Below are 56,906 nucleotides of genomic sequence, written 5' to 3' on the forward strand. Positions count from 1 at the left end.
AAAAAAAACCATTACTGGCGTTTTTTTGGCTCCCCCAAGGGGCCTTTTTATGTGTCTCAGACATCACGAATAAAGAGGAATATTATGAAACGTCAATCAGCTTTGGTCGTCTTTAGTGGCGGTCAAGATTCTACTACTTGCCTATTTTGGGCTCTAAAACATTATGAAACAGTTGAATTAGTTACTTTTGCTTATGGCCAACGTCATAGCCTGGAAATTGAAGTAGCTAAAGAGATTTCGCAAGAACAAGGGCTTAAACACCATGTTTTGGATATGTCTTTGCTTGGTCAAATTACTGAAAATGCCTTAACATCTGATATTGAGATTGAGGCAGAAGAAGGTGAAGTTCCTAATACCTTTGTGGACGGGCGTAATCATCTTTTCCTTTCTTTTGCAGCTGTTCTAGCTAAGCAACGTGGTATCACTGACATTGTTACAGGTGTTTGTGAGACAGACTTTTCTGGTTATCCAGACTGTCGTGATGTTTTTGTCAAATCGCTTAATGTCACGCTTAATCTTGCCATGGCCTATGATTTTGTTATCCAAACCCCACTCATGTGGTTAGATAAGGCTGAGACTTGGGCTTTGGCTGACCAACTAGGAGCTTTTGACTATGTTCGTGAAAAAACGCTAACTTGCTATAACGGAATCATTGGAACTGGTTGTGGAGAATGCCCAGCCTGTCACTTGCGTCAAAAAGGCCTTGAAAAATATCTAGCAGAAAGAGGAGAGGCTTAATGTTCTTTGCACCGAAAGAAATCAAAAAAGAAACAGGTGAGTCTTTGGTTTACAATCCTCACCGTACAATGGTTTCTAAAGAGTTTACTTTTGATGCTGCCCACCATCTCTTTAATTATGAAGGCAAATGCAAATCACTTCATGGTCATACCTACCATCTTCAGATTGCAGTAAGTGGATACTTGGATGAGCGTGGCATGACCTTCGATTTTGGTGATCTAAAGCGCATTTATAAGGACCATTTGGAACCACAGTTAGATCACCGTTATCTCAATGAGACTTTGCCTTATATGAATACAACTGCGGAAAATATGGTTTTCTGGATTTTCCAGACGACGAGTCAACATCTGCCTGAGGAGAGAGGACTTCGTTTGGAATATGTGCGTCTTTATGAAACACCAACAGCCTTTGCAGAGTTTAGACGGGAGTGGTTGGATGACTAGAGAACGTGTACTCAAACTACCAGTGCTTGAAATTTTTGGACCGACCTTTCAAGGGGAAGGTCGAGCTATCGGTCAAAAGACCATGTTTGTAAGGACAGCAGGATGTGATTACCATTGTGATTGGTGTGACTCTGCCTTTACTTGGGATGGGTCAGAGAAGCCAACGCGTATGACAGCTGATGAAGTTATTGAAGCTTTGGACGCGCTAGGAACTTACGACTATGTTACTCTGTCTGGAGGGAACCCAGCTCTTTTAGCGGCAAATATGGCTGAACTCGTTTCAAAACTCAAGGCTAGAGGAGTAACTTTGGCCGTTGAGACACAGGGTTCTCGCTGGCAGGAGTGGTTAAAGGATATTGATCAAGTAACCTTAAGTCCTAAACCACCATCATCCAAGATGGAAGTCAATATGGAAACCCTTGACTTTATTGTTTCACAACTTGATCCTGACAAAGTTACCTTTAAGGTTCCTGTTTTCGACAATGCTGATTTAGCCTTTGCTAAAATGATTCAAGAACGTTATCAGCCAGATGTCATGTTTCTTTCAGCGGGTAATCCTGAACCAAAAGCAGAAGGTAATATTGTCCAACATCAATTAGATCGCCTCAAAGAGCTCTGGGAGACAGTAGCCGCTGACGACTCGTGGGGAAATGTGCGTGTTCTCCCTCAGCTTCATACCCTACTCTATGATAATGAGCGCGGAGTCTAATCTTCACATTCAATAAGCTTAGAATTGATAGTATTTTTACTTTTTTAATGATTAACATTAGAAATTTAGATTAAAAATTGACCATATAAGGGTCTAGAAAAATTAACAACAAAGGAAGAAAAATGTCACAACAAGAAGAAATGAAAAACCTCACTCTCCTTGGTAATAAGGAGACACCTTATATTTTTGAATACTCTCCACAAGTTTTGGAGTCTTTTGATAATCGTCATACTGATAATGATTACTTTATCAAATTCAACTGTCCAGAATTTACATCACTTTGTCCTATTACTGGGCAACCTGATTTTGCAAGTATTTATATTTCTTATATTCCAGACCAGCTTTGCGTCGAGTCTAAATCTCTAAAGCTTTACCTATTTAGTTACCGTAATCACGGAGACTTCCATGAAAACTGTATTAATACCATTGGTAAAGATTTGGTGGAGCTTTTGAACCCTCGTTACTTGGAAGTTTGGGGTAAATTTACACCTCGTGGTGGTATCTCGATTGACCCTTATTATAATTACGGTCGTCCAGAAACTAAGTATGAAAAGATGGCAGAGCAACGTCTCTTTAATCACGATCTTTACCCAGAAAATATTGATAATCGTTAATGTCAAGCTAAAAGTCCTTATGCAAATAATGGGCTTTTTTCTTGGTTAGACACCTGTCTTTAAGGCGTAAAGGAAACCTGTTTATTTGTTTTTTATAGTTGAAAGTAAGGGTATTGTTAGTTTTTCATTGGTCTGTTCTTAGAAACTTCTATTATTAAAATAATTTGACAATAGAAGTTTTATTTCTTACAATTAAGGTGTAAATGGAAATGTAAGCGATTGCTTATGAAAGGTATACTTGTTTTTAAAAAGGGGATGAAGACAATGAGAAAAAGTTTACGTCTATTTTCGTGTGCTGTTTTAGGGGCAGCCATATTAGCGCCAACGGTAGTTGGTAATAATCATGCACAGGCTGATAGTTATTATGGCCGAGGTTACTATAACAACTATTATCCAAACTATGGTTATAACTACGGATATAATGGCTATTATCCAGGCTATAATTACAATTATGGCTATAACTACGGTTACAATAATTACTATCCAAACTATAACTATGGCTATAATTATAACTATAATTACGGCTATAACAACTATAATCCTGGTTACAACAACTACAATGAATCAGGTACTTATCGCTATAGCAATGGCTATTTGTACTACATCTTGAGTGATGGTAGCTACTATGTAAACTATAACGGACGTTGGGTTCGTGGTGGCGACTATAATAACAACAATAGTGGTTCTAACAATACACCAACGACAGGTTATGATGTTTTGAGAAATGACCCTCACTACCGTTATGAAAATGGTACTCACTATTATTTGAAAGATAATGGCGATTATTACTATTATTCAAATGGTAAGTGGGTGCTTGTTAAGGCTTCAAGCACAGATTCTGAAGCTCCAACAACTTCAACCGTAGATTCAACGTCATCAGCAACCTCAGAGGAACCATCAACCGTAGATTCAACATCGTCTGCAAGTTCAGAAGCAGTATCAACTGTTGACTCAACTTCATCAGCTAGCTCAGAAGCAGCGTCAACTGTAGATTCAACTTCATCAGCAAGCTCAGAAGTAGCTTCAACTGTAGATTCAACTTCATCAGCAAGTTCAGAAGTAGCCTCAACTGTAGATTCAACGTCATCTGCAAGTTCAGAAGCGCCATCAACCGTAGATTCAACATCGTCTGCAACTTCAGAAGCACCATCAACCGTTGATTCAACTTCTGCCACAATTTCAGATGCTGCTTCAACAGGTAATTCAACTTCAGAAGTAGTATCGAATGGTAACTCAAGTTCTGCTGTAACGTCTGAATCTTCTTCAGCAGCAACTTCAGAGACAGGTTCAACATCAGAAACAAGTTCAGAAGCTCCTGAACTTGAAAAACCCCCATATGCGCCTGAAACAAACATTGACTATGATAAGTTGCCAAAACCAACATTGCCACCAACAGATTATCGCATGTATTCAGATCCACGATTTGTAGATGACAACGGTACCTATTACTACCGAGTGGCATTGACAGATGAAGATAATGCGCGTGGTATCGATGGTTACTACAAATGGGTTGATGGTAAGTGGAAACTCTACAATGGTACTGCCAATGATGACCCTGAGCTTGACCCAGACTTCCACAAACCAGCCGGAAACGATGAATACATGTACGATGACAACGCGTCAAGTGTTAAATTGTATTCTGAAAATGTCGTTGGTACTGGTAAAGCAGGTGAAGCTTTGCCATTCCAAAATGTGGATGAATTCAAAGATTATGTTATCAAGAATCTTGCTCCAAAATTCTTAGATAATGCTGGCTGGGATTGTAATGTCACTTGGGAAATTGAAGATGTTGATAACTTCAATGCTTCTAAGGGTAGTGCTTGGGCACGTGATTATGTGATTACAGCTAATCTCAAGAGCGGTGTTGACGACAAAAAATATAGTGATGTTGAATTTGGTTATGTTAAATTTGTTTATCATGTAGAACCAACTGAAAACTCTGATTATGTTGAAGTTGACTCAGCTAAGGCTGCCTTTAATGAAATCAATGCGCAACGTACAGCTGCTGGTTTGCCAGCACTTACATGGTCTGATGATCTTTACAATAGCACAACCCTTCCACATGCCAAAGATATTTCACACACTTACAACAGTGATGGTATTGTTTACCGTCGTGAATCTGATGGTTCAGTTGTAGCCAATAAATGGTTGAGTAGTGGTATTCGTGAACTTCTCATGAGTCCAGATGCTACTCAAGCAGCAGTAGCTTGTGTTGTCGCTGGTGACGGTACTTACTACTGGACTTTAAATTACCAATAAGAAGAGTTTAAATTAATTGTCCCAATAATAGAGGAGTCTGAGGTTAGTCTTGGACTCTTTTCCTTTATCTATTGAACGTTTAAGCTTTCAATATGGTATAATAGAGCCTAGAAAGAAGGCGAAAATATGCAGGTTAAGAGAGTTCAGGATTATATCTCTAAAGAGTGGTTCGATGAAACCGATGGTTCCTATTTCGAACGTCTAAATAGTCGTTTGCAGGTGCTTTTGAAAAAAGATTACCCTGATTTACAAGGACATGATTTTATTAGTAATATCAGTCTTTTGGATTATAGGTTGGTTTTTCTTGATGAAGTTATTGCAAATGCTAATGAGAAAAACGAACATGTTCGGGAAACCGTTCACGATGTGACCAAGAGTTTATTGTACGAGGATCAAGACATCCAGGAACAGTTGGATAGTAGGATTACTTTTGGTCAAAAAGTGGCGGATGAAGTGGCCCGATTTGGTGGATCTTGGACTTTTATCTTGTCATTCGTTGCTTTTATGGCTATTTGGATGGGGCTGAATGTTGTTCAACCCTTTGGGATTGCCTTTGATAAGTATCCATTTATTCTGTTGAATCTGGCTTTGTCTACTCTAGCGGCCGTTCAGGCACCATTGATAATGATGAGTCAGAATCGAGCATCGGATTACGACCGTTTACAAGCGCGTAACGACTATCACGTTAATACCCAGTCTAAGGAAGAAATCCGACTTTTGCATGAAAAAATAGACCACTTGGTTCAACAAGACCAATCAGATCTTCTGACAATTCAAAAATTGCAGACAGAAATGATTATGGGGGTTAGCCAACAAGTTGAGAAGATGTCAGACGTTATTCGTGTCTTGAAAGAAGAAAGATTAGAAAGGGAGTCTCATGGGAACGAAAAAAATTAATTTAGTTGTTGTAACAGGGATGAGTGGTGCAGGTAAGACTGTAGCAATTCAATCCTTTGAGGATATTGGATACTTCACCATTGATAATATGCCCCCCTCTTTGGTACCTAAGGTTATCGAATTGGTAAAACATAGTGAAGAGACAGACAAGATTGCTCTTGTTGTTGACATGCGTAGTCGCTTGTTCTTCGATGAGATTAACGATATTCTGGATAAATTGGAAAGTAATGAGGAACTTAATTTCAAGATTCTATTCTTGGATGCTACGGATGGTGAATTAGTTTCTCGTTATAAAGAGACACGTCGTAGCCACCCATTGGCGGCAGATGGCCGTGTTTTGGATGGTATCAAGCTAGAGCGTGAGCTTTTGTCTCCGCTTAAGAGTTTGAGTCAAAACGTGGTTGACACGACAGAATTAACTCCACGCCAGTTGCGTAAGGCTATTTCTGAACAGTTCTCATCTGAACAAGACCAATCTTCTTTCCGTATTGAAGTTTTGAGTTTTGGTTTTAAATATGGATTGCCATTGGATGCAGACCTGGTTTTTGATGTCCGTTTCTTGCCAAACCCTTATTATGATCCTGCACTTCGTAACCTCACAGGTTTGGATAAAGAGGTTTTTGATTACGTCATGAACCATAAGGAATCAGAAGAGTTTTACAATCATTTGACACAGCTTATCAAACCAATCTTGCCTGGATACAAGAAAGAAGGTAAGTCTGTTCTTACCATTGCTGTTGGCTGTACAGGTGGTCAACACCGTAGTGTAGCCTTTGCACATCGTCTGGCCCAAGACCTAAAAAATGATTGGACAGTCAATGAAACACATCGTGATAAGGATCGACGTAAGGAGACAGTGAATCGTTCATGAAAAAACCAAGAATTACAGTAATAGGTGGGGGAACTGGTATCCCAGTCATTCTTCGTAGTTTGCGTCATAAGGATGTTGATATCACTGCTGTGGTAACTGTAGCTGATGATGGCGGTTCTTCGGGAGATTTGCGTGATATCATGCAACTGACACCTCCAGGGGATTTGCGTAATGTTTTGGTAGCTATGAGTGATATGCCTAAACTTTATGAAAGAGTTTTCCAATATCGTTTTGATAAAACCGATGGTGCTTTGGCTGGTCATCCACTCGGAAACCTAATCATCGCTGGAATTTCAGAAATGCAGGGATCTACCTATAATGCCATGCAGCTTCTGACGAAGTTCTTCCATGTTACAGGAAAGATTTATCCAGCTAGTGAGACAGCCTTGACGCTTCATGCCGTTTTTCAGGATGGTCATGAAGTAGCAGGGGAGAGTAGTATTGCCCAGTACGATGGCATGATTGAGCGCGTTTATGTGACAAATACCTATAATGACGAAGAGCCTAAGGCCAGTCGTAAGGTTGTTGATGCTATTATGAATAGTGATATGATTGTTTTAGGTCCTGGATCTCTTTATACGTCGATTTTGCCCAACCTTGTGATACCAGAGATTCGTCAGGCTCTTATCGAGACCAAGGCTGATGTGACTTACATTTGTAATATTATGACTCAGTACGGAGAAACGGAGCAATTCTCAGATGCCGACCATGTGGCTGTTCTTAATCGTCATCTTGGCTCTGATGTGATTGACAATGTCTTAGTTAACATCAAGAAAGTGCCTAAGGAATACATGGCTAGTAATAAATTTGATGAATACCTTGTTCAGGTTGAGCATGATTTTGAGGGTTTACGTCGTGAAGCTAAAACAGTTGTGTCTTCTAATTTTCTGCGACTTGAAAATGGAGGTGCCTTCCACCATGGTGACTTGGTAGTGGATGAGCTCATGCATCTAGTGAGGAACAAGTCATGAGTTTCACAATTAAGGTTAAAGAAGAGATAATTGCTGCTTCAAGCAAAGACAAGGCTGAATTGTCAGCATTGATTAAGATGTCTGGTTCGGTTGGATTGACTAATCAAGGCTTGACTCTTTCCATCTCAACAGAAAATGCAAAGATTGCGCGACATATCTACCAATTAATGGAAAGTCGTTATCAGAGTAATCCTGAATTGAGACATCATAACAAGACCAATCTCAAGAAAAATCGTGTCTACACGGTTTTTGTCGCTGACCATGTCAATGATATTTTGTCCGATTTACAATTGGCAGATTCTTTCTTTGGCTTTGAAACAGGTATTGAAACATCAGTAATGGAAGATGACGAAGCTGGAAGATCCTATTTACGAGGCGCTTTTTTGGCGACTGGAACGGTACGTGATCCTGAAAAGGGACGTTATCAATTAGAAATTTTTTCCGTTTACCAAGACCACGCAGAGGATTTAGCTTCTCTCATGAAAAAATTTATGCTCGATGCTAAGGTTTTGAGTCATAAAAATGGGTTTGTGACCTATCTTCAAAAAGCTGAGGACATTATGGATTTTCTCCTTGTTATCGGCGCAATGAACTCTAAGGATGCCTTCGAAGAAGTCAAAATTATGCGAGAAACCAGAAATGATCTGAATCGTGCCAATAATGCGGAAACAGCCAATATTGCTAGAACGATTAGTGCTAGTATGAAAACAATTAATAATATTATCAAGATTATGGATACGGTTGGCTTGGAGATTTTACCGGTGGAGCTGCGCCAAATTGCCCAACTCCGTATTGCCAACCCAGATTACTCTATCCAGCAGATCGCAGATAGTATAGAACCTCCTCTGACCAAGAGTGGTGTTAATCATCGTCTCAGAAAAATCAATAAGATTGCGGACGATTTGTAAGTAGAAAGGAAGCTTTTATGGCTTGTACAACGATTTTAGTAGGTAAGAAAGCCTCATATGACGGCTCTACCATGATTGCACGTACTGAGGATTCTCAATCAGGCGTTTTTACGCCCAAAGAATTTCTCGTCGTGACCCCTGAAGACCAACCACGTCATTACCAGTCTGTGCTTAGCAATTTTTCAATTGATTTGCCAGATAATCCTCTACGTTATACTTCTGTCCCAGATGCGCTTGGGAAAGACGGTATCTGGGGTGAAGCTGGTATTAACTCAGCTAATGTTGCCATGAGTGCAACAGAAACAATCACGACTAATGCGCGTGTTCTCGGCGCTGATCCTCTTGTTAAAGATGGTTTTGGAGAAGAGGATATGTTGACTTTGGTCTTGCCATATATAAAGACGGCGCGTGAAGGTGTCCTTCGTTTAGGAGAACTCCTTGAAACTTACGGAACTTACGAGTCTAATGGGATTGCTTTTTCAGACACTGAAGAAATTTGGTGGTTGGAAACAATTGGTGGTCACCATTGGATTGCAAGACGTGTTCCAGACGATGCCTATGTTACTAACCCAAACCAACTAGGTATCGATCACTATGAGTTTGAAAATCCAGTCGACTATCTTGCCTCACCAGATATTCGAGATTTTATTAATAAACATCACTTGGATTTGACTTATTCTAATGAACATTTTAATCCACGTTATGCTTTTGGTAGCCAACGAGATAAGGATCGTCATTATAATACACCACGAGCTTGGGCTATGCAGAAATTTTTGAACCCAGAAAAAGACTATGATCCAAAATCATTCTTTATTCCATGGTGCCAAAAACCATACCGCAAAATTACAGTTGAAGATGTTAAATACGTTTTGAGTCTTCATTACCAAGATACACCTTATGACCCATATGGACCTCAAGGAGATGCGGTAAGTCAACGCCAATTCCGTCCAATTGGTATTAACCGTACTAGTCAAACAGCTCTCTTGCAAATGCGTCCTAACAAACCATCAGAAACGACAGGTATTCAGTGGTTAGCCTATGGATCAATGCCATTTGGGACAATGGTGCCATTTTGGACTCAGGTTGAAACAACACCTGCCTATTTCCGTCAAACAACTGATAAGGTTGATACAGGCAATTTCTACTGGAGTAATCGCTTGATTGCGGCCATCTGTGATCCACATTTCCAACAGCATGAAGCAGATTTGGATGCTTATGTACAAACAACGATGGCTCTTGGCCATGCCATGATTAATCGTGTCGATAATGCTTTAGCAAATGGTGAGAGCATTGATTTTGAATCTGAGAATCAAAAAATTAGTGACCAGATTCAGTCAGAAACAGATAAACTATTGGCAAAAGTCTTAGATGATGCAAGTAACTTGATGACCAATCGTTTTTCTATGAGTGATTAAAGTCATCAAAAAAACCTTTCCAATTTTATGGAAAGGTTTTTTCGTAGTCTAACCTTACTTGTTTTCTTCATCTAGTTTCGAGAGAATATGATAAAGTGTAATGAAGAAGAAAAGATTGAGTGAAATGAGAAGGCCTGATGCCCATGGCAAATCGCTTTCTAAATTTCGAAGAGGTGAATTCCAAGCAAAGTGTGCCGCAAAAGCACCGCAAGCATAAAGAATACCAATAAGACTGTACTTGGAATTAATGAGTTTTTGACGTGAACGCCATATAAGTACTAGCCCCATAGCAAGGAAGGACGTGTAAAGCCAGTGAGATGATACAGCACCAATAGTTCGACCAAGAATCCCTGAAACCGTATAAGAAAAACCATCAGGCAAATCTGAAAGAATATAGGAGAAGTCTTCACTAATCTGGAAGCCAAGACCTGCCGTAATAGCGACAAGCAAGAGCCCCTTGTAACTTTTTGTTGGCACCATATAGATAGCAAAGAGAAAAGCTGCTAGTTTGAGGGGTTCTTCAACTAGGGGAGCCATAAGAGCATCCTCAAAGCGGTAGAAGAAACTCTTTGAAGAAAGATGAGCAGTCACCCAGTCGTGAGAAATGGTATTGGCATAACCAGCTATCCATCCTGTGATAAAGACTCCACCAATTAGAGCAAATATGAGAACAAGTGGTTTCACCTGCCATCTCTTGCCTAAGTATCGAACCAGAAATATTCCTGGTAGGATATAACATAAGGCAATTAGTGTTGATAGTCCAATAACACCATATGCTGAACCAGACAAGGCACCGGAGGTGTATGATTGCGTATCATAAGTCAGGCCAATGGATGCAAGCAATAAAAAAAGATATAGGGTTAATTTACGAAACATGTATAACCTACTTTCCAAATGATATTTCCAGTATATCAAATAATTCTTTTTCATCGAAATATTTCAATTTTTTTATTTAAAGGCTTGCAAAATAAATGAAGTGTGATATACTTAACCAGTAAACTATTAACTGGTTAAGTATTTTGAAAGGAATATCATGAAAAAGAAACGCATTTTTGGCCTAGCAGGAATAGCAGCAGTTGTTTTAGCTGCTGGTGCAGGTATTTATTATACGACTAGTCACCACGGTTCAAAAGGAAATAGTGACTTGAAAGTTGTGACCAGCTTTTACCCTGTTTATGAATTTACAAAGCAGGTTGTTGGTGATGAGGGAGAGGTGTCTTATCTTATTCCCGCTGGAAGTGAAGCCCATGATTTTCAGCCATCTACTAAGAATGTCGCTGACATTGAAAAAGCAGACACTTTCGTTTACCTAAATGAAAATATGGAAACCTGGGTTCCAAAAGTTGAAAAGTCTATCAACACTAAAAATACAAAAATCATTAAGGCAAGTCAAGGCATGGTTCTCTTACCTGGAATAGAGGAAGAAGATCATGATCACGGTGGAGAAGAGCATCACCACGAATATGATCCTCATGTTTGGCTCTCACCTAAACGTTCTCAAAAATTAGTTGAAACTATTAGGGACGGTTTGATTGCTCAGCATCCAGATAAAAAAGCAGTCTTTACAACCAATGCCGAGAAATACCTTAAAAAATTAAAGACTTTGGATAAGGAGTATACTGAAGCCTTTAGTCAAGCGAAACAGAAAAGTTTTGTTACCCAGCACTCCGCTTTTGCCTACCTTGCTTTAGATTACGGTTTGACACAAGTACCAATTTCAGGTGTTTCAGCTGAATCTGATCCATCTGCAAAACGTATCGCTAGCCTTTCTAAGTATGTCAAAGAATATGACATTAACTATATCTACTTTGAGGAAAATGCTTCAAGTAGCGTTGCCAAAACCTTAGCTAATGAAGTAGGTGTTAAGACAGCAGTTTTAAATCCAATTGAATCACTAACTAAGGAACAGTTGAAAAAAGGTGAAGATTATGTCAGTGTTATGACTGAGAACCTTAAAAACCTTCGTTTAACAACAGATGTTGAAGGTAAAGCTATCCAACCTGAAACAGGAAGTGATGACAAGAAAACAGTCCAAAATGGTTACTTTGATGACAAAGATGTTAAAGATAGAGAACTTTCTGATTGGTCTGGTGAGTGGCAATCGGTCTATCCTTACCTCCAAGATGGTACTTTAGATCAAGTATTTGAATACAAATCTCTATTGAATAAGGATAAAACCGCACAAGAGTACAAAGAGTACTACACTAAGGGCTATCAAACAGATGTTTCTAAAATTGCTATTGATGGTAAAAAGATGACCATGACTTTCACAAAGAATGATGGAAGTAGCGTGACACACACTTATCGTTATGATGGTTATAAGATTTTGACTTATGCTTCTGGTAAAAAAGGTGTCCGTTATCTCTTCACAGCAACTGATAGTCAAGCTGCTGACAATCCTTACCAGTATGTCCAATTTTCAGATCATCAAATAGATCCAACAACTTCAGCACATTTCCATATTTTCTTCGGAAATAGTAGCCAAGATGAGATTCTAAAAGAGATGGACAATTGGCCAACTTACTATCCTGAAAAACTTAGTGGCTTGGAAATTGCACAAGAAATGGTTAGTCATTAATACTAGAATTGCACTCATTCGTGAGTGTTTTTCTTTTTTTTAAAAAATCTTTCATTTCTTAAACTCTTAGAAAATTGCTAGTGTCATTATTTTTAAATAGAAATTTAAAGCATGGTATTTTTTCTAAAAAAATCCTGTAAAAAATTAAATAATTACTACATTTTTTCATTCTTTAGTGGTACAATAATAGTACGATTTTCAGATGACCAGGAGAGACCCATGAACCAGTATTTAGTAGCGATACATTATATTCAACTGCTTCAAGCAGAACTCGATATTCTAAATCATGATGCACGCTTACTTTTTGATTTAAAGATTGAACCGAATCTTGCTAAACGAGAGCTTGCTGACTTGAAAGTATCCCTATCTAAATTATCTGACAAAAACCTTTATATCGAAGGTACAATCTGGTATCAACCAAGTTTGTTTGCAATCATTGATCAAAATTTAGGGGTTATTGATGACTGGCTCAAGGAATTAGATGACTTCTTTGAATTTACCTATAGTACAACAGTTTTCACTGTTTTGAAAGAAAATGAAAATCGAAGTTACGACTTATTACTTGGTCTCTATAGCCGTCTTGAATACGTTATTTCAGAAATAAAAAATAGCCGTTAGATGACTAACGGCTTTTAGTATATAAAAAAATATAGGTTCTGTTTTAAATATCAAATAATTTGACAAAATACCCAAATGTGTGTAAAATAAAATTTGAAAATACTCTAATAAAAAGAATGTTAAGTTAAAGGAAGATAATAACTAAGTGAGTAAACAGGGGTTGAAATTGGGGGCTTTTGTTAAATATTATTTGGTGAGCCTTGCGTCACTGAGCTTTTTATGTCTTATTTTGTATGGGCTATATTCTTTAAACGGGCTCATTCCTTTTTCTCTAGATAGAGCTTCAAGTCTTGAAGTAAAGCATTATTCAGGGCAGACTACATCTTCAATAAAACAAGATGGTGATTATAAGGTTCAGGATATTAGTGGTGAAACTAAGAGTTACAATGTTGATTTGAAAGTAACAAACGATGGGGACAAGGTTATCCAAACCTATGTCTTTGAGTATAAAAAATGATTCTATAGTAAAAACTCACAAACTTAGCAAGATTGTGAGTTTTTTAGATGTCTTTTACCAAAGTCCTAATAGCTTTTGCATGAGAAGAGAAGCAAGACTGATTAATAACCAACAAACTCCTCCCACTAGAAGTGCTGAGCCTCCTTTGGTGATTAGTGTTTTGAGGTTCGTTTGGAAACCGATAGCCGTCATTGCCATAATAATCATAAATTTCGAAAGGTCTTTTAAAGGTGAAAAGACGGCAGGTGTTACACCGAGTGCCATTGCAACAGTTGTAATCAGTGAGGCCAAAAGGAACCAAAGGATAAAGTTAGGCACTGCTTTGGTTAGCGAGAATGCTTCCTTTGTATTGTCCTTTCGAGACTGCCATACAGAAAGCCCAAGAGTTATAGGGATGATAGCAAGTGTTCGGGTCAATTTAACAATTGTTGCCTGCTCTAGAATGGATGTTCCATGTAAGCTATCCCAGGAACTAGCTGTAGCAGTTACAGAAGAAGTATCGTTGACAGCTGTTCCAGCAAATATGGCAAAGCCTTGATTGCTAAGTCCCAACCAGGATCCCAAGTGAGGGAAGAGTAGAGCTGCTAAGATGTTGAAAAAGAAAATTACAGAGATTGCTGTTGCAATAGATTCATCTTTAGCCTTGATTACAGGAGCAGTTGCAGCGATAGCAGATCCCCCACAAATAGAAGAACCAACACCTACTAAAGTAGCAATTTCACTATCTAGCTTGAACACGCGATGGACGACATAAGCAGTAAGCAGTGCTGTAGTAATTGTCACTAGAATAATGGGAAGTGATGTTACGCCAACCTTAAAGACTTGGGAAAGATTTAGTCCAAATCCAAGAAGAATAACAGCGTATTGTAATACTTTTTTAGAAGTGAATTGCATTCCTGCTTTAAGTTTCTGAGAATCTCTTAGAATAATTCCTAGCAGAAGTCCTATAAATAAACCAAGGACAGGCCCACCAATAATAGGGAATAAGTTTCCAAGGAACCATGCTAGGAGAGACATAAGTATTGCAATACATAATCCTGGTAAGAATTCTTTTATTTTCATTCATTTATCTCCTTAAAATTTGACTATATTATAGCTTATTATAAATATGATGTAAAGGTGACATTTGCTTTATTTATCAAGGAAAATAGGTCTGAAAGTTGCGACTTGTCAGTTTTTCTGATAGAATAGTATTAAAATATTATAATTGAAAATCTTATGAAGGAAGGGTTGTATGTATCGTCATTTAAAGAAGTATATGATTTTTATCGTGGGAGCTTTTGTGTGTTCACTTTTTTTGGTTCTAGCTTTTACAACAGATAGAAAAAATGATAACAGTGTTAATGCTAAAGCAGAAGCTGCCTACAATCAAACTACGACGGCTTTTATCGATAGTATTGGAGAGACTGCTAGACAGATTGGTCAAGATTACAATATCTATGCTTCTGTTCTAATTGCTCAAGCCATTCTGGAATCAAATTCAGGTCAGTCAGGTCTGAGTCAAGCTCCTTATTACAACTTCTTCGGGATTAAGGGCACTTATAATGGGAATTCTGTGACCATGCGTACTTGGGAAGACGATGGTACAGGGAAGACTTATGAGATTGATGAACCTTTCCGTTCTTATGGAAGTCTAAGTGATTCTTTGGCCGATTATGCTGCTTTGATGACGTCATCAACTTATGCTGGCACATGGAAATCAAATACAAGTAGTTATGCAGATGCCACTCAAGCACTGACAGGAACTTATGCAACTGATAGCCTTTACGCTTCTAAATTAAATAGTATTATTGCATACTATGGTTTGACTGCCTACGATCAAGCTCCAGTTACCCAAGCAACTGGGTCAACAAGTGGCCTTGTTTGGAACAGCTATAGAGGCTCATACACAGATGCTGAGACCTTATCTATAGATGAGGCTTGGGCAAGCTATAAAAATTATAAATAACAATGAGAGTCGAAAGGCTCTTTTTTTGTGCACCAAATTGGATAGTTTGGGTGATAAAAAGTCCCCAACATTCTGTGCTGGGGACTAACATCTATTAGTTGTCAAAAGTGACTTCTTTAACGAGGTTATCTAGGAATTTTTCCCCCATTTTAGAGAGGGTTGCCTTTTCATGCTTCAAGTAAACAATATCAATCTCATCATCAATATCAAGCGGGATAGAGACAATGTTATCACCATTCAAATTACTATTTAAAATACCTGTAGCAATGGTGTAACCATCCAAACCGATTAAGAGGTTGAAGAGTGTCGCGCGGTCTGAAACCACGATGGACTTTTTATGGGGAATCTGAGAGAGGATTTCTTCAGAATAGTAGAAGGAATTATGAATCCCTTGGTCGTAGCTAAGGTATGGGAAGTCCTCTAAATCTTCTAAAGAGACAACTTCATGCTTAGCCAAGGGATTTGACTTGCTGACAAAGATATGTGGTCTAGCTTTGAAGAGACTAGTATATGTGAGACGGTTGTCGTCAAACATCTTAGTCAAGACATCTCGGTTATAGCTGTTAAGGAAGAGCACACCAATTTCTGAACGGAAGTTCTTAACGTCCTCAATAATTTCGTAAGTACGTGTTTCACGTAAGAAGAGCTCGTAGCGTGTCATATCAGCTCTCTTGAGAAGTGAGACGAAAGCATTGACAACAAAAGCGTAGTGTTGAGAGGAAACACTAAACAATTCACGTGTCTCTGTGTGACTCTTGTAGCGTTCTTCCAAGAGATTCGTTTGTTCCACCACCTGACGGGCATAAGAGAGAAATTCAACGCCATCCTTGGTTAAGGTGATTCCCTTAGGGTTACGGATAAAGATATCAATTCCCATTTCTCTTTCCAAGTCACGAACAGCATTTGAAAGACTTGGTTGCGTAATGAAAAGTTGTTTTGCAGCTTCATTCATTGAGCCGGTTTCGACGATTTTGATAATATAATGTAATTGTTGAATTCGCATAGCCTTATTATAGCATATTTTAAGGATTATTCCTTAGGATAAGAGGCGAGTAAAAAGTCTTTTTAGGACTATACCAATTTTTATGCTTGACAATGTCAAATATATGGAATATACTGTCCTCGTTAAGCTTTTTAAAGAGCTTATTGACTATACCAATTTTAAATAAAGGAGACATGACCTCTTTGATCTGAGGTTATTATTAAAAATATGTGTGGAATTGTTGGTGTTGTAGGTAACACAAATGCAACTGATATCTTGATTCAAGGACTTGAAAAGCTAGAATACCGTGGTTATGATTCAGCTGGTATCTTTGTAGCTGGCGATGCATCTAGTCAATTGGTTAAGGCTGTTGGCCGTATTGCGGAACTTGCTGCTAAAACTGAAGGAGTAGAAGGCACAGCTGGTATTGGACATACTCGTTGGGCAACTCATGGTAAACCAACAGAGGATAATGCTCACCCACACCGCTCAGAAACTGAACGTTTTGTTTTGGTTCACAATGGTGTTATTGAAAACTATCTTGAAATTAAGGAAGAATACCTTTCTGGTCATCATTTCAAAGGTCAAACTGATACTGAAATCGCAGTTCACTTGATTGGAAAATTCGTTGAAGAAGATGGTTTGTCAACTCTTGAAGCATTCAAGAAAGCTCTTCACATTATCCGTGGATCATATGCCTTTGCCCTCATGGATTCTGAAGATGCCTCAACAATTTACGTGGCAAAAAACAAATCACCACTTTTGATTGGTCTTGGTGATGGCTATAACATGGTCTGCTCAGATGCCATGGCTATGATTCGCGAAACTAATCAATACATGGAAATTCACGATCAAGAGCTAGTTATCGTGAAATCTGATAGTGTTGAAGTTCAAGATTATGATGGCAATGTAAAAGAACGTGATAGCTATACAGCTGAACTTGACCTATCTGATATTGGTAAAGGCACTTACCCTTACTACATGCTCAAAGAAATCGATGAGCAACCAACAGTGATGCGTAAGCTTATCCAAGCCTACACAGATGACAAGGGGCAAGTGACTGTAGATGCTGATATTATCAAGGCTGTTCAAGAGGCTGATCGTATCTATATTCTTGCGGCAGGAACATCATATCATGCTGGTTTTGCTTCTAAGAAGATGCTTGAAGAGTTAACGGATACACCAGTTGAGCTTGGTATTTCTTCTGAGTGGGGTTATGGTATGCCACTCCTTAGCAAGAAACCTCTCTTTGTCTTTATTAGCCAATCAGGTGAAACAGCAGATAGCCGTCAGGTTCTTGTTAAAGCTAACGAGTTGGGTATTCCAAGTTTGACAGTGACAAACGTTCCGGGATCTACTCTTTCTCGTGAAGCTGACCATACAATGCTTCTTCATGCTGGCCCAGAAATTGCCGTAGCTTCTACTAAAGCTTATACTGCTCAGATTGCAGCTCTTGCCTTCTTGGCTAAAGCAGTTGGTGAGGCTAATGGTAATGAAAAAGCTAAAGCTTTCGACTTGGTACATGAATTGTCACTTGTAGCACAATCTATCGAATCAACACTCTCTGAAAAAGAAGTCATTGACGAGAAAGTGGCAGCTCTTCTTGCAGAAACACGTAATGCTTTCTATATTGGTCGTGGTCAAGATTACTACGTTGCTATGGAAGCTAGTCTTAAATTGAAAGAAATCTCATATATCCAATGTGAAGGTTTTGCAGCAGGTGAGTTGAAACACGGAACGATTGCTTTGATCGAAGATGGTACACCTGTTATTGCCCTCTTGTCTGACGCTGTTCTTGCTAGCCACACTCGTGGTAATATCCAAGAGGTAGTAGCACGTGGTGCTAAAGTGTTGACTATTGCTGAGGAAAATGTTGCTAAAGAAGGTGATGACATCGTTCTTAATAACGTTCACCCTTACTTGTCACCAATTTCAATGGTTGTACCGACACAATTGATTGCTTATTTTGCAACACTCCATCGTGGACTCGACGTCGATAAACCACGTAACTTGGCTAAATCAGTTACTGTTGAATAAAAATACCAACATCTCTTACAGTGTAAGGGATGTTGTTTGTTTTTATCGTTTTCACCCTTGCTTAATTAGGAAATCTAAAGTAGAATAGTATCTATATCACAATCTTAGGAGAGAATTATGTCATTACCAAATTGTCCAAAATGTAACTCAGAGTATGTTTATGAAGATGGAATCTTGCTTGTATGTCCTGAATGTGCCTATGAGTGGGATCCAAACGAAGTTGCAGAAGAAGAAGGACTTGTGGTTCTTGATAGCAATGGCACACGTCTTGCTGACGGTGACACTGTTACAGTTATCAAAGATTTGAAAGTTAAAGGTGCGCCAAAAGATATTAAACAAGGTACACGTGTTAAAAATATTCGTTTGGTTGAAGGTGACCACAACATTGATTGTAAGATTGATGGTTTTGGTGCTATGAAACTTAAATCTGAATTTGTTAAGAAAATCTAAAATAAGCTTTAGGGACACTAGACTTAAGTATATTTTGTTTCTTAGGACCGATTATTTAAGTCTCTCAGGAGTGTGACTATGAACTCATTTAAAAAGTGGGTCTAGTCGCACTCCTTTTTACTATTTTCAAAATCTTATATCATTTTTTTAAAAAATTTAGTATAATATTCAGTAATACTAAATAATTATAGGAGTTTATATGTCATACGTTTTGGAAGTATTACCAGCCCTTTTGAACGGTGCGGTAGTCACACTTCAAGTATTCTTCATTGTTATCGTACTGTCGATTCCATTAGGGATTGTACTTGCTTTCTTAATGCAGATTAAATTCAAACCTTTAAATTGGTTGCTAACCCTTTACGTTTGGATTATGCGTGGAACGCCTCTCCTTTTACAATTGATCTTCGTTTATTACGTTCTTCCAAGTGTTGGGATTGTCTTTGACCGTCTGCCAGCTGCTATTCTTGCTTTTACGCTTAATTATGCAGCTTATTTCGCAGAGATTTTCCGTGGAGGAATCTTGGCTATTCCGAAAGGACAATATGAAGCAGCAAAAATGCTTAAACTTAGTCCTTTCCAAACCATCCGCTACATTATCCTTCCTCAGGTAGTCAAGATTGTCTTGCCAAGTATCTTCAACGAGATTATTAACTTGGTTAAGGATTCATCATTGGTTTATGTGCTTGGGGTTGGAGACCTTCTTTTGGAGAGTCGTACCGCTGCGAACCGTGATGCGACCTTAGCACCGATGTTTGTGGCCGGAGCTATTTATCTTATCCTTGTGGGTGTGGTGACTGTGGCTTCAAAACACATCGAAAAGAAATTCAACTATTATAAATAGGAGACCTTATGTTAGAATTAAAAAATATTTCCAAGCAATTTGGTCAACACAAAATCTTTGATAACTATAACCTAACTGTCGAAGAAGGGAAAATCTTAGCTATTGTCGGACCATCTGGTGGTGGTAAAACGACTCTCTTGCGTATGCTAGCAGGACTTGAAACCATTGATTCAGGGCAAATTATTTATGAAAATGAAGAGATTCCTTTGGATCAGATGGAAAGTCGTAACTTGCTAGGTTTTGTCTTCCAAGATTTCCAACTGTTTCCGCACCTGACAGTCTTAGACAACCTAACACTTTCGCCAATTAAGACGATGGGAATGTCTAAGGAAGATGCCCAGAAAAAAGCTCAAGCCCTACTTGACCGTTTAGGTCTGGGAGCTCACGGAAATGCTTATCCTTACTCTCTTTCTGGGGGGCAAAAACAACGTGTTGCATTTGCGCGTGCTATGATGATTGATCCGAAAATTGTCGGCTATGATGAACCAACATCAGCTCTTGACCCTGAGTTGCGTCAAGAAGTAGAGAAATTGATTTTGCAGAATCGTGAGACTGGGATTACGCAAATCGTTATCACTCACGATATGCAGTTTGCACAGCACATCGCCGATGAGATTGTCACTATCAATCCAAAATAGTGAGGATTTTCCATGAAAAAAATAGTAAAAACGATTTTGCTAGGCTGTCTTGTCATTTTGCCTTTGTTTGCGCTATCAGCTTGTAGCTCGCGCTCACATTTTGCAACTCAGAAAGACCAGTGGCAAACCTATACCAAAGAAAAGAAAATCAAAATTGGTTTTGATGCGACCTTTGTTCCTATGGGATATGAGGAAAAGGATGGTAGCTATGTTGGTTTTGATATTGATCTTGCTACTGCAGTTTTTAAATTGTATGGTATCGATGTCGAATGGCAGGCTATTGACTGGGATATGAAAGAAACAGAACTGAAGAATGGGACAATTGACCTCATTTGGAATGGTTACTCGGTCACGGATGAGCGTAAGCAGTCTGCAGACTTTACAGTGCCTTATATGGTCAATGAACAAGTACTGGTAACCAAAAAGTCTTCGGGAATTGATTCTGTTGCAGGAATGGCAGGTAAGACCTTAGGTGCCCAAGCAGGCTCTTCCGGTTATGATGCTTTCAATGCTTCACCGAAGATTTTGAAGGATATCGTCGCCAACCAAAAAGCAGTCCAATATTCGACCTTTACTCAGGCCTTGATTGACCTTGATAGTGGACGTATTGACGGCCTATTGATTGACCGTGTGTATGCTAATTACTACTTAGAAAAATCAGGGGTTCTGGATCAGTATAACGTTATGCCTGCTGGTTACGAGGGTGAAAGCTTTGCTGTAGGTGCTCGTAAGGCAGATAAGACACTGATCAAAAAAATTAATCAAGGATTTAGAACCCTTTATAAAAATGGAGAATTCCAAAAGATTTCTGACAAATGGTTTGGTGAAGATGTTGCCACCGACCAAGTTAAAGGGAAAAAATAGAAGGATAACAACATTCTAGAAGGGATGTTGTTATTTTTTTGTGGAAAATACTTGAAATAAAACAAGTTATATTTTACACTGATGTTAGTTTATAAACTAACGAAAGGGCAAGCATGGGATATTTTGATTATTCAAGAGAACCGCAAAGTGATATTGCTTTTGTAGATATGAAATCTTTCTATGCGAGTGTGGAGTGTGTTGAACGTGGGCTGCACCCTCTTAAGACGTCTCTATGTGTGATGAGTAGGGCTGAAAATGCTAATGGTTTGATACTAGCCTCCTCGCCCATATTTAAGCAGGTTTTTGGCAAGTCAAATGTTAGTCGTTCTTATGACTTACCTTTTGACATTCATTCTCGTAAGTTTCATTATTATAATGCCAAAAAGCAGGGACTTCCAACGGATAGAGATTTTGTAGATTACATCGAATCTTGGGCCAAGGTTACCTTTATCGTTCCTCCTAGAATGGACCTCTATATAAAAAAGAATATCCAGATTCAACACATTTTCCAGAATTATGCCAGTGTTGAAGACATTCTTCCTTATTCCATTGATGAGGGTTTCATTGATCTCACGTCGTCACTGAATTACTTTATTCCCGATAGAACAGTTACAAGAAAAGATAAGTTAGATATGATTTCAGGGCGTATTCAAAGAGATATTTGGAGGGAGACAGGTATTTACTCGACAGTTGGGATGTCTAACAGCAATCCCTTATTGGCCAAGTTAGCTCTTGATAATGAGGCCAAACATACGGCTACTATGAGAGCCAACTGGTCCTATGAAGATGTCGAGACTAAGGTTTGGAATATTCCCCATATGACCGATTTTTGGGGGATTGGAAAGCGGATGGAGAAGCGTTTAAACAAGTTGGGGATTTTCTCTATTCGAGAACTTGCTAATAGCAATCCTGATACTCTTAAAAAGGAGTTAGGTATTGTGGGCTTAGACCTCTTTTTTCATGCCAACGGTATCGATGAAAGTAATGTTCATAAACCTTATAAACCAAAGTCACATGGCTTAGGAAATTCCCAAATCTTGCCACGAGACTATGAGCGTCAAGCTGATATTGAATTGATTCTAAGAGAGATGGCGGAACAGGTAGCTATTAGGTTAAGACGAGCCCATAAGAAAGCTTGTCAAGTTTCCATTAGTATTGGATTTTCAAAGTTAGAGGGCAAGCGTTCGCTACAAGCACAGATGAAGATTGAACCTGCTAATAATACAAGAGTACTAATAAGTCATGTCATTGAACTCTTTAGGAAGAAATATCAAGGAGGGGCTGTTCGAAGTGTCAGTGTCTCTTATGCAAATTTTGTAGATGAAAGGCTTCAGATTCTTTCTTTATTTGATGACCCAGATGACATTGATAAAGAAGAAAGACTCCAGGCAGCTATAGATAGTATTCGACAGGAATTTGGCTTTACGACCATTCAAAAAGCAACTGCTTTACAGGAGGCATCTAGGAGTCTTGCTCGAAGTAAGCTTATTGGTGGACACTCTGCTGGAGGATTAGATGGCTTAAAATGATAGACCGTAGTTACCTTCCCTTTCAATCAGCTAGGGAACATCAAGATAGGGGAATGATGAAGTGGATGGGCTTTTTCTTATCAGAACATACAAGTTCCCTACATGAAGATAAGACTAAAGAAAATCTTAGGAGTCATTTGGATGATTTAGAGAAGTTTACTTTATTAAACCAGCTTTATTCAGGTCAATTATTGGGAAGTTTCCAGATAAAGGATCAAGGTAGGCGCTGTAGATGTAGTGGCTATGTGGTTGACTTGGACTTTACTCAAGTTACTATAAAATCTTGCAAGCGACATAAATGTATTCGAACAAAGGATATATTAGAAATTAGTTTGGGGGTTGAAAACATAGATGAGGAAGAGAAAAATTTATGATGATAAACTTCAAATTGACTATTTTTCTGATAGCTATTTAAAATTTGAAGAAGACTTTTATCGTTATTCTGCCATGGATATTCCCTTAACCTTTTTGACGGATGATATTATGAGGGAGATGGCTATCAGTCAAAAGAATTATTTTTTATTAAATAAAGAGAATGCCAGAGATGGACGCAATCATTATTTCCATTTTGAAGTCAGTCTATCGGATTCCAAGACGCTTGTGAGACAGTATAGGTATCTTGGAAATGATTGAAACAAAGTAATATCAGCAGCAGAAATAGTAGCAATTCCACTTGTATAGAGTGTTTTCAAGAAAGTTTTCGCAAGCTAAGAAAACTTTTATGTAAGCGTTGACATTGTCTCTGTAAGTGCTATAATGAAGGTGTTAAAAGTTATCATATGGAGGTAATTAAGATGAGAGCAGTTGTTGTTAATCAAGCAAGTACAGGTGTTGAAGTTGTTGATCATGAAAAACCAGCAGTAGTTGGTCATGGTCAAGCTTTGGTTAAAGTTGAGTACTGTGGCGTTTGCCATACTGACCTTCATGTAGCTCATGGAGACTTTGGCCAAGTACCAGGTCGTATCTTAGGACACGAAGGAATTGGTATTGTTGAAGAAGTTGGCGAAGGGGTTGAAACACTTAAAAAAGGTGATCGCGTATCAATCGCTTGGTTCTTCGAAGGATGTGGTCATTGTGAATATTGTACAACTGGTCGTGAAACACTCTGTCGTTCTGTAAAAAATGCTGGTTATAGTGTTGATGGTGGTATGAGTGACTATGCTTTGGTTACTGCTGACTATGCTGTGAAGGTTCCAGAAGGACTTAATCCAGCTCAAGCTTCATCTATTACTTGTGCGGGAGTTACAACATATAAAGCTATTAAAGAAGCTAAAGTTGAACCTGGTCAATGGGTAGCTATTTATGGTGCTGGAGGACTAGGTAACTTGGCTATTCAATATGCTAAGAAGGTTTTCAATGCACGAGTAGTGGCTGTTGATATCAACCAAGATAAACTTGATTTGGCTAAAGAATTTGGCGCTGATTTAGTGGTGAACGGTAAAGAAGTTGAAGATGTAGCAGGCTATATCCAAGAAAAAACTGGTGGTACACACAGTGCTGTTGTCACAGCTGTTTCTAAGGTTGCCTTCAACCAGGCTGTCGATAGTGTACGTGCCGGTGGTACAGTTGTTGCCGTTGGTCTACCATCTGAATACATGGAACTTTCAATTGTTAAAACAGTTCTAGATGGTATTCGTGTTGTTGGATCTCTTGTAGGTACACGTAAGGATTTGGAAGAAGCCTTCGACTTTGGCGCACAAGGCTTGGTGGTACCAGTTGTTGAAACTGTTCCTGTTGATACAGCAGTAGAAGTCTTTGGTCAAATGGAAAAAGGACAAATCCAAGGACGTAAAGTATTGGATTTCACTAAGTAAGAATATCTCACTCAATATTATCGTGATTATTTAAGAGTGGTGTGGTATAAGTCACTTAAATCATTTTTTGAAAGTGGTCTAGTAGAGAAACACCATCGATACAAATATATCGATGGTGTTTTTGTTGGTTTATAATTTCATAAAAACGTATATTGTCCAGCACAAAATACATAGTTTGAGATAGATATGCATCGCGATGTTTATCCTTGCCCGTTTTTGCACGATGAAAAACATAAAATGGGGAATTTACTGAATAATGACTTTGATGAAGTATGGTATTCTGGAGTAGAAGAACTAAACCATACAAATTGGAGCAAAAATACTAAATGTAAATCCTGTTCACTATATAAATTTTGTGGCGGAGGCTGTTATGCTCTGGCGAATGTGTCTAATAAGGATTATGATATGAGGTGTAGTTTACACGCATATAAATAATAAAGTGTTGTTTATTCGTTTTGAGCCTAATTTTCAAGGAGATAAAAAGACAATACTATATAATAATTCTAGTGGCGAACTATATGAAGTATCTGAAATATATTTTCATTTTTTAGAAAGCATAAGAAATAAGAAAAGTTGTCAAGATGCTTTAAAGCAACGATATAATACTGAAAATATAGATATTGAAAAAATAATTGAACAAATTAAAGGGAATCTTCTAAATCTAGGGGTTATTTTAAATGACTGACATAACATTTTCACAAGTTCAAAAGAGTTTTCACAAGAAGGTCGTGTTAGACATTCCTGATTTTCAAGCGAAGTCAGGTGAAATCTTCTCCATCGTTGGTGGCAATGGTGCCGGTAAGTCGACTTTTATCAAGCTCTTGGCAGGGATCTTTTTGCAGGATAAGGGTGAGGTTCGTGTCCATGGCGTTTCTAATCACTCCAAGAAAATCCACTCGCTGGTCAAGTTTGTCTTGGAGAGTGGGCAGGGATTGTACAGTTATTTGACAGCTATGGAAAATCTCCAATATTTTCTAGGCTTGAATGGGATTGCCTTTTCTCATATCAAGGCAGAAGTGGATATCTTGTGTGACCAGCTGGCTTTCACCCCTTATAAGGACACGCTGGTTTCAGAATTGTCCCAGGGCAACCGTCAGAAATTGACCTTAATCTTAGCCTTAGTGCAAAAACCGAAAGTACTCTGTTTGGATGAGCCGACCAATGGGCTAGATTTGCTGGCAAAAAAACAGCTGACAACTCTTTTGCAGGATTATGCTTGTTACCATCAAGCTAGTATCTTCATCACCAGTCATGACGCTAGTTTTATCGAGAAGGTCAGCACTAGGCTGGTGCTGATTCAGGAGGGGCGGCTCTATCGTGAAGGAACCTTTGAGGAGATTTTTGGCAATGTCCACCAGCATGAAGTCTATCACTTGCTTCTAGATAAGAGTGCAGAAAGTGTACTGAGACAAAGCTTTCCTGAGCTGGACTACAAGGTGCTTGATGATGGGATTTCGGTAGAGACCAGAAATCCAGATCTTTATCGGATATTGCTAGAAGAAACGGAAGTCTTGCAGTTCACCCGAGAACCTGCTTCTTTGGAAGATTTGCTGTATGAGGTGCTAAAATGATGCTAGCAGCGATTGGGCGAGAGTTTAGTCGCCAACTCAGTGAATACAAACAGTTCAAAGTCAATCTTCTCTTTGCCAATCTGGGAATTTTCTTTCTGGTTACGGGTTTTTTGAACTATTTTGACAGTCAGCAAGATACTTTTGAGCTGTTTATCTTGCTTTTTACTTGGTATTTTTCTAGCCACAGTATCACTCATCCGACCTATTTTATTGAAGATGAGATTGCAGACCGCACCATTATCAACGTGATTCAGAGTCGGAGGAGCATCTTTGGCATGCTTTTTATCAAAATTATTGTGCAGATTTTGTTGGACTTGGTCAAGGCTATTCCTTTATTTTGTTTGGTTACCTTGGTTCAGCAGATAGCCTTTCCTAGTGACTGGGTCGATACTTTTGTTACCTTTTTTCTGTCCTTCGTGGTCATTGTATCCCTTTATGGTCTGGGCTTTCTCTTTGCCAGTTTTTCCTTTGTCTTTACAAAAATTTCCAGTATTACTAGCCTCCTTGCTTACGGGCTTCTCTTTTTGGTTGGTTTTGAGGATCAATCGAGTCATTTGATTGCTACTTTATCTCGTTTCTTGCCTTTTCATCTCTTGGTGAGTTTTATCCGTCAGCCAAGTTGGTTCGTTCTTTTATTATTATTGGGCTACGGTTTATTTTACTGGCTCTTGGGCTACTTGTGCTTTCAAACTTGTTTGACCTATGCCAAAAAGAAGGGGAGTTTGTTCCATGTATAATGAAGTGAAGCGATTTTATCTCTTTCGCAGGAGACGCTGGGCGGATACCCTGTTTGACACCCTCTACCACGTCATTTTCATTCTTGGATTTTATAGCCTTTTGAGGGGAAATTCTGACTTTCAGTTGTCCTATTTCTATTATTATTTCATCTTGACCCATGTGGTCTCCTTGGGCAATGAAGAGTTGGAGTACGAGATTCGGTCGGGACAATCCTTTGGCATTCAGTATGCTTTGCAATCAGTGTATAGAATTTACCTGCAACGAGCAGTGGTTTACTTTGTTTGGTTGTCTTTGATTTTCTGGATTGCTTTACTTTTGATTCATCAGAGCTTACCAACTCATTTTTCTTTGAAGGTCATCAGTTTCCAAGGACTGCTCGTAGTACTGATTGGTTTCCTGATTTTCCTTGGCTATTATCTTGTCATGATTCGACTGACCATCCGTTTCCAACGGATTTCAGTCTTGGTAGATTTTCTAAACACCGTGCTCTTATTCTACTCAGGACTCGTCTTTCCAGTGGTGAGTTTTTGGAATTTGAAGAAATTATTTGATGGGATTATAAGAAATTAAGGATTCTTTTTCAATGCAGAGTCCTTTTTCTATTGAAATCTTCTTTTAATTTCTATCCTCTGAGATGGTGAAGGTGATATACTCCCCTTATAGTGGACAGTAAAAAAACAAAAATTCACTAGAAGTGAACTGCACCGCAAAAAAAGTCCAAAATCTGTTGAAGAAAAACTATAAGTAGTTTAACTCTATCTAAACGAAGAGAAGTCTTTGATTATCTTGCTAGAAGATATAAGATTGGTCAAACAACTATTAAATGATAGAGCTGTAAGCATAAGCAAGATGGTTTTGTTTATTTGATAAATTGTAAAATATAGTGTAACAAAAAAACTCATAGCGTTTCATAGGTGTAAACCGTAAGTAACCACACAAACAGAACCCGAGGCAAAACTATGAGCTACTCCCATCTTAAAGGAAAAATTTTTCTGACTCCATAACATTGCTTATTGGTTTATTTTTGTAATTAAGATATAAAAAATCCCCACCAGAAAGAAATTCTGGTGGGGTATTTGGTAGGGAACCAAATATAATTAATTAGATTTTAGCGTTTTAAAACAATTCAAAATGCTGTTAAATCAATCAAGTCACTTTAAATTAGGTTTATATTTTACTCCCACTCTACAGTTGCAGGTGGTTTACTTGTAATATCGTAGACGATACGGTTAACGTGGTCAACTTCGTTAACGATTCGAACAGAAATCTTTTGAAGAACTTCCCATGGAAGTTTCGCAAAGTCAGCTGTCATACCGTCGATTGAAGTGATAGCACGAATAGCGATAGTGTAGTCATAAGTACGGCCATCACCCATAACACCGACAGAGCGAACGCCTGTGTTAACAGTGAAGTATTGCCATACATCACGATCAAGACCAGCTTTGGCAATTTCTTCACGAAGGATAGCATCAGACTCACGAACAGTTTCAAGTTTTTCTTCAGTGATTTCACCCATAACACGGATGGCAAGTCCTGGTCCTGGGAAAGGTTGACGCCAGACAACTTCATCAGGCATTCCCATTTCAGTACCAAGGGCACGAACTTCATCTTTGAAGAGGGTGTTGAGTGGTTCAATCAATTCAAACTGCATGTCTTCTGGAAGACCACCAACATTGTGGTGAGATTTGATTGTTTGAGCTGTCTCAGTACCTGATTCAATAATATCAGTGTAGAGTGTTCCTTGAGCTAAGAAGTCTACACCTTTAAGTTTGCTTGCTTCGTCATCAAAGACGTAAACAAACTCGTTACCGATGATTTTACGTTTTTTCTCAGGATCATCAACACCAGCCAAGAGGTCTAGGAAGCGTTTAGAAGCATCAACACGGATAATGTTAAGGCCAAATTTACCTCCAAGCATCTCCATAACTTGGTCACCTTCACCTTTACGGAGAAGACCGTGGTCAACGAAGATACATGTCAATTGATCTCCGATAGCTTTTTGCAAAAGGACACCAACAACAGATGAATCAACTCCACCTGAGAGTCCAAGAAGGACTTTACGGTCACCAACTGTTTCACGGATTTGTGCAATTTGCATATCTACGAAGTTAGCCATTGACCAGTCACCTTTAGCACCACAGATACCGAAAGCGAAGTTTTTCAAGATATCGTTACCATATACAGAGTGACGAACTTCTGGGTGGAATTGGATACCGTAGAAGTTTTTCTCAGTATTTTCCATTGCGGCGAATGGGCAATCTACTGAGTCACCAACAAGATGGAAACCTTCTGGAATTTCTGTAACAGCATCACCGTGGCTCATAAGAACGACTTGTTCTTCAGGAGTCCCTGCAAAGAGTTCTGATTGGGCACGAAGGCGAAGTGTTGATTGGCCATACTCACGGTTACCAGCTTCACCAGCAGGAACAACTTTACCACCAAGTTTGTGGGTCAACAGTTGCATTCCGTAACAGATACCAAGAATTGGAATACCAAGTTCAAAAATTTCTTCGTCAATACCAAATGCATCTTCGGCATAAACAGAGTTAGGACCACCTGAAAGTACGATACCGATAGGATCGATGGCACGGACTTCATCAGCGGTAATTTTATGGCTCTTCAATTCAGAGAAAACGCCAAATTCACGAATACGACGTGCAATCAGCTGATTGTATTGGCTACCATAGTCTAGAACAATGATTTTCTGCACATCATTCAAAGTAGAAATGTCAGTCATTATTACCCTTTCTTTTTACGTCACACATGGACTCTTATGCAATCATTGTATCACAATTTTAAGGACTTAGCACCTAGATTTATACGATGAACTGTAAGTCTTGTCGTCACCTTTACAATTCTATTAGTTTTTTTGTAAAATAGGGGTAAAGAAGGGGGTATTAGATGCTACCAGCATATATTCGCATACATGATAAGATTAAGGCAGATGTTGATGATGGCACTTGGAAAATCGGGCAACGTCTCCCTAGCGAGCGGGATCTTTGCGACACTTTTGATGTGAGTCGTATGACTGTGCGTCAGGCCATAACACTTTTAGTAGACGAGGGTATTTTAGAACGTAAACCAGGCAGTGGTACTTTTGTGGCCAGCAGTCGAGTTAAGGAAAAGATGCGTGGAACCACGAGTTTCACAGAGATTGTTAAATCCCAAGGCAAGAAACCGTCTAGTGAGCTTATTTCATATAAACGTGTGCATCCCAATGAATTTGAAATCAAGAATTTAGGTGTCTTACCACAGTCTTATGTCATTCGTATGGAACGTGTTCGTTTTGCGGATGATCTTCCAGTTGCCTATGAGATTGCCAGTATCCCTGAGAAAATTATCCGAGGTTTTAAGGAATCAGAAATTACCGAACATTTCTTCAAGACCTTAACTGATAACGGCTATGAAATAGGGAAAAGTCAGCAGACCATATCAGCTAGTTTGGCCAATAGTAGTCTAGCCAAGCACCTCAAGGTTAAGACTGGTGATGCTCTCCTGAGTCTGACACAAATTTCCTTCCTCCAAGACGGTCAGGCTTTCGAATATGTACGAAGTTACTATGTTGGTGACCGTTTTGAATTTTATTTGGAGAATAATTAGAAGTCACTGCTTTTTTCTGCACAAGAATCGTGCTAACACCATGATTTTATGGTAAAATGGAGCTTATGGAAATTGAAAAAACCAATCGCATGAATGCCCTTTTTGAGTTCTATGCTGCACTGTTAACAGATAAGCAGATGAACTATATTGAGCTCTATTATGCGGATGATTACAGTTTGGCAGAAATTGCCGAGGAATTTGGTGTGAGTCGCCAGGCAGTATATGATAACATCAAGCGTACTGAGAAGATTTTAGAAGCTTACGAGATGAAATTACATATGTATTCAGATTACATCGTCCGTAGCCAAATTTTTGATGATATCATGGAAAAATACCCAGACGATAGCTACCTCCAGGAACAAATTGCTGTGCTCAGCAGCATTGATAATAGAGATTAGATTCAAGCAGAAAGTAAGAGAGGAAATGATATATGGCTTTTGAAAGCTTAACGGAACGCTTGCAAGGCGTTTTCAAAAATTTAAGACGTAAAGGAAAACTTTCAGAGAAAGAAGTTCAAGAAGTCACTAAAGAGATTCGTTTGGCACTTCTTGAAGCAGACGTAGCGCTACCAGTCGTTAAGACATTTATCAAACGTGTTCGTGAACGTGCTGTAGGTCACGAAATCATTGATACTCTTGATGCTTCACAACAAATTATCAAGATTGTTAATGAAGAATTGACAGAGATTCTTGGGTCTGAAACATCTGAAATTGAGAAATCTCCAAAGATTCCAACAATCATTATGATGGTTGGTCTCCAAGGGGCTGGTAAGACAACCTTTGCTGGTAAATTGGCTAATAAGTTGATCAAGGAACAAGAAGCCCGTCCAATGATGATTGCGGCGGACATCTATCGTCCAGCAGCCATTGATCAATTGAAAACTTTGGGGCAACAAATCAATGTTCCTGTTTTTGATATGGGAACAGAGATACCAGCAGTTGAGATTGTCAAAAATGGTTTGGAACAAGCGCGTGCCAATAAGAATGACTATGTCTTGATTGATACGGCTGGTCGTTTGCAGATTGACGAGACTCTCATGCAAGAGTTGCATGATATTAAGGATTTTGCTCATCCAAACGAAATTCTCTTGGTTGTGGATAGCATGATTGGTCAGGAAGCTGCTAACGTTGCCAAGGAGTTCAACGAACAGCTAGATATCACTGGTGTTGTTCTTACAAAAATTGATGGGGACACACGTGGTGGTGCAGCTCTTTCTATTCGTGAGATTACAGGCAAGCCAATCAAATTTACGGGTACTGGTGAGAAAATTACGGATATCGAGACTTTCCACCCAGACCGTATGTCAAGTCGTATTTTGGGTATGGGTGACCTTCTTACCCTTATCGAAAAAGCTTCTCAAGAGTATGATGAGAAAAAATCTCTTGAGTTGGCTGAAAAGATGCGTGAAAACACTTTTGACTTCAATGACTTCATCGACCAATTAGACCAGGTACAAAATATGGGTCCAATGGAGGATTTGCTCAAGATGTTGCCAGGTATGGCTAACAATCCAGCCTTGGCTAATGTTAAAGTAGATGAGAAACAAATTGCTCGCAAACGTGCCATCGTATCATCTATGACACCTGAAGAACGTGAAAATCCAGATCTTTTGACACCAAGTCGTCGTCGCCGTATTGCCAATGGTTCAGGGAATACCTTCATCGAAGTAAACAAGTTTATTAAAGACTTCAACCAAGCCAAACAAATGATGCAAGGTGTTATGTCTGGTGATATGGAGCAAATGATGCGTCAAATGGGTCTTAACCCAAATAATCTGCCAAAAAACATGCCAAATATGCCGGATATGGGTAATATGGACATGTCTGCTCTTGAAGGCATGATGGGTGGCGCTGGTATGCCGGATCTTGGGAATATGGATCTTAGCCAAATGCTTGGTGGTGGCCTTAAAGGTAAGGTTGGTTCATTTGCCATGAAACATGCGATGAAGCGTCAAGCTAATAAGATGAAAAAAGCTAAGAAAAAACGTAAATAAGAAACATAGAACGCTAGGGCATTATGCTCTAGTGTTTTTTTCTGAAAAACATTGACTTATATAACTATACACTGTAATATACTAATGTATATACAATAAAAAGGAGTAGATTATGAAACCGAAAAAGAGAATTCAAGAAATGACCTTTGCAGCTTTATTAACTGCAATTGCTATCCTTATCCCAAGTATCATGCCAATTAAACTAATCATCCCACCGGCTTCGTATACTTTGGGGAGTCATGTTCCAATATTTCTAGCCATGTTTATATCTCCCTGGGTAACTGCTTTTGTTATCTTAGCTTCTAGTTTGGGATACTTTATGGCTGGCTATCCGATTGTGGTTGTTTTTAGGGCCTTTTCACATATTATATTTGGCTTTTTAGGCGCACTCTATTTGAAAAAATTTCCACAAACGATAGAAAACCATAAATCATCATTACTTTTCAACTTTGTTTTAGGTCTTATCCATGCCATAGGTGAAGTTCTTGCTTGCGTGATTTTTTATTCCGTAACAGGAGAGGATTTCCAAAAACTGTTCTATGTTCTCTTTGTTTTAGTTGGTTTTGGCACTATTGTCCATAGTATGATAGACTATGTTATAGCATTAACGATTTTCAAAAGTATTCGAAAAATACGCTAATTGAAAGAGGGATGGTTGGTCTATGGCTTCAAATCGAAAACAAGAATTATTGGCACTCTTAAAGGGAGCTAAAGAGTCAATGAATGGACAGAGTTTGGCGGAGCATTTTGGTGTGACACGTCAAATCATTGTTCAAGATATTGCCCTCTTGCGTGCAGACGGTGCCCAGATTATTTCAACTAATAGGGGATATATCTATAAAAGTAGCGATGACAATTCTTATGTACATCGACTATTTAAGGTGAATCATAAAGTGTCCGATATGGAGGATGAGCTTTTGGCTATTGTTGATAATGGAGGCCGTATTCAAAATATCATGATAGATCATCCAGTTTATGGAGAAATTCAGACTTTGTTGAAATTGACTTGTCGTCGAGATGTTAGTCATTTTTTAGACCAAGCCTCGTCAAATGACTTTCACCCCTTATCTGATTTGACAAACGGTGTTCATTACCATCTTGTCGAAGCAGATAGTGAGCAAGATATAGATTATATTGAAGAGGCACTTAACCATCTAGGATTTTTAGTTAAAGAATGAGATAAAAGAGAAATGTAAAAGTAGTTAGTTTCACTTGAAAACAACTGCTTTTTTTGATAAACTTATGTTAGTTTATTAACTTACGGAGGTAGCCATGTTTTCAGGACAAAGACTTAAGGAAATTCGAGAAGCACAAGGAATGAGCCAAGCATCAGTAGCTAAGCATCTAGGAATTTCACGCTCCTCTTATTTTAATTGGGAAAATGGTAAGACGAAACCAAATCAAAAGAACCTATCGGTTTTGGCTGAACTTTTTGGTGTAGCTGAGACCTATTTTCTGTCTGAACATGAGATTGTAGAAGTCTACTTGGAATTAAATGAGGAAAATCGCCAAGAAGCTTTGCGACTCACTAAGGCTCTCCTAGAAGAGCAAGAAGCAGAAAAGCAAAAAGCACCTGTTATTCCGCTTTACTCATACAAAGTTTTCGAGCGTTTATCAGCCGGAACTGGTTACACTTACTTTGGTGATGGCAATTATGATGAAGTTTTCTATGATGAAGAATTGGATCATGATTTTGCGTCATGGGTTTTTGGAGACTCTATGGAACCTACCTACCTAAATGGTGAAGTAGTGCTAATCAAACAAACAGGTTTTGATTATGATGGAGCTGTTTATGCTGTAGACTGGGATGGGCAAACCTATATTAAAAAAGTTTATCGCGAGGAAGATGGGCTACGTTTAGTTTCTCTTAATAAACGTTATGGTGATAAGTTTGCACCCTATGACGAAGATCCCCGAATCATCGGTAAAATTGTAGGTAACTTTATGCCTGTTGAGGCTTAGTCAACTTTTATCGATTGGGCATCTTAAACTAAATCTGATATAATATAAGTAAAGTAAAGCCAAGTCTTTGGCTTTTTTTAAAGAGTTTAAATCATATTTTACTAAGAAGATAATGAGGAGAGATATACATGGCTACTATTCAATGGTTTCCTGGTCACATGTCCAAAGCTCGTCGACAAGTTCAGGAAAATCTTAAGCATGTTGATTTTGTAACAATTTTAGTGGATGCACGTTTGCCACTGTCAAGTCAAAATCCCATGCTAACTAAAATTGTTGGCGATAAACCAAAACTTTTAATTCTCAATAAGGCTGACCTTGCTGATAGTAATCGTACAAAAGAGTGGCGTAGCTATTTTGAGGGTCAAGGGATTAAAACCTTGGCCATCAATTCCAAGGAACAATCTACAGTTAAATTGGTGACAGATGCTGCTAAGAGTCTTATGGCTGACAAGATTCAACGACTTCGTGAACGTGGTATTCAGAAAGAGACCTTGCGAACTATGATTATTGGGATTCCAAATGCAGGGAAATCTACCTTGATGAATCGTTTGGCTGGTAAAAAAATTGCCGTTGTAGGAAATAAACCTGGTGTGACAAAAGGTCAACAGTGGTTGAAGTCTAATAAGGACTTGGAAATTCTGGATACTCCTGGGATTTTGTGGCCTAAGTTTGAAGATGAATTGGTCGGCTTGAAGCTTGCTTTGACCGGAGCTATCAAGGACCAGCTTTTGCCAATGGATGAAGTTACGATTTTTGGCCTTAACTATTTTAAAACTTACTATCCTGAACGTTTAGAAGAACGCTTTAAAGGGATTGAACTTGAAGAAGAGGCGCCAGAAATCATTATGGAAATGACTCGAAAACTTGGCTTCCGTGAAGATTATGACCGTTTCTATAATCTATTTGTCAAAGAAGTTCGTGATGGAAAACTAGGTCGTTACACACTTGATATTGTTGAGGTCGATACTGATGGCGACAATTAAAGAAGTCAAAGAGCAATTGGCCACTTTGACAGATCTTGACGACCACCGATGGGCCAGTTTTGAGGAAGATAGTCGGGCTGGTGTACAGACTGCCATTAAGCAACGCCGTAAAGCTATCCTAGCTGAGATTGCTGAGGAAGAACGCTTAGAGATGATGCTCAGTTATGAAAAATCGCTTTATGCTCAGGGAGTTGAACTCATTGCAGGTGTTGATGAAGTTGGACGTGGCCCTTTGGCTGGGCCAGTGGTAGCTGCAGCGGTTATCTTACCAAAGCTTTGCAAAATAAAAGGTCTTAATGATAGTAAAAAAATACCAAAATCAAAACATGAAGCTATTTATACGCAGGTCATGAAGGAAGCGGTAGCCGTCGGGATTGGTATAAAGGACAATCATGTGATTGACGATGTCAATATTTATGAAGCAACCAAGCTTGCTATGGCTGATGCTATTGAAAAACTTAGTTCCAAACCAGAACATTTGTTAATTGATGCCATGACTTTGGACCTACCAATAGGACAAACATCAATTATAAAAGGGGATGCTAATTCTTTATCAATTGCGGCAGCTTCTATCGTAGCAAAGGTAACCCGTGATAAGATGATGGCTGATTATGACCAGGAGTTTCCTGGTTACGCATTTGCCAAAAATGCAGGCTATGGTACTAAGGATCATCTGTCTGGCATAGATAACTTTGGTGTTACTCCAATTCATAGAAGAAGTTTCGAACCAATAAAGTCAATAATAAAAAGTAGGTGAAGTGGCGTGATTTTAGCTATTGATATTGGAGGAACCTTTATCAAGTTTGGGTTAGTTGATGATGATTTTAAGATTAGCAATCAATCTAAAGTGTTAACGCCAACAACGTTAGACGACTTTTGGTTGACTTTAGAACATATTGTATCGTCTCACAAGGATATCATTTCTGGTATTGCCATTGCGTGCCCTGGCGAAATAAATAGTAAACGTGGCTTCATTTTTAAGGGCGGTCTTATCCCTTATTTAACGGCTATTCCACTTGGGTCACGATTGACTAAAACATTTCGACTGCCTGTAAAGGTTATCAATGATGCTGACGCGGCAGCCTTGGCTGAAGCCAGATATGGAAGTCTACAAGACTTAGATTGTGGGGCAGCCTTGGTTTTAGGTACGGGTGTTGGTTTAGGACTTGTCTCACAGGAGGACTTGCTATCACCTCTGTCAGTCACCCAATATCTGCGAGCTCCAAGTCCCCAAAGCATGAGTCAAACCTCTCTGCCCTTCCAGTGGGAATTGTTTATGCATGGCTTAGTAAGCCTTGTCGATAATAAGGGTTCTGCAGTTGGCTTTGTTCATGAAGCCAGTCAATTACTTGGGTTAAATCAAGACGATGGTCCAGCCGTATTCTCAGCTATAGAGGGAAATCAATCGGAAGACCTAAATCTTTTATTTAAAGACTATTGTCATGAAATTGCTGTTCTTGTGCTAAATTTGCAGAGCTTCTTTAGGCTGGAGAAAGTTGTTATCGGTGGTGGTATCAGTAGGCAAGGCACTTTAATAGAAGGAATAAGTGATGCCTATGAGGAGTTATTTAAGGATAAGCCTGAATTAGGTTTTGAGCCCATAACTATTCAAGCCTGTCATTTCCATAACGATAGTAACCTACTAGGCGCGGCGTCTTATTTTGCTTCTGAAAATGATTTGTAATCACGGAAAGTTCCATAATGGAGCTTTTTTCTTTTCTGTTACGAATAATGAAAAGGAGGTATCTATATGAATAATTTTGAACTTTTTAAACTTAAAGCCGCTGGGTTGACGAATTTGAATATCTTAAATATTTTGGACTATCAAAAGACTCAAGATAGAAAATTGAGTTTACGTGATATGGCAGTGGTATCCAAGTCTAAAAATGCCGTTCTTTTTATGGAAAAATACAAGAGTTTAGATATTAAGCAACTCAAAGAACAATTCGACCGTTTTCCTACGTTATCGATTTTTGATAAAGAATATCCCATTGAGCTGAAGCATACCTATAATCCTCCTGTCCTCCTTTATTATCAGGGGAATCTTGATTTACTGAGTAAACCAAAGCTAGCTGTTGTTGGGGCAAGAAAGTGTTCTGAAACAGGCAAACAGTCTGTTCGCAAAATTGTTAGTGAACTTGGTAATCACTTTACTATTGTGAGTGGATTGGCGCGTGGGATTGATACTTGTGCGCATATGGAGGCCTTGAAAAATAGGGGGAACACTATTGCAGTTATCGGGACTGGACTTGATGTTTATTATCCTAAAGAAAATAAAGCTTTGCAGGACTATATGGCTAAAAATCATTTAGTTCTTTCTGAATATGGACCGGGTGAACAGCCGCTTAAGTACCACTTTCCTGAACGCAATCGGATTATTTCTGGATTGTGTCAAGGAGTTATGGTCGTAGAAGCAAAACTTCGCTCAGGAAGTCTGATTACTTGTGAGCGTGCCATGGAAGAAGGTAGAGATGTTTTTGCTATTCCAGGAAATATTTTAGATGGAAAATCAGACGGATGCCATCACTTAATTCAAGAGGGCGCAAAGTGCATTACGACAGGGTTTGACATCCTTTCAGAGTTTTCTTAAAAATCAAAGTTCTCCTATAGAGATAAAGTTTTTTATTGACAGTTAAAGAAAAGGAAGGTATCATGTTAGTTGCTCGGTCCAAGATGTTTCATTTTTTAATGTCTTGTGACTAGATTTTACACAGATGAGTGGCGCAGCCAGTTTATAACATTATAAGGAAATAGTCTATGGCGACAGCAACGACAACAAAAACGAAAACTAAAACAACAAAGAAAACGACAGCCAAAAAGGCGACTAAAAAGAGAGCGACACCAAAGAAAAATTTGGTCATCGTGGAGTCTCCTGCTAAAGCGAAAACGATTGAGAAGTATCTTGGCCGCAACTATAAAGTTGTAGCCTCTGTTGGGCATATCCGTGATTTGAAAAAATCAAGTATGTCGATTGATTTTGAAAACAACTACGAACCTCAGTACATTAATATTCGAGGTAAGGGACCTCTTATCAATGAATTGAAGAAAGAAGCTAAAAAAGCCAAGCAAGTCTTTCTCGCAAGTGACCCGGACCGTGAAGGGGAAGCCATTTCATGGCATTTGTCACATATTCTTGGATTAGAGCCAGATGATAAGAATCGTGTCGTTTTTAACGAAATCACTAAAGATGCGGTAAAAAATGCCTTTGTAGAGCCACGCGCCATTGACATGGACTTGGTAGATGCTCAACAAGCTCGTCGTGTCTTGGACCGTATTGTGGGTTATTCTATTTCACCGCTTCTATGGAAGAAGGTTAAGAAAGGTCTTTCTGCAGGTCGTGTACAATCAGTAGCTCTTAAGCTCATTATCGACCGTGAAAATGAAATTAAGGCCTTTAAACCAGAAGAATACTGGACTATTGATGGTGCTTTTAAGAAGGGTGCTAAGAAGTTTCAGGCTAGCTTCTATGGTTTGGATGGTAAAAAGCTTAAGCTCAACAATAATGATGATGTTCAAGCCGTTCTCTCTCGTATCATAAGTGATGATTTTAACGTAGATAAAGTAGAGAAAAAAGAACGTCGTCGTAATGCGCCATTGCCATATACAACCTCATCTCTTCAACAGGATGCTGCCAATAAGATTAACTTCCGTACACGTAAGACCATGATGGTTGCCCAACAGTTGTATGAAGGAATTAATCTGGGTTCAGGCGCTCAAGGTTTGATTACTTATATGCGTACGGACTCAACACGTATCAGTCCAGTTGCTCAAAACCAGGCTGCTGAATTTATTACAGAACGCTTTGGTTCTAAGTATTCAAAACATGGCAGCAAGGTGAAAAATAGTTCGGGAGCACAAGATGCCCATGAGGCTATCCGTCCGTCAAATGTTTTCCAAACACCAGAAAGCATTGCTAAGTATTTGGATAAGGATCAGCTCAAGCTTTATACTCTTATATGGAATCGTTTTGTAGCGAGTCAAATGACAGCTGCAGTATTTGATACGATGAAGGTGACCTTGTCTCAAAACGGAGTCATTTTCACTGCAAATGGTAGCCAAATCAAGTTCGATGGTTATATGGCCGTTTACAACGACTCTGATAAGAATAAAATGCTTCCTGATATGGCAGAAGGTGATACGGTTAAGAAGGTTGTGACAACGCCTGAACAACACTTCACGCAACCACCTGCCCGCTATTCTGAAGCGACTCTGATTAAGACGCTGGAAGAAAATGGTGTTGGTCGTCCGTCAACTTATGCACCGACACTTGATGTTATTCAACGTCGTTACTATGTTAAATTAGTAGCTAAACGTTTTGAACCAACAGAACTTGGTGAAATCGTTAATAGCTTAATCGTCGAATTCTTCCCAGACATCGTGGATGTTAAATTCACTGCCGAGATGGAAGGAAAACTCGATAAAGTCGAAATCGGTAAGGAACAGTGGCAAAAGGTTATTGATGAATTCTTCAAACCATTCCAAAAAGAATTGGAAAAAGCTGAAGAAGGTATTGAAAAAATCCAAATTAAGGATGAGCCTGCCGGTTTTGATTGTGACCTCTGTGGTCACCCAATGGTCATCAAACTTGGTCGATACGGTAAGTTCTACGCATGTAGTAACTTCCCAGACTGTCACAATACTAAGGCCATAACCAAAGAAATTGGCGTTACTTGTCCAACCTGTGGTAAAGGTCAGGTCATCGAGCGTAAGACAAAACGAAATCGTGTCTTTTATGGCTGTGATCGCTACCCTGACTGTGAATTTACGTCGTGGGATATCCCTGTTGGACGTAACTGTCCTAAATCAGGCGATTATCTCGTTGAGAAGAAAGTCCGTGGTGGCGGCAAGCAAGTTATCTGTAGTAACGAAGAGTGTGACTACAAAGAATCTATTGTTAAATAAAAAGAAAGCTATCTCAAGTTAAAACTTGGGATAGTTTTTTGTATTTTATCAAAAAAACTGATACTTTCCTTAAATTTGTTTTTTATACTAAGAATGAAAAGAAAGGAGAGTAAGTGATTTTCTGATATTAGGTAAATATAAGCTTATATTGAAAACACAACTATTCTAAATGAGGTGTACAAATGCAAATAACTGTTAAACAACTTTCAAAATCCTACAAAGATAAGACTATTTTAGACAAGATCACATTTACAATTGAATCTGGAACAGTTTGTGGTCTATTAGGAGTAAATGGTGCTGGTAAGTCAACTCTGATGAAAATTCTTTTTGGTTTAGTCCAAAAAAGTAGTGGAGAAATTCGATTTGATGGATCATCCAAAAACAAACATTTATTAGGTGCATTAATTGAAGCACCTGCAATTTATCACAACCTTTCGGCTTTTGATAATCTAAAAACAAAAGCGTTATTATATGATATTCCTGATTCCAAAATTTATGAAACCTTAGAAATAATTGGTCTTTCAAATACTGGAAAGAAAAAAGCCGGTAAATTTTCATTAGGTATGAAGCAACGACTTGGGATTGGTATGGCTATTTTAACTAATCCCCAATTTTTAATTCTAGATGAGCCTACTAATGGCCTTGATCCTGATGGTATAAATGAATTGCTAAACCTTATTCGTTCCTTGAAAGCAAAGGGAATGACAATTCTGGTTTCCAGTCATCAACTTTTAGAAATTAGTAAGGTTGCTGATCATATTCTTATTCTCGACAAAGGTAAAATTCAATATGATGGTGAAAACAAAAATGTAGATAGTCTTGAGAGACTCTTCTTTAAAATTGTTCATGGGGGTTAGTGATATGCAAAAGATATTCTATTCGGAATTGCTCAAATTACGACATTTAGGAACGACTAAATTCTTAATCATCATACCATTTTTAACCGTTCTTATAGCCTTTTTAATGGGAGGGTTACAGATTTTTGTTCCTTTCTCGGTTTATTGGTGGGAAGCTATCTTTTTATATCTTGTAAATGGTCTTTTGTTTATAGTTGATAGACGTTTAGAAGATCAGGCTGGGCATTTTCAAAATGTTACAAATGGATATTTTACTTGGAAAATTAGCTTGATAAAAATGGTGCTTATAGGAATGAGGACATTGATTGCTAGTTTATTCTTACTAGCTTTCCTTAGTCTCGTTGCATTTATTTACACAGGTTTTATTCCAATAAATATTCCTAAAACAGCTATTTCCTTAATCTTAATTTGGATGACAACTTTATGGAACATTCCTTTACTTTACCTAATATCTAAATACATGAGTCAATTCATCCTATTAGCTCTTAATACATTGGTTTGTCTTTTAATAGCACCTTTTATTGCTCAGAGTCCACTCTGGTTCGTTTTCCCCTATACCTATCACTATAAAATAGCTCAATTTTTATTAAACCTTAAACCATCGGGGGATATTATTGTAAATACGAATCATACTAGCATTTTGCAAGTGTTACTTACGATGATGCTATCAATAGTAGTGACATTGCTTTTATCTTTTTCACTGCAAAGGAGACAATTAAATGCTAAGGAGTGAGTTACTAAAATTAAAGAATACTTTCGGTCTTTATCTTATTCTCAGTTTTGCTGTCTTAGAGATCATTACAATACCAATGTATGTGAGCTTCGTTCCTAATGGTTTTTCTCTAACTAATTTAGCCATATTATCTTTTTTATGCTATCCGCTATTGACATCATTTTTGTCAATTTTAGGGATTGAACAAGAAAAATACGCTAATCATTATCAAGAAATATCGAGTTACCCTAAGCAAAGACGTTTATGGTTGGCTAAACTTTTGATAGTAGACCTAACCCTTAGCCTACCTTCTTTATTTAGTTGGCTTATCATAAACCTCCTTCTTATGAATAGTGTGAATGGATTTGTAGTAAGTCTATCAAGTTGGATGTTAATAGTCTTTCTTAATCATTTTCACTACTTTATACAAGTGAGTCTGAACAGTGTTAGTAATATTATTATCTCTATAATTGAAATTATTTTTATTATTTTTGCTAGTAATAAAGTTTTCTTGTCTATTCATTGGCTTCCTATTGCTTTACCTATCAATAGCCTTATCCTTAGTGATTGGAGCCAACTCAATTCCCTACCTTTATGGATTGTTGAGGTGACTTTGTTATTTATTTGTTTTTTGCCAATAAATTCAAAATCTTATTAATAGATTTATCTACTTTACGCCTTGTCAGTAATCTTCTATAGATGATATGATAAGAGTAACTTTGAACGAAAGGAAAGGTTATGGCTCAGATACTTGTTATTGATGATCAAGAAGATATTGTTCAATTGGTTGTAAAGGCTTTAGAGCTCCAAAACCATAAGGTGACAGGGCTTACAAGTGTTTTAGATTTGAATAAGAACTCTTTACCTCGATTTGACTTGATTTTACTGGATATCATGATGCCTGATGTTGACGGTCTACAGTTTTGTCATGAGATTCGAAATCAGGTGGATTGCCCTATCCTCTTTATTACAGCTAAAACGCAAGAGGCAGACATCGTCCAAGGTTTGACTTATGGTGCGGATGATTACATTTGCAAACCATTTGGGGTTAAAGAACTTCAAGCGCGTGTTGCGGCTCACTTAAGACGTGAACATCGTGAACGTCACCATAAGCTTTCTCTAGGTGATTTTCAGTTTGATTTGTCGGCTCAGGAGCTTTATGTTGAGAATCAACTGTTAGATTTGACTAAGTCGGAGTATGGTATTTGTCAATTTTTGGCTGAAAATAAAGGCCAAGTTTTTTCCAAAGAGCAAATCTACACGCATTTGTATGGCTATGAGGATAAAGGGAGTCCGACAGCAGTGGCTGAACATATCAAAAATATCCGTGCAAAGCTCAAAAATGTCGGGCAAAGTCCTATTGAAACAGTCTGGGGGATTGGTTACAAGTGGCACTAATAAAAAAACGAGAGCACTCTCTAAGAACAATCTTGTTATCTTATGTCGTCAGTCTTACAGTTCTCTCTGTAATCAGCAGTCTTCTTATTTTCTATCTTTTTACCTTCGGTTTTGGGTTTGTCATTCCAGCAAATCAGGTAGAGAGTGATTTATCTGCTGTGAGAAATGATATTGAGACTTCTAAGGTCTTTAATCCCGATATCTTACCCGATGGTACTAGTTATGTCTTTTTAACAAGGGAATTTAAACTTAAGAAGTCTAACATGCCAGTTAACTTGCAAGAAGAATCCTTGCTAAATTACCAATTCAAGAATGCTCACGGTGGAAGATACGGCTATTTTCAGTCTTTTGAACGGTCAGATGGCATAGTCATTGTCAATTATCAACTATCACCTCGGTACCGTAATGAGTGGATGAACCAGCATTTGCCTAATGCTAATATTATGATGATTGGCTCAATGATGGTGTCCATTTTACTCATTTTTATCGTTTTAACATTGTTCTATGCTCATAAATTACGCCAACAGCTTAGACCAATACTGTGGGCAACTAAGAAAATTGCAGAGCAAGACTTGGATTTTCAAACCTCCCAATCTACTATTAAGGAATTCAATCAGGTTTTAAGTGGCTTGGATCACATGAGGGTTGCGCTCCGTGAATCTTTGATGGAAAATTGGAAGGCAGAGCAAGATAAGCAAAATCAGATTTCTGCCCTGACACATGACTTAAAGACACCACTGACAGTTGCTCGTGGAAATGCAGACCTCTTAGCCATGACTCCCTTGGATGCGGAACAGATGGACTTATTAGAACATTTTCAAAAGGGGATTACACAGGTTGATGCTTATGTTAAAGAGTTGTCCGAACTCAACAAAACGAGTTTGACGAAAACCTTGACGCTTGAAGACATTTCGGTTAGGGAATTTATTGAAGACATTTACGATCAAACCTTGTCACTAGCTCAAACCAAACAAATCAATGTAGTCTTTGACAAGAAAGAAATTGAGAAAGAAATCATAGGCCATTGGGACAGGTCCTTGGTGAATCGAGCTTTTATGAATATCATTTCGAATGCTGTAGAGCATACGCCAAGTGGTAGTCAGTTGCTCCTGACCGCTAGGGTAGAAGAAGATGAATTCAAGTTTATCTGCCTTGATTCTGGTCCTGGATTTTCCCTTGAATCTCTTGAAAAGGCTACTCAGCTCTTTTATCAAGAGGATAAAAGCAGACAGAGCCGCAATCATAGTGGCCTTGGTCTGACTATTGCCAATGATATTATTCGCTTACACCATGGTAGTCTTGCTCTTTCGAATGACGATAGCACGGGTGGTGCTAAAGTGACTATCATTTTACCCCTTTAAATACAGATGACTCCTAGTCGCCAGATGAGGAGTTTTTTGCTATACTACTAAGAGTAAAAATGAAGAAAGATTTGTGGGGGCAGGATTTCATCTTGTTCTCGAAGAGGTATTAGTGTCATGTCTCAATCAAAAGCAGATTATATTAACGTGATTGGAGCTGGTTTGGCCGGCTCTGAAGCAGCTTATCAGATTGCTAAACGTGGTATTCCGGTAAAACTATATGAAATGCGTGGGGTCAAAGCAACACCTCAGCATAAGACAACAAACTTTGCAGAATTGGTTTGCTCTAACTCTTTCCGTGGTGATAGCTTGACAAATGCTGTAGGGCTTCTTAAAGAAGAAATGCGTCGCTTGGACTCTATCATTATGCGTAATGGAGAAGCTCATCGTGTGCCAGCTGGTGGTGCCATGGCGGTTGACCGTGAAGGTTATGCAGAAGCAGTGACAGCTGAAATTGAGAACAATCCATTAATTGAAATCATCCGTGAAGAAATCACAGAAATTCCTGATGATGCCATTACAGTTATTGCTTCAGGTCCTTTGACTTCTGATGCTTTAGCTGAAAAAATTCACAAGCTTAACGGTGGAGATGGGTTCTATTTCTATGATGCCGCTGCACCGATTGTTGATAAAGCGACTATCGACATGAACAAAGTCTACCTTAAGTCACGCTATGACAAGGGTGAAGCAGCTTACCTAAACTGTCCAATGACCAAGGAGGAGTTCATGGCCTTCCACGAGGCCTTGACAACAGCTGAAGAAGCTCCTTTGAATTCTTTTGAAAAAGAAAAGTATTTCGAGGGCTGTATGCCTATCGAAGTTATGGCTAAACGTGGTATCAAGACAATGCTCTATGGTCCTATGAAACCAGTTGGTTTGGAGTATCCTGAGGATTATAAGGGGCCACGTGATGGTGACTTCAAGACGCCTTATGCGGTTGTTCAGCTTCGTCAGGACAATGCGGCTGGTAGCCTCTATAATATCGTTGGTTTCCAAACCCACCTCAAATGGGGAGAGCAAAAGCGTGTCTTCCAAATGATTCCAGGTCTTGAAAACGCTGAATTTGTGCGTTATGGGGTTATGCACCGCAACTCTTACATGGATTCGCCAAACTTGCTCAAACAGACCTTCCAATCAAAATCAAACCCTAACTTGTTCTTTGCGGGACAAATGACTGGTGTAGAAGGTTATGTTGAATCAGCTGCCTCAGGTTTGGTTGCTGGAATCAATGCTGCCCGTCTCTTTAAGGGTGAAGATGAGGTTATCTTCCCTCATACAACAGCTATCGGGAGTCTTCCATATTATGTGACACATGCTGAAAGTAAACATTTTCAACCAATGAATGTTAACTTTGGTATCATCAAAGAGTTGGAAGGGCCACGTATTCGTGACAAGAAAGAGCGCTATGAAAAAATTGCTGAGCGAGCTCTTGAAGATTTACAACCTTTTATTCAAGCTTAGACAATATCAAAATCCCTTACCGAATGCGGTAAGGGATTTTTCAGATTTAAAAGTATTCAATTAACCAAAGAATTTCTTAGCGATATCTTGACCTTGTTTAATTTTAGCCCATTGTTGTGGTGTTGCCAACTCATTACCTGAGTCACATGAGGCGAAACCACATTGGTGAGAAAGGAAGAGACGCTCTTGAGGAAGGATTTGACTAGCTTTTTCAAGCAAGTCAAGAACACGTTCCTCGTCATCAAGTTCAGTTGTTTTAGATGACAAAAGTCCTAGTACAACTTCAGCTTTGCTGTCTTTGAGGGCTTCGAGAGCTTTGATATCACCAGCGGTGTCGCTATCCCACTCAAGGAAGAAACGGTCATAGTGTTGCTCTGCCAAGAACTTCTTAGCGATGGCTTCGTAAGTTCCTTCGGCAGCAGAACGGCTTTCATAGTTGCCACGACAGTTGTGCGTCCAAACCGTTAAACCAATTTCGTGAGCATAGTCTACAACCTCGTTATTGATAGCTACAAACTCATCAGCCAATTCTGCCAAATCAGAATTACCTTCCGCAAAGAAACTTGCAGGGTTTGATGGGTCAAAGAGTTCCCAGAGACAGTCATCAAATTGAACGATTTTTCCACCTACTGCCTTGTATTCTTCCAAGAATTCTTTATAGGCATTAATCAAACCTTTTTTGAGGTCTTCGTTTGTCTCATAGACTTGTCCTGGTCCCGCCAAACGGTCAAAGATAGCAAGTTCAGTGTAGGCATGAGCAGGTCCCCAGATAGTTTGTTTGGTATCTTCATCACCAGCTTCAGCCTTAACCAATTTATAGATATCTAGGTAATGGTGGTTTTTACCTGAGAGAGGTTCAGTGATACGAATCCCAATATCCTTACGAGTCTCATATTGTCCGCCATCGTGGTCTTTGAATGTATAACCATGCTCAGCAATGTAACGTTCGATCCCTTTGAGACCCCAGACAAAGTCCAAGTGCCACATAGAGCGGCCAAACTCACCATCAGTAAGGATGTCAATTCCGTTAGCCTTTTGGTCAGCCACAATTTGCTTAATATCTGCAGTTTCAGTTTCTTGATAACCAGGAAGGGCATCGTAGAAAGGATACTGGATATCGTCACGGTGCTCAATTTCGTCCTTGTATTTACGGAGATCCGCAGGACGAAGGAGAGAACCAACTAGTTGAAATTTAGATTTTGTCATAAGATTCACCTCAAAATAAGATTTTACATCTATAATATTTTTATTTATTTCGATTGAAAATAGTTATTTTCTTTCTGTGGGTATAGTTTAAGACTATATAAAGTTTTGGTCTGCAAAATGATACTTCCTATGGTAAAATGAAAAGAAAACAATGAAGGTTGGGAACATGCAAAAAACATTTTTTATTATTAAACCAGATGCTGTAAAACGACACTTGATGGGACAAGTCATTGATCGTATTGAACGTCGTGGCTTCATTATTGAACGAATGGAAATGCTGACACTTGACGAAGAACGTCTTAAAGAACATTATGCTCAATTGGTTGATAAACCTTTTTTCTCTAGCATTGCAGAATTCATGATGAGTGGTCCATCAGTGATTGGTATTATTTCTGGTCCAGGTGTTATCAAGTCATGGCGTGATATGATGGGAGCAACTAATCCTGGGGATGCTGTCCCTGGAACGATTCGTGGAGACTTTGCAACCGCACCAGATGGTGACATGATTCCAAATATTGTTCATGGCTCTGATTCAGAAGAATCTGCGGCTCGAGAAATTAAGATTTGGTTTGGTGAGTAGGATGGATTTAGCACAGATTCAGTCAGATTTAGCCAAGGGTGGACTGTTAATTGATGTCAGAAGTCCAGAAGAGTATGCAGAAGGACATGTTAAGGATGCCCTCTTAATACCTCACACCCAGTTTTTCTCTGCTGACATTCCAGCCGAAAAAGACACTTCCATTTACCTCTATTGTAAAATGGGCCCTCGTGCAGAATTTGCTGCATCAGTCCTTAAAGAGCGAGGCTATACTAAGGTGACTAATCTAGGTGGCTTGGATGATATGGAAGCATTAGGTTTTGAATTTGAAGAATAATAGAAATAAGGTCACCTCAAGGTGGTCTTATTTGTTTTCAGAAAAGTTTGATAATTACTTGACAACGTTTTCATAAAGGGGTAGAATTTTAATTGAGTTAAGACAAAGCCTATGAAAATGACTTTGCCAGAACTTGACTAACTTAGCGTATTCCAATTGAGATAAGAACTGTTATTGGGTCCGTTACTCAATTGGTAGAGGAGGATTTCGTATGTCAAAAGTTGCTATTGTTACAGGTGCAGGTCAAGGTATTGGTTTTGCGATTGCAAAACGTTTGGTTGAAGATGGTTTTAAAGTCGGAGTATTGGACTACAACGCTGAAACTGCAGAAAAAGCGGTTGCTGAATTGTCAGCAGATAAAGCATTTGCGGTTGTAGCTGATGTGTCTAAACAAGCTGAAGTAGCAGCTGCTTTCCAAAAAGTTGTTGATCACTTTGGTGATTTGAATGTTGTTGTTAATAATGCCGGTGTGGCTCCAACAACACCTCTTGATACAATTACTGAAGAGCAGTTCCAACGTACATTTAACATCAATGTCGGTGGTGTTATCTGGGGTGCTCAAGCCGCACAAGCACAATTTAAAGCACTCGGTCATGGTGGTAAAATTATCAATGCAACATCTCAGGCTGGTGTCGTTGGTAACCCTAACTTGACTGTATACGGTGGTACTAAATTTGCAGTTCGTGGTATCACTCAAACTTTGGCGCGTGATTTGGCTGAATCAGGTATCACTGTCAATGCTTATGCACCAGGTATCGTTAAGACTCCAATGATGTTTGACATTGCCCACGAAGTTGGTAAAAATGCTGGTAAAGATGATGAATGGGGTATGCAAACTTTTGCTAAAGATATTACCCTCAAACGTTTGTCTGAACCTGAAGATGTAGCAGCAGCAGTTAGCTTCCTTGCTGGACCTGACTCAAACTACATCACAGGTCAAACAATCATCGTTGATGGTGGTATGCAATTCCATTAAGATTATTAGGGAGAGCGAAAAGCTCTCTTTTTTTTGCTTGATAAAACATAATATTTCTGATAATATAATCGTAATTGATTATGATTTAAGAGGAGTTTTCCTATGTCAGACATTTTACACTATATTGTTGAGCACCCATTTTATTGCCTCTTTCTATTAGGTGTTGTTGTACTAGCCTGTGGTTTAGGGCCATTTTCAAGTAGTTCAACAGAAAACAAGCGTTCAGCAATTATTAATAAGCATTACAACGATACTTTTAAGAAATAAGAAGGACTAAATGCAGTCAGAAAGCAGATATTAGAGATAGGCAAAAGCCTGTCTTTTTTGTATAATAGAAGGTAACGATTAGTTTTTTTATAATCACAAGTAAGAACTAGGAAAGATACAAATGCCAAATATTGAAGAATTAAAACAACGACAGGAGAAGATTCGTAACTTCTCTATTATTGCCCATATTGACCACGGTAAATCAACTCTTGCTGACCGTATTTTGGAAAAGACAGAGACAGTATCAAGTCGTGAGATGCAGGCGCAACTCCTTGATAGTATGGACCTCGAGCGTGAACGTGGAATCACTATTAAACTAAATGCCATTGAGCTTAACTATACAGCTAAAGATGGCGAAACATACATTTTCCACCTTATCGACACACCAGGACACGTGGACTTTACTTATGAGGTGTCACGTTCTCTTGCTGCCTGTGAGGGTGCCATCTTGGTGGTGGATGCAGCTCAAGGGATTGAAGCTCAAACTCTTGCCAATGTTTACTTGGCCCTTGATAATGACTTGGAAATCTTACCAGTTATCAATAAAATTGACCTTCCAGCTGCAGATCCTGAGCGTGTGCGTACAGAAGTTGAAGATGTTATTGGACTAGATGCTTCTGAAGCTGTGCTTGCATCAGCTAAGGCCGGTATTGGTATTGAAGAGATTCTCGAACAAATCGTTGAGAAAGTTCCTGCACCTCAAGGTGATGTTGAAGCGCCTCTTCAAGCCCTTATCTTTGACTCTGTTTACGATGCCTACCGTGGGGTTATCCTCCAAGTGCGTGTGGTTAACGGAATGGTTAAACCAGGCGATAAGATTCAAATGATGTCCAATGGCAAGACTTTTGATGTTACTGAGGTTGGTATCTTCACACCTAAAGCTGTTGGCCGTGACTACCTTGCGACTGGTGATGTTGGTTATATTGCAGCCTCAATTAAAACCGTTGCGGATACTCGTGTCGGTGATACAGTGACACTTGCGGATAATCCAGCTGCAGAGCCACTCCATGGCTATAAGCAAATGAACCCAATGGTGTTTGCAGGTCTTTACCCAATTGAGTCAAATAAATATAACGACTTGCGTGAAGCCCTTGAAAAACTCCAGTTGAACGATGCCAGTCTTCAATTTGAGCCTGAAACGTCTCAAGCCCTTGGTTTTGGTTTCCGTTGTGGTTTCTTGGGTCTTCTTCACATGGATGTTATCCAAGAACGTTTGGAACGTGAGTTTAACATTGACCTCATCATGACAGCACCATCGGTAGTTTACCATGTTAATACTACTGACGGTGAGATGCTTGAAGTGTCTAACCCATCTGAATTCCCAGATCCTACACGTATTGATGCTATTGAAGAACCTTATGTTAAAGCTCAAATTATGGTTCCTCAAGAATATGTTGGTGCGGTTATGGAGTTGGCACAACGTAAACGTGGTGATTTTGAAACCATGGAATACATTGATGATAATCGTGTGAACGTTATCTATCAAATTCCACTTGCCGAAATCGTCTTTGATTTCTTTGATAAATTGAAATCATCAACACGTGGTTATGCAAGCTTTGACTATGAATTGTCAGAATACCGCCGTTCACAATTGGTGAAAATGGATATTCTCCTTAATGGTGACAAGGTCGATGCCCTTAGCTTCATCGTTCACAAGGAATTTGCCTACGAGCGTGGAAAACTTATCGTTGATAAACTTAAGAAAATCATTCCACGTCAACAATTCGAAGTGCCTATCCAAGCGGCTATCGGTCAAAAAATCGTTGCCCGTACAGATATCAAAGCCCTTCGTAAAAACGTCTTGGCTAAGTGTTACGGTGGTGACGTTTCACGTAAACGTAAACTTCTCGAAAAACAAAAAGCCGGTAAGAAACGTATGAAAGCCATCGGTTCGGTTGAAGTCCCACAAGAAGCCTTCTTGTCAGTGCTTTCAATGGACGAAGATGAGAAATAAAAGTAATAGTCAGAATGTGATGTTCTGGCTATTTTTGTAAAAAAGTTATGATAAAGAAGATTTTAAGATTTCCCTTCTCGAAGCGTGGAAGGATTTATACTGCGACTCTACTCACACTTTTACTTTTAGGAAATGCTTATGTCAAACATAAATTTCATGAAAAAGCTGTAGAGGCATTACAGACTGCTTTAAAAACGGATAAGGTAACAGACAATGAGATTTTTGGTAGTCGCCATCAGTATATTGCCATTAGTCAGGAAGAACCCACTTACTATAATTCTGAAGATAACGTAGCTACTGAGATGATTGGTAGAAATCATTTTGTAAGGTATTACGATACCATGAGCAGTCTGCATCAAGCTCATTTAGTGGTTTATGATATTAACAAAGATTTCAAAAAGAAAATTATTAATTTGACTCCATATTTGAAGAAAGTCAAGGATTTTAAGGAAATCAAAGAGTTGACTGTGTCTTTAAGAACGATTGATGGTTATGATTATGTTTTCTTGAGGAATACTCGAAGCAACAAGCAATTCGCTTACAATTTGGATACGAACCAATTTTTAACTAGCAATTTACCAGATTATTCTTATAGTAAGGATGAATTGCTTTATTTTGGTGATAAGAGTTCTGCTCGAAATCAGATGAATGATAGCACCATGTGGGGATATTTAAAGAGAGAAGGAAACTTGGATGAGCTTTTAAGGAAGTCACCAGCCCCAAAGGAAAGCTATTTATCTGCTCAGCTAAACCTTATCATAGAAATTGATAATGTAGACACTTCCAAAGAGGAGAGTCAGATTAATCTATTTAATGACAATCCTGGAGTCAAGCATATTTACCAAGAAGCTGTAAATCAGACACCAACCAATAGTAATACAATAAAGAAATTTAAAGTATTGACCCGTCAAGGCAAGGAAGGAGATTTTCCAGCTGGTCCAACTGAGCCAGTGAAAAGGAAAGAACCTGATAAACCAAGTGAACCAAAGAAAGTCCCAGAATTAAATGTTTTTCCTGATTCTATTTTTCCTGTTAAAACCTTAAGTTTCAGCGAGATTCTTAACAAAAAGGCTCAACAAGACTTTCAGAAAGACTATCGAGCTTACGAAAAAGCACGTCAAAAAGTTCAAAAGGATTATGACAAGGACTATAATGCCTATAAAAAGCAATTAGCTCAATATGAGTCTTATAGAGATAGAGAATACGACAAACAATCGCAAATCTATTTTTCTCCTGAAGAGCAAACAAATGATATCTTACATTGGTTAGGGACAAATGGAGAAGATACGATTGTAGTTTCTGTAGAGGATAGTGCTGGTATTAAGAAAGATATCCATTCTTTTGCTGATATAAAGGATTGGGTGGATAAACATGATTATGATTCCACTATTAAGTCAGACTTTAGAGACTACAAAGGAAGTGACTAAGTATTCTTGAATGTCTATGTGGCTTCTACAAACCCTACACAAGCATTTTTCTCGGCTTTAGGCTATAATAGACAAAAAGGAATGTTGGGAGGGCCACTATGGATATCACAAGTTTTATTCCTAGTCAGCGACAGGTTATTCTGGAGCGTTTTCAGCAAGTGGAGGCCTTGGGCCTAGGGGCAATTCGTATTGAGTTGAAGGTTGCGAATCCTGTTGGCATCATCTATGAGTGCTACATTATGGCAGGGGAAAATTATTTTTCTGACCAAGCAGTGGTATCCTTCCGTATTCTTTACGAAAAGGACTTGGAACGCATTTCTTTGGATGTCGTTGACATTCCTGGTCGCTCAAGTTTGTCTAATTACCTCCAGCTACTAGAGATTTTTGAAGGCCTGCAAAATTATCTCAATCGAGAGTTTGCTAAGGTAAAAAATACATAAACATCTGATAGCAATCAGGTGTTTCTTTTTGTGCTGGAAGTTCAAAATTTCACAATCTTTTTTTCACAAGATTGTCTGAAAACTGTGCTATAATGATAACAGAATTGTGAAGTGACGAAAGTTTGTGAAAAAACGAGCAGACTTTGACACTTTGTGACTTATACTTGAAAGGAAAGTTGGCTCTATCATTTTAGGGCCAGAAGGACTGTGTTCATGTCAGAAGAAAAGCAATTGTATGGTGCGGATTTAGTGGTTGATAGTTTGATCAACCATGATGTTGATTATGTCTTTGGGATTCCAGGTGCAAAAATCGATAGAGTTTTTGATACCTTGGAAGATAAGGGACCTGAATTGATAGTTGCCCGTCATGAGCAAAATGCTGCTTTTATGGCTCAAGGTGTCGGACGTATTACAGGGAAACCTGGTGTAGTATTGGTAACATCTGGCCCAGGTGTCTCTAATTTGGCTACTGGTTTGGTAACAGCGACAGATGAAGGAGACCCTGTTCTTGCTATTGGTGGTCAGGTTAAGCGTGCAGATCTTTTGAAACGTGCCCACCAATCAATGAATAACGTTGCCATGCTTGAACCAATTACCAAGTATGCTGCTGAAGTACATGATGCTAACACCCTTTCTGAAACGGTAGCAAATGCCTATCGTCACGCTAAGTCAGGGAAACCAGGTGCAAGCTTTATTTCAATTCCTCAAGACGTGACTGATGCTCCGGTCAGTGTTAAGGCTATTAAGCCTATGACAGATCCAAAACTTGGTTCAGCATCTGTTTCTGATATTAACTATCTCGCACAAGCCATTAAAAATGCAGTGTTGCCAGTCTTTCTATTAGGGAATGGTGCCTCTTCAGAAGCCGTAACTTACTCTATTCGTCAAATTTTGAAGCATGTTAAATTGCCAGTTGTTGAAACTTTCCAAGGTGCTGGTATCGTGTCACGAGACCTTGAAGAAGATACTTTCTTTGGTCGTGTAGGTCTTTTCCGTAACCAACCGGGGGACATGTTGCTTAAGAAGTCTGACTTGATTATTGCTATTGGTTATGACCCAATTGAATATGAAGCGCGTAACTGGAATGCTGAAATTTCAGCCCGTATCATTGTAATTGACGTTGAACCTGCTGAGGTAGATACTTACTTCCAGCCAGAACGTGAGTTGATTGGTAATGTTGAAGCAACTTTAGATTTGCTCTTGCCAGCTATTCAGGGTTATAAATTACCTGAAGGATCAGTTGAATACCTTAAAGGGTTGAAGAATAACGTTGTTGAGGATGTTAAGTTTGATCGCCGACCTGAAGAAGGAAAGGTACATCCGCTAGATTTGATTGAAGTTTTGCAAGACCAAACCAAAGATGATATGACAGTCACCGTTGACGTTGGTAGTCACTATATTTGGATGGCTCGCTATTTCAAATCTTATGAACCACGTCATTTGCTTTTCTCAAATGGGATGCAAACTTTAGGGGTTGCTCTTCCGTGGGCCATCTCTGCAGCTTTGGTTCGTCCTAAGACAAAAGTCATTTCTGTTTCTGGTGACGGTGGTTTCCTCTTCTCAGCACAAGAATTGGAAACGGCAGTTCGTTTGAAATTGCCAATTGTTCATATTATCTGGAACGATGGCCATTACAATATGGTGGAATTCCAGGAAGAAATGAAGTACGGTCGTTCATCTGGGGTTGACTTTGGTCCTGTAGATTTTGTAAAATATGCTGAGAGCTTTGGAGCGAAAGGTTATCGTGCAACAAGTAAGGAAGAGTTTGCTAGCTTGCTTCAAGAAGCCTTGGCTCAAGCTGTAGATGGACCAGTCCTTATTGATGTTCCAATCGACTATAAAGATAATATTAAACTCGGCGAAACTATTTTGCCAGATGAATTTTACTAAAAAGAGGGTGTAGACATGTCTGAAGCCATAAAATTATTTCAATATAATACTTTGGGAGCCTTGATGGCTGGGCTTTATGGAGGTACTTTAACAGTTGGAGAATTGTTGGAGCATGGAGACTTAGGTCTCGGAACATTAGATTCTATCGATGGTGAGTTGATTGTTCTTGACGGTAAAGCCTATCAAGCCAAAGGGTCTGAGGGTAAGGTCGAAGTGGTAGAAGTTTCTCCTGATGAAAAAGTACCTTATGCAGCAGTCGTACCTCACCAAGCTGAAGTAATCTTCCGTCAACGTTATGAAATGACTGATAAAGAACTTGAGGATCGTATTGAATCTTATTATGATGGGGTCAATCTTTTCCGTTCTATCAAAATCAAAGGTCATTTTAAACATATGCACGTGCGCATGATTCCAAAATCAAATGCCGATATTAAGTTTGCTGATGTTGCCACACGCCAACCTGAGTACGAGGTAGATAATATTTCAGGTACTATCGTTGGTATTTGGACACCAGAAATGTTCCACGGTGTGAGTGTTGCTGGTTATCACCTCCATTTTATTTCAGACGACTTGACATTCGGTGGTCACGTTATGGACTTTGTTATTGAAAATGGTATTATCGAAGTTGGTCCAGTTGACCAACTCGACCAACGTTTCCCAGTTCAAGACCGTCAGTATCTTTTTGCTAAGTTCAATGTCGATGAGATGCGTGAAGATATTACTAAGGCTGAATAAGATTTTTTAAGACATCAAAAATCATAGAAAGAACTTTCCTAGATGATTAGGGAAGTTTTTTTGTTTTTTGAAGTTATTTCTATATCGAAATTGTTGACAGATGTAACAGGCGGTGGTACAATGACTTTAATATTTCGATATAGAAATAAAAAGGAGACAAAATGGACAAGATGCAAGGGGGCTACCAAGCTTTACAGATACGCTTATTGAACGGGCGACTTTTTCAAAAACTCTTGAGCAAGAAACCAAATGCTCAATACAGAAGTGAACAAGGAAAAATCTTAACAGTGCTTTGGCAAAAAGAAGATGGTCGAGCAACTGCGACAGATATCGCCCTTGCTTCAGGACTTGCCAACAATACCTTGACCAGTATGATTAAGAAATTAGTTGACCAGGGCTTGGTTACGATTGAACAGAGTGACCAGGACAAGCGCAAGAAGTTTGTGGTTTTGAATGAACTTGGCTGGGCGCAAAAAGAAATTGGAGACCGTGTCAGCGAAGAACTGGGAGAGATTTTCTACCAAGGATTTTCTGATCAAGAAATCCGAGAATTTGAAGCCTATCAAGAGCGTATTATCACAAATCTAAAAGCTAAAGAAAATGATATGTAGGGAAAGGGAGTAACAGTTATGATTGGAATAACAGGTGTAACAGGGAAATTAGGCTCTTATGTGGCTGATCTTGTCGATCAGCAAGGAATTTCTTCTATCCATCTGGCACGAAGTCCAGAGCGTGCAAAAGTTTATGCGTCTGCGAAAATCCGTAGAATGTCGTATACCAATACTCCAGAGGTGGTTGAGGCCTTAAAGGGAATCGATGTCTTATTGATGGTCTCTGCTCGGGAAAATCCAGAGCGTGTTGAGGAACACAAGGAGTTTTTAGATGCTGCAAAGCTAGCGGGGGTGCAGCATATTGTTTATACCTCCTTTTACGGAGCAGATGAAAAAGCAACCTTTACCTTGTCTCGAGATCATGCCCAGACGGAAGCCTATATCAAGAAGTTAGGATTCACCTATA

General features: G+C 38.9%; 61 protein-coding genes (1 of these 61 running past the window's edge). 56 read left to right on the plus strand and 5 right to left on the minus strand.

The window, feature by feature from the left end; all coding sequences use genetic code 11:
* Positions 1 to 84: 84 nt before the first annotated feature.
* From queC to HMPREF2979_RS08020, 10 genes are all read left to right on the plus strand, one after another.
* A complete protein-coding gene (queC, locus tag HMPREF2979_RS07975) occupies positions 85 to 738 on the plus strand; it encodes a 7-cyano-7-deazaguanine synthase QueC (protein WP_070656070.1) in 654 nt (217 codons plus the stop codon).
* Positions 738 to 1,181: a 6-carboxytetrahydropterin synthase QueD gene (queD, locus tag HMPREF2979_RS07980; RefSeq protein WP_070656072.1), complete on the plus strand. Its 444-nt coding sequence runs from the start codon at positions 738 to 740 to the stop codon at positions 1,179 to 1,181. The genes queC and queD overlap by 1 nt, the downstream gene beginning before the upstream one ends.
* Positions 1,174 to 1,890 (plus strand): 7-carboxy-7-deazaguanine synthase QueE, encoded by a 717-nt coding sequence (gene queE / locus HMPREF2979_RS07985; RefSeq protein WP_070656075.1) that lies wholly within the window; start codon positions 1,174 to 1,176, stop codon positions 1,888 to 1,890. The genes queD and queE overlap by 8 nt, the downstream gene beginning before the upstream one ends.
* A 122-nt stretch (positions 1,891 to 2,012) precedes the next feature.
* Positions 2,013 to 2,504, plus strand: a complete 492-nt coding sequence (gene queF / locus HMPREF2979_RS07990; protein ID WP_003097375.1) for a preQ(1) synthase — start codon at positions 2,013 to 2,015, stop codon at positions 2,502 to 2,504.
* Positions 2,505 to 2,768: 264 nt separating this feature from the next.
* Positions 2,769 to 4,763 carry a CAP domain-containing protein gene (locus HMPREF2979_RS07995; protein WP_070656078.1) on the plus strand — a complete coding sequence of 665 codons (1,995 nt, stop codon included), beginning with the start codon at positions 2,769 to 2,771 and terminating at the stop codon, positions 4,761 to 4,763.
* A 126-nt stretch (positions 4,764 to 4,889) separates the two neighbouring features.
* On the plus strand, positions 4,890 to 5,660 hold the full coding sequence (locus HMPREF2979_RS08000; RefSeq protein ID WP_022496681.1) for a DUF1003 domain-containing protein: 771 nt from the start codon (positions 4,890 to 4,892) through the stop codon (positions 5,658 to 5,660).
* Positions 5,641 to 6,531, plus strand: a complete 891-nt coding sequence (rapZ, locus tag HMPREF2979_RS08005; RefSeq protein WP_002891103.1) for an RNase adapter RapZ — start codon at positions 5,641 to 5,643, stop codon at positions 6,529 to 6,531. Before HMPREF2979_RS08000 ends, rapZ begins: the two co-directional genes overlap by 20 nt.
* Positions 6,528 to 7,502, plus strand: coding sequence for a YvcK family protein (locus HMPREF2979_RS08010; protein WP_002891102.1), 975 nt, complete (start codon positions 6,528 to 6,530; stop codon positions 7,500 to 7,502). Before rapZ ends, HMPREF2979_RS08010 begins: the two co-directional genes overlap by 4 nt.
* Entirely contained in the window at positions 7,499 to 8,410 is a 912-nt protein-coding gene (whiA, locus tag HMPREF2979_RS08015; protein ID WP_038676157.1) for a DNA-binding protein WhiA, read from the plus strand. Before HMPREF2979_RS08010 ends, whiA begins: the two co-directional genes overlap by 4 nt.
* Positions 8,411 to 8,427: 17 nt before the next feature.
* Positions 8,428 to 9,825 carry a C69 family dipeptidase gene (locus tag HMPREF2979_RS08020; protein ID WP_070656080.1) on the plus strand — a complete coding sequence of 466 codons (1,398 nt, stop codon included), beginning with the start codon at positions 8,428 to 8,430 and terminating at the stop codon, positions 9,823 to 9,825.
* 54 nt (positions 9,826 to 9,879) lie between these two features.
* Here the strand turns inward: HMPREF2979_RS08020 and HMPREF2979_RS08025 are convergent, their stop codons facing one another.
* Entirely contained in the window at positions 9,880 to 10,701 is an 822-nt protein-coding gene (locus tag HMPREF2979_RS08025) for a PrsW family glutamic-type intramembrane protease (RefSeq protein WP_070656082.1), read from the minus strand.
* Between the two features lie 157 nt (positions 10,702 to 10,858).
* Here HMPREF2979_RS08025 and HMPREF2979_RS08030 point away from each other — a divergent pair, with 157 nt between their 5' ends.
* The 3 genes from HMPREF2979_RS08030 to HMPREF2979_RS08040 all read left to right on the plus strand — a co-directional run bounded on the left by HMPREF2979_RS08030 (position 10,859) and on the right by HMPREF2979_RS08040 (position 13,478).
* Complete coding sequence (locus tag HMPREF2979_RS08030; RefSeq protein WP_045768646.1) at positions 10,859 to 12,403, plus strand: metal ABC transporter solute-binding protein, Zn/Mn family; 1,545 nt, start codon at positions 10,859 to 10,861, stop codon at positions 12,401 to 12,403.
* A gap of 219 nt (positions 12,404 to 12,622) precedes the next feature.
* A complete protein-coding gene (locus tag HMPREF2979_RS08035; protein ID WP_004182057.1) occupies positions 12,623 to 13,021 on the plus strand; it encodes a hypothetical protein in 399 nt (132 codons plus the stop codon).
* Between the two features lie 145 nt (positions 13,022 to 13,166).
* Positions 13,167 to 13,478: a hypothetical protein gene (locus tag HMPREF2979_RS08040; RefSeq protein WP_070656084.1), complete on the plus strand. Its 312-nt coding sequence runs from the start codon at positions 13,167 to 13,169 to the stop codon at positions 13,476 to 13,478.
* A gap of 54 nt (positions 13,479 to 13,532) precedes the next feature.
* Here HMPREF2979_RS08040 and HMPREF2979_RS08045 read toward each other — a convergent pair whose 3' ends face one another.
* Entirely contained in the window at positions 13,533 to 14,540 is a 1,008-nt protein-coding gene (locus HMPREF2979_RS08045) for a YeiH family protein (protein ID WP_070656086.1), read from the minus strand.
* 172 nt (positions 14,541 to 14,712) lie between these two features.
* Between HMPREF2979_RS08045 and HMPREF2979_RS08050 the strand changes: the two genes are divergently transcribed.
* The gene (locus HMPREF2979_RS08050; protein WP_070656088.1) at positions 14,713 to 15,426 is read left to right on the plus strand and encodes a glycoside hydrolase family 73 protein; all 714 of its coding nucleotides are present in this window, start codon (positions 14,713 to 14,715) and stop codon (positions 15,424 to 15,426) included.
* A gap of 94 nt (positions 15,427 to 15,520) precedes the next feature.
* Here HMPREF2979_RS08050 and HMPREF2979_RS08055 read toward each other — a convergent pair whose 3' ends face one another.
* The gene (locus HMPREF2979_RS08055) at positions 15,521 to 16,429 is read right to left on the minus strand and encodes a LysR family transcriptional regulator (RefSeq protein WP_002891090.1); all 909 of its coding nucleotides are present in this window, start codon (positions 16,427 to 16,429) and stop codon (positions 15,521 to 15,523) included.
* A gap of 207 nt (positions 16,430 to 16,636) precedes the next feature.
* On the opposite strand from HMPREF2979_RS08055, the gene glmS reads away from it, so the two are divergent.
* From glmS to HMPREF2979_RS08120, 14 genes are all read left to right on the plus strand, one after another.
* Positions 16,637 to 18,445, plus strand: coding sequence for a glutamine--fructose-6-phosphate transaminase (isomerizing) (gene glmS, locus HMPREF2979_RS08060; protein WP_070656090.1), 1,809 nt, complete (start codon positions 16,637 to 16,639; stop codon positions 18,443 to 18,445).
* A 117-nt stretch (positions 18,446 to 18,562) separates the two neighbouring features.
* Positions 18,563 to 18,895 (plus strand): zinc ribbon domain-containing protein YjdM, encoded by a 333-nt coding sequence (locus HMPREF2979_RS08065; RefSeq protein WP_002891088.1) that lies wholly within the window; start codon positions 18,563 to 18,565, stop codon positions 18,893 to 18,895.
* 199 nt (positions 18,896 to 19,094) lie between these two features.
* A complete protein-coding gene (locus HMPREF2979_RS08070) occupies positions 19,095 to 19,736 on the plus strand; it encodes an amino acid ABC transporter permease (protein ID WP_002891087.1) in 642 nt (213 codons plus the stop codon).
* Positions 19,737 to 19,744: 8 nt separating this feature from the next.
* Positions 19,745 to 20,374, plus strand: a complete 630-nt coding sequence (locus HMPREF2979_RS08075; protein WP_002891086.1) for an amino acid ABC transporter ATP-binding protein — start codon at positions 19,745 to 19,747, stop codon at positions 20,372 to 20,374.
* Positions 20,375 to 20,386: 12 nt separating this feature from the next.
* Entirely contained in the window at positions 20,387 to 21,238 is an 852-nt protein-coding gene (locus tag HMPREF2979_RS08080; protein ID WP_021144064.1) for an amino acid ABC transporter substrate-binding protein, read from the plus strand.
* A 113-nt stretch (positions 21,239 to 21,351) separates the two neighbouring features.
* On the plus strand, positions 21,352 to 22,767 hold the full coding sequence (locus HMPREF2979_RS08085) for a Y-family DNA polymerase (protein ID WP_070656092.1): 1,416 nt from the start codon (positions 21,352 to 21,354) through the stop codon (positions 22,765 to 22,767).
* A complete protein-coding gene (locus HMPREF2979_RS08090; RefSeq protein ID WP_049545387.1) occupies positions 22,764 to 23,141 on the plus strand; it encodes a hypothetical protein in 378 nt (125 codons plus the stop codon). The genes HMPREF2979_RS08085 and HMPREF2979_RS08090 overlap by 4 nt, the downstream gene beginning before the upstream one ends.
* Complete coding sequence (locus HMPREF2979_RS08095) at positions 23,119 to 23,400, plus strand: DUF5960 family protein (RefSeq protein ID WP_070656094.1); 282 nt, start codon at positions 23,119 to 23,121, stop codon at positions 23,398 to 23,400. The genes HMPREF2979_RS08090 and HMPREF2979_RS08095 overlap by 23 nt, the downstream gene beginning before the upstream one ends.
* A gap of 161 nt (positions 23,401 to 23,561) precedes the next feature.
* Complete coding sequence (gene adhP, locus HMPREF2979_RS08100; RefSeq protein ID WP_070656097.1) at positions 23,562 to 24,581, plus strand: alcohol dehydrogenase AdhP; 1,020 nt, start codon at positions 23,562 to 23,564, stop codon at positions 24,579 to 24,581.
* Positions 24,582 to 24,767: 186 nt separating this feature from the next.
* On the plus strand, positions 24,768 to 25,016 hold the full coding sequence (locus HMPREF2979_RS10150; protein WP_083312378.1) for an SPASM domain-containing protein: 249 nt from the start codon (positions 24,768 to 24,770) through the stop codon (positions 25,014 to 25,016).
* A gap of 4 nt (positions 25,017 to 25,020) precedes the next feature.
* Positions 25,021 to 25,266, plus strand: a complete 246-nt coding sequence (locus HMPREF2979_RS08105) for a phosphoglycerate mutase (RefSeq protein ID WP_261787315.1) — start codon at positions 25,021 to 25,023, stop codon at positions 25,264 to 25,266.
* A complete protein-coding gene (locus tag HMPREF2979_RS08110; protein ID WP_070656100.1) occupies positions 25,259 to 26,152 on the plus strand; it encodes an ABC transporter ATP-binding protein in 894 nt (297 codons plus the stop codon). Before HMPREF2979_RS08105 ends, HMPREF2979_RS08110 begins: the two co-directional genes overlap by 8 nt.
* Positions 26,149 to 26,889, plus strand: a complete 741-nt coding sequence (locus HMPREF2979_RS08115) for an ABC transporter (RefSeq protein ID WP_070656102.1) — start codon at positions 26,149 to 26,151, stop codon at positions 26,887 to 26,889. Before HMPREF2979_RS08110 ends, HMPREF2979_RS08115 begins: the two co-directional genes overlap by 4 nt.
* Positions 26,882 to 27,460 carry a hypothetical protein gene (locus HMPREF2979_RS08120; protein ID WP_022496604.1) on the plus strand — a complete coding sequence of 193 codons (579 nt, stop codon included), beginning with the start codon at positions 26,882 to 26,884 and terminating at the stop codon, positions 27,458 to 27,460. Before HMPREF2979_RS08115 ends, HMPREF2979_RS08120 begins: the two co-directional genes overlap by 8 nt.
* Positions 27,461 to 28,064: 604 nt before the next feature.
* Here the strand turns inward: HMPREF2979_RS08120 and guaA are convergent.
* Complete coding sequence (gene guaA / locus HMPREF2979_RS08125; protein WP_002883901.1) at positions 28,065 to 29,627, minus strand: glutamine-hydrolyzing GMP synthase; 1,563 nt, start codon at positions 29,625 to 29,627, stop codon at positions 28,065 to 28,067.
* A gap of 164 nt (positions 29,628 to 29,791) precedes the next feature.
* Here guaA and HMPREF2979_RS08130 point away from each other — a divergent pair, with 164 nt between their 5' ends.
* The 17 genes from HMPREF2979_RS08130 to trmFO all read left to right on the plus strand — a co-directional run bounded on the left by HMPREF2979_RS08130 (position 29,792) and on the right by trmFO (position 46,119).
* Complete coding sequence (locus HMPREF2979_RS08130; protein WP_002883912.1) at positions 29,792 to 30,490, plus strand: GntR family transcriptional regulator; 699 nt, start codon at positions 29,792 to 29,794, stop codon at positions 30,488 to 30,490.
* 65 nt (positions 30,491 to 30,555) lie between these two features.
* Complete coding sequence (locus HMPREF2979_RS08135) at positions 30,556 to 30,888, plus strand: putative DNA-binding protein (RefSeq protein ID WP_002883908.1); 333 nt, start codon at positions 30,556 to 30,558, stop codon at positions 30,886 to 30,888.
* A gap of 32 nt (positions 30,889 to 30,920) precedes the next feature.
* Entirely contained in the window at positions 30,921 to 32,483 is a 1,563-nt protein-coding gene (ffh, locus tag HMPREF2979_RS08140; RefSeq protein ID WP_014634568.1) for a signal recognition particle protein, read from the plus strand.
* A 112-nt stretch (positions 32,484 to 32,595) separates the two neighbouring features.
* Complete coding sequence (locus tag HMPREF2979_RS08145) at positions 32,596 to 33,123, plus strand: ECF transporter S component (RefSeq protein WP_002883896.1); 528 nt, start codon at positions 32,596 to 32,598, stop codon at positions 33,121 to 33,123.
* 22 nt (positions 33,124 to 33,145) lie between these two features.
* Complete coding sequence (locus HMPREF2979_RS08150; protein WP_070656104.1) at positions 33,146 to 33,661, plus strand: transcription repressor NadR; 516 nt, start codon at positions 33,146 to 33,148, stop codon at positions 33,659 to 33,661.
* Positions 33,662 to 33,755: 94 nt separating this feature from the next.
* Positions 33,756 to 34,445: an XRE family transcriptional regulator gene (locus HMPREF2979_RS08155; protein ID WP_002883906.1), complete on the plus strand. Its 690-nt coding sequence runs from the start codon at positions 33,756 to 33,758 to the stop codon at positions 34,443 to 34,445.
* Between the two features lie 128 nt (positions 34,446 to 34,573).
* Positions 34,574 to 35,428 (plus strand): ribosome biogenesis GTPase YlqF, encoded by an 855-nt coding sequence (gene ylqF, locus HMPREF2979_RS08160; protein WP_070656107.1) that lies wholly within the window; start codon positions 34,574 to 34,576, stop codon positions 35,426 to 35,428.
* Positions 35,415 to 36,185 (plus strand): ribonuclease HII, encoded by a 771-nt coding sequence (locus HMPREF2979_RS08165; RefSeq protein ID WP_070656109.1) that lies wholly within the window; start codon positions 35,415 to 35,417, stop codon positions 36,183 to 36,185. Before ylqF ends, HMPREF2979_RS08165 begins: the two co-directional genes overlap by 14 nt.
* Before the next feature lie 6 nt (positions 36,186 to 36,191).
* Positions 36,192 to 37,112, plus strand: a complete 921-nt coding sequence (locus HMPREF2979_RS08170; protein WP_070656112.1) for an ROK family protein — start codon at positions 36,192 to 36,194, stop codon at positions 37,110 to 37,112.
* 66 nt (positions 37,113 to 37,178) lie between these two features.
* Entirely contained in the window at positions 37,179 to 38,018 is an 840-nt protein-coding gene (gene dprA, locus HMPREF2979_RS08175; protein ID WP_070656114.1) for a DNA-processing protein DprA, read from the plus strand.
* Between the two features lie 167 nt (positions 38,019 to 38,185).
* Complete coding sequence (gene topA, locus HMPREF2979_RS08180; RefSeq protein WP_070656116.1) at positions 38,186 to 40,330, plus strand: type I DNA topoisomerase; 2,145 nt, start codon at positions 38,186 to 38,188, stop codon at positions 40,328 to 40,330.
* Positions 40,331 to 40,512: 182 nt separating this feature from the next.
* A complete protein-coding gene (locus HMPREF2979_RS08185) occupies positions 40,513 to 41,187 on the plus strand; it encodes an ABC transporter ATP-binding protein (RefSeq protein ID WP_070656118.1) in 675 nt (224 codons plus the stop codon).
* A gap of 4 nt (positions 41,188 to 41,191) precedes the next feature.
* On the plus strand, positions 41,192 to 41,920 hold the full coding sequence (locus HMPREF2979_RS08190) for a lantibiotic immunity ABC transporter MutE/EpiE family permease subunit (protein ID WP_070656120.1): 729 nt from the start codon (positions 41,192 to 41,194) through the stop codon (positions 41,918 to 41,920).
* On the plus strand, positions 41,907 to 42,557 hold the full coding sequence (locus HMPREF2979_RS08195) for an ABC-2 family transporter permease (RefSeq protein ID WP_045768655.1): 651 nt from the start codon (positions 41,907 to 41,909) through the stop codon (positions 42,555 to 42,557). Before HMPREF2979_RS08190 ends, HMPREF2979_RS08195 begins: the two co-directional genes overlap by 14 nt.
* Before the next feature lie 80 nt (positions 42,558 to 42,637).
* Positions 42,638 to 43,297, plus strand: a complete 660-nt coding sequence (locus HMPREF2979_RS08200; RefSeq protein ID WP_070656122.1) for a response regulator transcription factor — start codon at positions 42,638 to 42,640, stop codon at positions 43,295 to 43,297.
* Entirely contained in the window at positions 43,288 to 44,658 is a 1,371-nt protein-coding gene (locus HMPREF2979_RS08205; protein WP_148132240.1) for a sensor histidine kinase, read from the plus strand. Before HMPREF2979_RS08200 ends, HMPREF2979_RS08205 begins: the two co-directional genes overlap by 10 nt.
* Positions 44,659 to 44,775: 117 nt before the next feature.
* Positions 44,776 to 46,119 carry a methylenetetrahydrofolate--tRNA-(uracil(54)-C(5))-methyltransferase (FADH(2)-oxidizing) TrmFO gene (trmFO, locus tag HMPREF2979_RS08210; protein WP_070656124.1) on the plus strand — a complete coding sequence of 448 codons (1,344 nt, stop codon included), beginning with the start codon at positions 44,776 to 44,778 and terminating at the stop codon, positions 46,117 to 46,119.
* A 60-nt stretch (positions 46,120 to 46,179) separates the two neighbouring features.
* On the opposite strand, the gene HMPREF2979_RS08215 is transcribed toward trmFO, so the two are convergent.
* The gene (locus HMPREF2979_RS08215; RefSeq protein WP_070656126.1) at positions 46,180 to 47,325 is read right to left on the minus strand and encodes a cobalamin-independent methionine synthase II family protein; all 1,146 of its coding nucleotides are present in this window, start codon (positions 47,323 to 47,325) and stop codon (positions 46,180 to 46,182) included.
* Positions 47,326 to 47,491: 166 nt separating this feature from the next.
* Between HMPREF2979_RS08215 and ndk the strand changes: the two genes are divergently transcribed.
* The 11 genes from ndk to HMPREF2979_RS08265 all read left to right on the plus strand — a co-directional run.
* Positions 47,492 to 47,905 carry a nucleoside-diphosphate kinase gene (gene ndk / locus HMPREF2979_RS08220; protein WP_186821186.1) on the plus strand — a complete coding sequence of 138 codons (414 nt, stop codon included), beginning with the start codon at positions 47,492 to 47,494 and terminating at the stop codon, positions 47,903 to 47,905.
* Position 47,906: 1 nt separating this feature from the next.
* Positions 47,907 to 48,200 (plus strand): rhodanese-like domain-containing protein, encoded by a 294-nt coding sequence (locus HMPREF2979_RS08225; protein ID WP_070656130.1) that lies wholly within the window; start codon positions 47,907 to 47,909, stop codon positions 48,198 to 48,200.
* 211 nt (positions 48,201 to 48,411) lie between these two features.
* Positions 48,412 to 49,176: a (S)-acetoin forming diacetyl reductase gene (locus HMPREF2979_RS08230; protein ID WP_060972977.1), complete on the plus strand. Its 765-nt coding sequence runs from the start codon at positions 48,412 to 48,414 to the stop codon at positions 49,174 to 49,176.
* A gap of 102 nt (positions 49,177 to 49,278) precedes the next feature.
* Positions 49,279 to 49,443, plus strand: a complete 165-nt coding sequence (locus HMPREF2979_RS10340) for a hypothetical protein (protein WP_186821187.1) — start codon at positions 49,279 to 49,281, stop codon at positions 49,441 to 49,443.
* 121 nt (positions 49,444 to 49,564) lie between these two features.
* Positions 49,565 to 51,397, plus strand: a complete 1,833-nt coding sequence (gene lepA / locus HMPREF2979_RS08235) for a translation elongation factor 4 (protein WP_003092624.1) — start codon at positions 49,565 to 49,567, stop codon at positions 51,395 to 51,397.
* Positions 51,398 to 51,444: 47 nt separating this feature from the next.
* Positions 51,445 to 52,824, plus strand: coding sequence for a hypothetical protein (locus tag HMPREF2979_RS08240; RefSeq protein WP_070656132.1), 1,380 nt, complete (start codon positions 51,445 to 51,447; stop codon positions 52,822 to 52,824).
* Between the two features lie 98 nt (positions 52,825 to 52,922).
* Positions 52,923 to 53,264, plus strand: a complete 342-nt coding sequence (locus HMPREF2979_RS08245; protein ID WP_070656134.1) for a hypothetical protein — start codon at positions 52,923 to 52,925, stop codon at positions 53,262 to 53,264.
* Positions 53,265 to 53,477: 213 nt separating this feature from the next.
* Positions 53,478 to 55,154 carry an acetolactate synthase AlsS gene (gene alsS / locus HMPREF2979_RS08250; protein WP_004182457.1) on the plus strand — a complete coding sequence of 559 codons (1,677 nt, stop codon included), beginning with the start codon at positions 53,478 to 53,480 and terminating at the stop codon, positions 55,152 to 55,154.
* A gap of 15 nt (positions 55,155 to 55,169) precedes the next feature.
* A complete protein-coding gene (budA, locus tag HMPREF2979_RS08255; protein ID WP_002883899.1) occupies positions 55,170 to 55,889 on the plus strand; it encodes an acetolactate decarboxylase in 720 nt (239 codons plus the stop codon).
* A 161-nt stretch (positions 55,890 to 56,050) separates the two neighbouring features.
* Positions 56,051 to 56,500, plus strand: coding sequence for a MarR family winged helix-turn-helix transcriptional regulator (locus tag HMPREF2979_RS08260; protein ID WP_070656137.1), 450 nt, complete (start codon positions 56,051 to 56,053; stop codon positions 56,498 to 56,500).
* 18 nt (positions 56,501 to 56,518) lie between these two features.
* Positions 56,519 to 56,906, plus strand: partial view of an SDR family oxidoreductase gene (locus HMPREF2979_RS08265; RefSeq protein WP_070656139.1) — the 5' end (the start) only. 467 nt of this gene lie beyond the right edge of the window; the window shows 388 of its 855 coding nt (coding positions 1-388); the start codon lies at positions 56,519 to 56,521; the stop codon falls past the right edge of the window.

Source organism: Streptococcus sp. HMSC078H12 (genome assembly GCF_001814615.1).
GTDB classification, from domain to species: domain Bacteria; phylum Bacillota; class Bacilli; order Lactobacillales; family Streptococcaceae; genus Streptococcus; species Streptococcus salivarius_F.

Coding starts and splice junctions, on each gene's coding strand:
- queC (WP_070656070.1), top strand. CDS start 85: ATGAAACGTCAATCAGCTTTGGTCGTCTTTAGTGGCGGTCAAGATTCT.
- queD (WP_070656072.1), top strand. CDS start 738: ATGTTCTTTGCACCGAAAGAAATCAAAAAAGAAACAGGTGAGTCTTTG.
- queE (WP_070656075.1), top strand. CDS start 1,174: ATGACTAGAGAACGTGTACTCAAACTACCAGTGCTTGAAATTTTTGGA.
- queF (WP_003097375.1), top strand. CDS start 2,013: ATGTCACAACAAGAAGAAATGAAAAACCTCACTCTCCTTGGTAATAAG.
- HMPREF2979_RS07995 (WP_070656078.1), top strand. CDS start 2,769: ATGAGAAAAAGTTTACGTCTATTTTCGTGTGCTGTTTTAGGGGCAGCC.
- HMPREF2979_RS08000 (WP_022496681.1), top strand. CDS start 4,890: ATGCAGGTTAAGAGAGTTCAGGATTATATCTCTAAAGAGTGGTTCGAT.
- rapZ (WP_002891103.1), top strand. CDS start 5,641: ATGGGAACGAAAAAAATTAATTTAGTTGTTGTAACAGGGATGAGTGGT.
- HMPREF2979_RS08010 (WP_002891102.1), top strand. CDS start 6,528: ATGAAAAAACCAAGAATTACAGTAATAGGTGGGGGAACTGGTATCCCA.
- whiA (WP_038676157.1), top strand. CDS start 7,499: ATGAGTTTCACAATTAAGGTTAAAGAAGAGATAATTGCTGCTTCAAGC.
- HMPREF2979_RS08020 (WP_070656080.1), top strand. CDS start 8,428: ATGGCTTGTACAACGATTTTAGTAGGTAAGAAAGCCTCATATGACGGC.
- HMPREF2979_RS08025 (WP_070656082.1), bottom strand. CDS start 10,701: ATGTTTCGTAAATTAACCCTATATCTTTTTTTATTGCTTGCATCCATT.
- HMPREF2979_RS08030 (WP_045768646.1), top strand. CDS start 10,859: ATGAAAAAGAAACGCATTTTTGGCCTAGCAGGAATAGCAGCAGTTGTT.
- HMPREF2979_RS08035 (WP_004182057.1), top strand. CDS start 12,623: ATGAACCAGTATTTAGTAGCGATACATTATATTCAACTGCTTCAAGCA.
- HMPREF2979_RS08045 (WP_070656086.1), bottom strand. CDS start 14,540: ATGAAAATAAAAGAATTCTTACCAGGATTATGTATTGCAATACTTATG.
- HMPREF2979_RS08050 (WP_070656088.1), top strand. CDS start 14,713: ATGTATCGTCATTTAAAGAAGTATATGATTTTTATCGTGGGAGCTTTT.
- HMPREF2979_RS08055 (WP_002891090.1), bottom strand. CDS start 16,429: ATGCGAATTCAACAATTACATTATATTATCAAAATCGTCGAAACCGGC.
- glmS (WP_070656090.1), top strand. CDS start 16,637: ATGTGTGGAATTGTTGGTGTTGTAGGTAACACAAATGCAACTGATATC.
- HMPREF2979_RS08065 (WP_002891088.1), top strand. CDS start 18,563: ATGTCATTACCAAATTGTCCAAAATGTAACTCAGAGTATGTTTATGAA.
- HMPREF2979_RS08070 (WP_002891087.1), top strand. CDS start 19,095: ATGTCATACGTTTTGGAAGTATTACCAGCCCTTTTGAACGGTGCGGTA.
- HMPREF2979_RS08075 (WP_002891086.1), top strand. CDS start 19,745: ATGTTAGAATTAAAAAATATTTCCAAGCAATTTGGTCAACACAAAATC.
- HMPREF2979_RS08080 (WP_021144064.1), top strand. CDS start 20,387: ATGAAAAAAATAGTAAAAACGATTTTGCTAGGCTGTCTTGTCATTTTG.
- HMPREF2979_RS08085 (WP_070656092.1), top strand. CDS start 21,352: ATGGGATATTTTGATTATTCAAGAGAACCGCAAAGTGATATTGCTTTT.
- HMPREF2979_RS08090 (WP_049545387.1), top strand. CDS start 22,764: ATGATAGACCGTAGTTACCTTCCCTTTCAATCAGCTAGGGAACATCAA.
- HMPREF2979_RS08095 (WP_070656094.1), top strand. CDS start 23,119: ATGAGGAAGAGAAAAATTTATGATGATAAACTTCAAATTGACTATTTT.
- adhP (WP_070656097.1), top strand. CDS start 23,562: ATGAGAGCAGTTGTTGTTAATCAAGCAAGTACAGGTGTTGAAGTTGTT.
- HMPREF2979_RS10150 (WP_083312378.1), top strand. CDS start 24,768: ATGCATCGCGATGTTTATCCTTGCCCGTTTTTGCACGATGAAAAACAT.
- HMPREF2979_RS08110 (WP_070656100.1), top strand. CDS start 25,259: ATGACTGACATAACATTTTCACAAGTTCAAAAGAGTTTTCACAAGAAG.
- HMPREF2979_RS08115 (WP_070656102.1), top strand. CDS start 26,149: ATGATGCTAGCAGCGATTGGGCGAGAGTTTAGTCGCCAACTCAGTGAA.
- HMPREF2979_RS08120 (WP_022496604.1), top strand. CDS start 26,882: ATGTATAATGAAGTGAAGCGATTTTATCTCTTTCGCAGGAGACGCTGG.
- guaA (WP_002883901.1), bottom strand. CDS start 29,627: ATGACTGACATTTCTACTTTGAATGATGTGCAGAAAATCATTGTTCTA.
- HMPREF2979_RS08130 (WP_002883912.1), top strand. CDS start 29,792: ATGCTACCAGCATATATTCGCATACATGATAAGATTAAGGCAGATGTT.
- HMPREF2979_RS08135 (WP_002883908.1), top strand. CDS start 30,556: ATGGAAATTGAAAAAACCAATCGCATGAATGCCCTTTTTGAGTTCTAT.
- ffh (WP_014634568.1), top strand. CDS start 30,921: ATGGCTTTTGAAAGCTTAACGGAACGCTTGCAAGGCGTTTTCAAAAAT.
- HMPREF2979_RS08145 (WP_002883896.1), top strand. CDS start 32,596: ATGAAACCGAAAAAGAGAATTCAAGAAATGACCTTTGCAGCTTTATTA.
- HMPREF2979_RS08150 (WP_070656104.1), top strand. CDS start 33,146: ATGGCTTCAAATCGAAAACAAGAATTATTGGCACTCTTAAAGGGAGCT.
- HMPREF2979_RS08155 (WP_002883906.1), top strand. CDS start 33,756: ATGTTTTCAGGACAAAGACTTAAGGAAATTCGAGAAGCACAAGGAATG.
- ylqF (WP_070656107.1), top strand. CDS start 34,574: ATGGCTACTATTCAATGGTTTCCTGGTCACATGTCCAAAGCTCGTCGA.
- HMPREF2979_RS08165 (WP_070656109.1), top strand. CDS start 35,415: ATGGCGACAATTAAAGAAGTCAAAGAGCAATTGGCCACTTTGACAGAT.
- dprA (WP_070656114.1), top strand. CDS start 37,179: ATGAATAATTTTGAACTTTTTAAACTTAAAGCCGCTGGGTTGACGAAT.
- topA (WP_070656116.1), top strand. CDS start 38,186: ATGGCGACAGCAACGACAACAAAAACGAAAACTAAAACAACAAAGAAA.
- HMPREF2979_RS08185 (WP_070656118.1), top strand. CDS start 40,513: ATGCAAATAACTGTTAAACAACTTTCAAAATCCTACAAAGATAAGACT.
- HMPREF2979_RS08190 (WP_070656120.1), top strand. CDS start 41,192: ATGCAAAAGATATTCTATTCGGAATTGCTCAAATTACGACATTTAGGA.
- HMPREF2979_RS08195 (WP_045768655.1), top strand. CDS start 41,907: ATGCTAAGGAGTGAGTTACTAAAATTAAAGAATACTTTCGGTCTTTAT.
- HMPREF2979_RS08200 (WP_070656122.1), top strand. CDS start 42,638: ATGGCTCAGATACTTGTTATTGATGATCAAGAAGATATTGTTCAATTG.
- trmFO (WP_070656124.1), top strand. CDS start 44,776: ATGTCTCAATCAAAAGCAGATTATATTAACGTGATTGGAGCTGGTTTG.
- HMPREF2979_RS08215 (WP_070656126.1), bottom strand. CDS start 47,325: ATGACAAAATCTAAATTTCAACTAGTTGGTTCTCTCCTTCGTCCTGCG.
- ndk (WP_186821186.1), top strand. CDS start 47,492: ATGCAAAAAACATTTTTTATTATTAAACCAGATGCTGTAAAACGACAC.
- HMPREF2979_RS08225 (WP_070656130.1), top strand. CDS start 47,907: ATGGATTTAGCACAGATTCAGTCAGATTTAGCCAAGGGTGGACTGTTA.
- HMPREF2979_RS08230 (WP_060972977.1), top strand. CDS start 48,412: ATGTCAAAAGTTGCTATTGTTACAGGTGCAGGTCAAGGTATTGGTTTT.
- HMPREF2979_RS10340 (WP_186821187.1), top strand. CDS start 49,279: ATGTCAGACATTTTACACTATATTGTTGAGCACCCATTTTATTGCCTC.
- lepA (WP_003092624.1), top strand. CDS start 49,565: ATGCCAAATATTGAAGAATTAAAACAACGACAGGAGAAGATTCGTAAC.
- HMPREF2979_RS08240 (WP_070656132.1), top strand. CDS start 51,445: ATGATAAAGAAGATTTTAAGATTTCCCTTCTCGAAGCGTGGAAGGATT.
- HMPREF2979_RS08245 (WP_070656134.1), top strand. CDS start 52,923: ATGGATATCACAAGTTTTATTCCTAGTCAGCGACAGGTTATTCTGGAG.
- alsS (WP_004182457.1), top strand. CDS start 53,478: ATGTCAGAAGAAAAGCAATTGTATGGTGCGGATTTAGTGGTTGATAGT.
- budA (WP_002883899.1), top strand. CDS start 55,170: ATGTCTGAAGCCATAAAATTATTTCAATATAATACTTTGGGAGCCTTG.
- HMPREF2979_RS08260 (WP_070656137.1), top strand. CDS start 56,051: ATGGACAAGATGCAAGGGGGCTACCAAGCTTTACAGATACGCTTATTG.